51 protein-coding genes and 2 pseudogenes (2 of these 53 cut by a window edge) are annotated in these 57,671 nt (G+C 65.1%); 17 read left to right on the plus strand and 36 right to left on the minus strand.

Annotated elements, in window-relative coordinates; genetic code table 11:
* The 4 genes from FJ986_RS11325 to FJ986_RS11350 form a co-directional block, all read left to right on the plus strand.
* On the plus strand, positions 1-904 hold the 3' portion of the coding sequence (locus FJ986_RS11325) for an ABC transporter substrate-binding protein (protein WP_140674297.1). 146 nt of this gene lie to the left of the window's left edge; the window shows 904 of its 1,050 coding nt (coding positions 147-1,050); its start codon lies beyond the left edge, outside the window; its stop codon occupies positions 902-904.
* Between the two features lie 278 nt (positions 905-1,182).
* Positions 1,183-2,733: a sugar ABC transporter ATP-binding protein gene (locus FJ986_RS11335; RefSeq protein ID WP_140674299.1), complete on the plus strand. Its 1,551-nt coding sequence runs from the start codon at positions 1,183-1,185 to the stop codon at positions 2,731-2,733.
* Positions 2,730-3,701: an ABC transporter permease gene (locus FJ986_RS11340; protein WP_140561105.1), complete on the plus strand. Its 972-nt coding sequence runs from the start codon at positions 2,730-2,732 to the stop codon at positions 3,699-3,701. Before FJ986_RS11335 ends, FJ986_RS11340 begins: the two co-directional genes overlap by 4 nt.
* 229 nt (positions 3,702-3,930) lie before the next feature.
* Entirely contained in the window at positions 3,931-4,917 is a 987-nt protein-coding gene (locus tag FJ986_RS11350; protein ID WP_140516049.1) for an ABC transporter permease, read from the plus strand.
* Between the two features lie 48 nt (positions 4,918-4,965).
* Here the strand turns inward: FJ986_RS11350 and FJ986_RS11355 are convergent, their stop codons facing one another.
* A complete protein-coding gene (locus FJ986_RS11355; protein WP_140500175.1) occupies positions 4,966-5,406 on the minus strand; it encodes a hypothetical protein in 441 nt (146 codons plus the stop codon).
* 296 nt (positions 5,407-5,702) lie between these two features.
* Between FJ986_RS11355 and FJ986_RS11360 the strand changes: the two genes are divergently transcribed.
* Entirely contained in the window at positions 5,703-7,688 is a 1,986-nt protein-coding gene (locus tag FJ986_RS11360; RefSeq protein WP_140630638.1) for an ABC transporter ATP-binding protein/permease, read from the plus strand.
* A gap of 18 nt (positions 7,689-7,706) precedes the next feature.
* Here the strand turns inward: FJ986_RS11360 and FJ986_RS11365 are convergent, their stop codons facing one another.
* The 12 genes from FJ986_RS11365 to FJ986_RS11420 all read right to left on the minus strand — a co-directional run bounded on the left by FJ986_RS11365 (position 7,707) and on the right by FJ986_RS11420 (position 22,615).
* On the minus strand, positions 7,707-8,213 hold the full coding sequence (locus FJ986_RS11365) for an invasion associated locus B family protein (protein ID WP_246681799.1): 507 nt from the start codon (positions 8,211-8,213) through the stop codon (positions 7,707-7,709).
* A gap of 175 nt (positions 8,214-8,388) precedes the next feature.
* On the minus strand, positions 8,389-8,856 hold the full coding sequence (locus FJ986_RS11370; protein ID WP_140674301.1) for a DUF4189 domain-containing protein: 468 nt from the start codon (positions 8,854-8,856) through the stop codon (positions 8,389-8,391).
* A gap of 50 nt (positions 8,857-8,906) precedes the next feature.
* On the minus strand, positions 8,907-9,593 hold the full coding sequence (locus tag FJ986_RS11375) for a hypothetical protein (protein WP_181181869.1): 687 nt from the start codon (positions 9,591-9,593) through the stop codon (positions 8,907-8,909).
* Positions 9,594-9,606: 13 nt separating this feature from the next.
* Positions 9,607-10,194: an invasion associated locus B family protein gene (locus tag FJ986_RS11380; protein WP_140674303.1), complete on the minus strand. Its 588-nt coding sequence runs from the start codon at positions 10,192-10,194 to the stop codon at positions 9,607-9,609.
* Between the two features lie 7 nt (positions 10,195-10,201).
* Entirely contained in the window at positions 10,202-14,605 is a 4,404-nt protein-coding gene (locus FJ986_RS11385) for a YadA-like family protein (protein ID WP_140671004.1), read from the minus strand.
* A 196-nt stretch (positions 14,606-14,801) separates the two neighbouring features.
* Positions 14,802-15,320: an AraC family transcriptional regulator gene (locus FJ986_RS11390; RefSeq protein ID WP_140663686.1), complete on the minus strand. Its 519-nt coding sequence runs from the start codon at positions 15,318-15,320 to the stop codon at positions 14,802-14,804.
* 174 nt (positions 15,321-15,494) lie between these two features.
* Positions 15,495-16,685, minus strand: a complete 1,191-nt coding sequence (locus tag FJ986_RS11395) for an AraC family transcriptional regulator (protein ID WP_246681793.1) — start codon at positions 16,683-16,685, stop codon at positions 15,495-15,497.
* Between the two features lie 107 nt (positions 16,686-16,792).
* Complete coding sequence (locus tag FJ986_RS11400) at positions 16,793-16,993, minus strand: hypothetical protein (protein WP_140500096.1); 201 nt, start codon at positions 16,991-16,993, stop codon at positions 16,793-16,795.
* A gap of 187 nt (positions 16,994-17,180) precedes the next feature.
* Complete coding sequence (locus tag FJ986_RS11405; protein WP_140500097.1) at positions 17,181-18,272, minus strand: BsuBI/PstI family type II restriction endonuclease; 1,092 nt, start codon at positions 18,270-18,272, stop codon at positions 17,181-17,183.
* Complete coding sequence (locus tag FJ986_RS11410; protein WP_246675676.1) at positions 18,269-20,041, minus strand: N-6 DNA methylase; 1,773 nt, start codon at positions 20,039-20,041, stop codon at positions 18,269-18,271. The genes FJ986_RS11405 and FJ986_RS11410 overlap by 4 nt, the downstream gene beginning before the upstream one ends.
* Before the next feature lie 131 nt (positions 20,042-20,172).
* Positions 20,173-21,717, minus strand: coding sequence for an ATP-binding protein (locus FJ986_RS11415; protein WP_140500100.1), 1,545 nt, complete (start codon positions 21,715-21,717; stop codon positions 20,173-20,175).
* Between the two features lie 205 nt (positions 21,718-21,922).
* Positions 21,923-22,615, minus strand: a complete 693-nt coding sequence (locus FJ986_RS11420; protein WP_140558904.1) for a glutathione S-transferase family protein — start codon at positions 22,613-22,615, stop codon at positions 21,923-21,925.
* Between the two features lie 221 nt (positions 22,616-22,836).
* Between FJ986_RS11420 and FJ986_RS11425 the strand changes: the two genes are divergently transcribed.
* Complete coding sequence (locus FJ986_RS11425; RefSeq protein ID WP_140500102.1) at positions 22,837-23,142, plus strand: hypothetical protein; 306 nt, start codon at positions 22,837-22,839, stop codon at positions 23,140-23,142.
* 249 nt (positions 23,143-23,391) lie between these two features.
* Positions 23,392-23,763, plus strand: a complete 372-nt coding sequence (locus FJ986_RS11430; RefSeq protein ID WP_140521473.1) for an endonuclease domain-containing protein — start codon at positions 23,392-23,394, stop codon at positions 23,761-23,763.
* A gap of 200 nt (positions 23,764-23,963) precedes the next feature.
* Here FJ986_RS11430 and FJ986_RS11435 read toward each other — a convergent pair whose 3' ends face one another.
* The 3 genes from FJ986_RS11435 to FJ986_RS11445 form a co-directional block, all read right to left on the minus strand.
* The gene (locus FJ986_RS11435) at positions 23,964-24,794 is read right to left on the minus strand and encodes an aldo/keto reductase (protein ID WP_140671006.1); all 831 of its coding nucleotides are present in this window, start codon (positions 24,792-24,794) and stop codon (positions 23,964-23,966) included.
* 152 nt (positions 24,795-24,946) lie between these two features.
* Positions 24,947-25,579, minus strand: a complete 633-nt coding sequence (locus tag FJ986_RS11440) for a PQQ-binding-like beta-propeller repeat protein (protein ID WP_140671007.1) — start codon at positions 25,577-25,579, stop codon at positions 24,947-24,949.
* Positions 25,580-25,615: 36 nt separating this feature from the next.
* On the minus strand, positions 25,616-26,836 hold the full coding sequence (locus FJ986_RS11445) for a helix-turn-helix domain-containing protein (RefSeq protein ID WP_140671009.1): 1,221 nt from the start codon (positions 26,834-26,836) through the stop codon (positions 25,616-25,618).
* A gap of 107 nt (positions 26,837-26,943) precedes the next feature.
* On the opposite strand from FJ986_RS11445, the gene FJ986_RS11450 reads away from it, so the two are divergent.
* Both FJ986_RS11450 and FJ986_RS11455 read left to right on the plus strand, forming a co-directional pair.
* A complete protein-coding gene (locus FJ986_RS11450) occupies positions 26,944-27,696 on the plus strand; it encodes a DUF899 domain-containing protein (protein ID WP_140671010.1) in 753 nt (250 codons plus the stop codon).
* A 120-nt stretch (positions 27,697-27,816) separates the two neighbouring features.
* A pseudogene (locus tag FJ986_RS11455) lies at positions 27,817-28,071 on the plus strand (hypothetical protein); the annotation flags it as partial.
* 312 nt (positions 28,072-28,383) lie between these two features.
* On the opposite strand, the gene FJ986_RS11460 reads toward FJ986_RS11455, so the two are convergent.
* Together FJ986_RS11460 and FJ986_RS11465 are read right to left on the minus strand one after the other, a co-directional pair.
* Positions 28,384-29,382, minus strand: coding sequence for a bestrophin family ion channel (locus FJ986_RS11460; RefSeq protein ID WP_140674305.1), 999 nt, complete (start codon positions 29,380-29,382; stop codon positions 28,384-28,386).
* Between the two features lie 57 nt (positions 29,383-29,439).
* Positions 29,440-30,054: a TetR/AcrR family transcriptional regulator gene (locus tag FJ986_RS11465; RefSeq protein WP_140500115.1), complete on the minus strand. Its 615-nt coding sequence runs from the start codon at positions 30,052-30,054 to the stop codon at positions 29,440-29,442.
* A gap of 311 nt (positions 30,055-30,365) precedes the next feature.
* Between FJ986_RS11465 and FJ986_RS11470 the strand changes: the two genes are divergently transcribed.
* From FJ986_RS11470 to FJ986_RS11480, 3 genes are read left to right on the plus strand one after another with little or no spacing between them, the layout of a single operon-like run.
* The gene (locus tag FJ986_RS11470) at positions 30,366-30,845 is read left to right on the plus strand and encodes a (2Fe-2S)-binding protein (protein WP_140552266.1); all 480 of its coding nucleotides are present in this window, start codon (positions 30,366-30,368) and stop codon (positions 30,843-30,845) included.
* The gene (locus FJ986_RS11475) at positions 30,842-31,825 is read left to right on the plus strand and encodes a xanthine dehydrogenase family protein subunit M (protein WP_140674307.1); all 984 of its coding nucleotides are present in this window, start codon (positions 30,842-30,844) and stop codon (positions 31,823-31,825) included. The genes FJ986_RS11470 and FJ986_RS11475 overlap by 4 nt, the downstream gene beginning before the upstream one ends.
* Positions 31,822-34,119 carry a xanthine dehydrogenase family protein molybdopterin-binding subunit gene (locus FJ986_RS11480; protein WP_140674309.1) on the plus strand — a complete coding sequence of 766 codons (2,298 nt, stop codon included), beginning with the start codon at positions 31,822-31,824 and terminating at the stop codon, positions 34,117-34,119. The genes FJ986_RS11475 and FJ986_RS11480 overlap by 4 nt, the downstream gene beginning before the upstream one ends.
* 147 nt (positions 34,120-34,266) lie before the next feature.
* On the opposite strand, the gene FJ986_RS11485 is transcribed toward FJ986_RS11480, so the two are convergent.
* Positions 34,267-35,409, minus strand: a complete 1,143-nt coding sequence (locus tag FJ986_RS11485; RefSeq protein WP_140630616.1) for a helix-turn-helix transcriptional regulator — start codon at positions 35,407-35,409, stop codon at positions 34,267-34,269.
* Between the two features lie 199 nt (positions 35,410-35,608).
* Between FJ986_RS11485 and FJ986_RS11490 the strand changes: the two genes are divergently transcribed.
* The gene (locus FJ986_RS11490; protein ID WP_140630613.1) at positions 35,609-36,568 is read left to right on the plus strand and encodes an AraC family transcriptional regulator; all 960 of its coding nucleotides are present in this window, start codon (positions 35,609-35,611) and stop codon (positions 36,566-36,568) included.
* 225 nt (positions 36,569-36,793) lie between these two features.
* The gene (locus tag FJ986_RS11495; protein WP_281406978.1) at positions 36,794-40,882 is read left to right on the plus strand and encodes an autotransporter domain-containing protein; all 4,089 of its coding nucleotides are present in this window, start codon (positions 36,794-36,796) and stop codon (positions 40,880-40,882) included.
* Between the two features lie 50 nt (positions 40,883-40,932).
* Here FJ986_RS11495 and FJ986_RS11500 read toward each other — a convergent pair whose 3' ends face one another.
* The 4 genes from FJ986_RS11500 to FJ986_RS11515 form a co-directional block, all read right to left on the minus strand.
* Complete coding sequence (locus FJ986_RS11500; protein ID WP_140657648.1) at positions 40,933-41,814, minus strand: DMT family transporter; 882 nt, start codon at positions 41,812-41,814, stop codon at positions 40,933-40,935.
* A 129-nt stretch (positions 41,815-41,943) separates the two neighbouring features.
* Positions 41,944-43,182 (minus strand): arsenite efflux MFS transporter ArsK, encoded by a 1,239-nt coding sequence (gene arsK / locus FJ986_RS11505; RefSeq protein ID WP_140674313.1) that lies wholly within the window; start codon positions 43,180-43,182, stop codon positions 41,944-41,946.
* Entirely contained in the window at positions 43,163-43,576 is a 414-nt protein-coding gene (gene arsC / locus FJ986_RS11510) for an arsenate reductase (glutaredoxin) (RefSeq protein ID WP_140663670.1), read from the minus strand. The genes arsK and arsC overlap by 20 nt, the downstream gene beginning before the upstream one ends.
* Before the next feature lie 85 nt (positions 43,577-43,661).
* Positions 43,662-44,015, minus strand: a complete 354-nt coding sequence (locus FJ986_RS11515; protein ID WP_140663668.1) for a metalloregulator ArsR/SmtB family transcription factor — start codon at positions 44,013-44,015, stop codon at positions 43,662-43,664.
* A gap of 42 nt (positions 44,016-44,057) precedes the next feature.
* On the opposite strand from FJ986_RS11515, the gene FJ986_RS11520 reads away from it, so the two are divergent.
* A complete protein-coding gene (locus FJ986_RS11520; RefSeq protein WP_140674476.1) occupies positions 44,058-44,594 on the plus strand; it encodes a DUF6428 family protein in 537 nt (178 codons plus the stop codon).
* A gap of 167 nt (positions 44,595-44,761) precedes the next feature.
* Here FJ986_RS11520 and FJ986_RS11525 read toward each other — a convergent pair whose 3' ends face one another.
* From FJ986_RS11525 to minC, 4 genes are all read right to left on the minus strand, one after another.
* The gene (locus FJ986_RS11525) at positions 44,762-46,228 is read right to left on the minus strand and encodes a hypothetical protein (RefSeq protein ID WP_140674314.1); all 1,467 of its coding nucleotides are present in this window, start codon (positions 46,226-46,228) and stop codon (positions 44,762-44,764) included.
* A 339-nt stretch (positions 46,229-46,567) separates the two neighbouring features.
* Positions 46,568-46,840, minus strand: a complete 273-nt coding sequence (gene minE / locus FJ986_RS11530) for a cell division topological specificity factor MinE (protein WP_140500137.1) — start codon at positions 46,838-46,840, stop codon at positions 46,568-46,570.
* On the minus strand, positions 46,837-47,652 hold the full coding sequence (gene minD / locus FJ986_RS11535; protein ID WP_140500139.1) for a septum site-determining protein MinD: 816 nt from the start codon (positions 47,650-47,652) through the stop codon (positions 46,837-46,839). Before minD ends, minE begins: the two co-directional genes overlap by 4 nt.
* A gap of 173 nt (positions 47,653-47,825) precedes the next feature.
* A complete protein-coding gene (gene minC, locus FJ986_RS11540) occupies positions 47,826-48,659 on the minus strand; it encodes a septum site-determining protein MinC (RefSeq protein WP_140657640.1) in 834 nt (277 codons plus the stop codon).
* Positions 48,660-48,996: 337 nt separating this feature from the next.
* Here minC and FJ986_RS11545 point away from each other — a divergent pair, with 337 nt between their 5' ends.
* Positions 48,997-49,986 (plus strand): TAXI family TRAP transporter solute-binding subunit, encoded by a 990-nt coding sequence (locus FJ986_RS11545; protein WP_140500143.1) that lies wholly within the window; start codon positions 48,997-48,999, stop codon positions 49,984-49,986.
* An 85-nt stretch (positions 49,987-50,071) separates the two neighbouring features.
* Positions 50,072-52,129 (plus strand): TRAP transporter permease, encoded by a 2,058-nt coding sequence (locus FJ986_RS11550; protein WP_140674316.1) that lies wholly within the window; start codon positions 50,072-50,074, stop codon positions 52,127-52,129.
* A gap of 189 nt (positions 52,130-52,318) precedes the next feature.
* Here FJ986_RS11550 and FJ986_RS11555 read toward each other — a convergent pair whose 3' ends face one another.
* From FJ986_RS11555 to FJ986_RS11595, 9 genes and pseudogenes are all read right to left on the minus strand, one after another.
* Positions 52,319-52,666, minus strand: coding sequence for a hypothetical protein (locus FJ986_RS11555; RefSeq protein ID WP_140500147.1), 348 nt, complete (start codon positions 52,664-52,666; stop codon positions 52,319-52,321).
* Positions 52,667-52,821: 155 nt separating this feature from the next.
* A pseudogene (locus FJ986_RS30760) lies at positions 52,822-52,928 on the minus strand (PRC-barrel domain containing protein); the annotation flags it as partial.
* A gap of 165 nt (positions 52,929-53,093) precedes the next feature.
* A complete protein-coding gene (locus FJ986_RS11565; RefSeq protein WP_140674317.1) occupies positions 53,094-54,251 on the minus strand; it encodes a sulfite oxidase in 1,158 nt (385 codons plus the stop codon).
* A 367-nt stretch (positions 54,252-54,618) separates the two neighbouring features.
* Entirely contained in the window at positions 54,619-54,768 is a 150-nt protein-coding gene (locus tag FJ986_RS11570; protein ID WP_127204769.1) for a hypothetical protein, read from the minus strand.
* On the minus strand, positions 54,765-55,097 hold the full coding sequence (locus tag FJ986_RS11575) for a DUF2934 domain-containing protein (RefSeq protein ID WP_140674319.1): 333 nt from the start codon (positions 55,095-55,097) through the stop codon (positions 54,765-54,767). Before FJ986_RS11575 ends, FJ986_RS11570 begins: the two co-directional genes overlap by 4 nt.
* Before the next feature lie 199 nt (positions 55,098-55,296).
* Entirely contained in the window at positions 55,297-55,548 is a 252-nt protein-coding gene (locus FJ986_RS11580; protein WP_140499001.1) for a hypothetical protein, read from the minus strand.
* Positions 55,549-55,825: 277 nt separating this feature from the next.
* Positions 55,826-56,422 (minus strand): BA14K family protein, encoded by a 597-nt coding sequence (locus FJ986_RS11585; RefSeq protein WP_140582474.1) that lies wholly within the window; start codon positions 56,420-56,422, stop codon positions 55,826-55,828.
* 112 nt (positions 56,423-56,534) lie between these two features.
* Positions 56,535-57,056: a DoxX family protein gene (locus FJ986_RS11590; protein WP_140582477.1), complete on the minus strand. Its 522-nt coding sequence runs from the start codon at positions 57,054-57,056 to the stop codon at positions 56,535-56,537.
* A 198-nt stretch (positions 57,057-57,254) separates the two neighbouring features.
* Positions 57,255-57,671: the 3' portion of a tetratricopeptide repeat protein gene (locus tag FJ986_RS11595; protein WP_140674321.1), read on the minus strand. It continues 81 nt past the right edge of the window; 417 of the gene's 498 nt are visible here — the last part of the coding sequence; the start codon falls outside the window, past its right edge; its stop codon occupies positions 57,255-57,257.

The following is a 57,671-nucleotide window of genomic DNA, read 5'->3' on the forward strand; positions in this document are numbered from 1 at the left end:
GGAGATGGTCTGCGCCATGAAGGCGCAGGCGCTGGCCTCGGGCGAAGTGAGCAAGCTCAACATCGCCCACCGCAACACTGACGCCGCCGGGCAGCTCGAGGACATCCGCAACCTTATCAGCGCCAAGGTCGACGCCATCGTCGTCAATCCGGCTGATCCCGCCGGCATCAAGGCGGGGCTGGAGGAAGCCACCAAGGCCGGCATCGTCGTCGTCGCCGTCGACCAGGCGGTCACCGAACCCTCGGCCTACATCATCTCCAACAACCAGGAACAATATGCCTATCTCGGCGCCAAATGGCTATTCCAGCAGATGGGCGGCAAGGGTGAGGTGTTTTACATGCGCGGCGCCGCCGGCGCCTCGGCCGACTCGGATCGGGACAAGGGCTTCAAGAAGGCGCTGGCCGAATTCCCCGACGTGAAGGTCGCACAGGAAGTGTTCACCGGCTGGCAGCAGGACCAGGCAAAGCAGCAGATGCTGTCCTTCCTCGCCACCGGCACGCCGTTCAACGGCGTATGGACCTCGGGCATCGACAACGTCATCGTCGACGCGCTGGTGGAATCGCAGGCGCCGATGGTGCCCGTGGTCGGCGCCGACAATGCCGGTTTCGTCGGCCAGCTGAATTCGGTCAAGGACCTCGTCGGGGCGGCCGTGACCAATCCCGGCTCGATCGGCGGCGCCGGCGTGACGCTCGCGCTCCAGATCCTCGACGGCAAGAAGCCGGCGCAGCAGACCGTTCTGGTCGAGCCGCAGCTCTGGGAAAACGCCACCGAGGAAGGCAAGGCCAAGCTGAAGGCCGCCGCCGATCCGTCGCTCAGCCCCGAATGGCCGGTCTCGATCTCGATCCCCGACTGGACGACCTACACCAAGGACCAGATCGTGGCGTGCAAGGGGCCGGGGGAGTAAGGGCTATTTTGATTGGCTAGCGAGAATGGCGTTTGCCGTCCTCGCCAACCAAAGGTTTGATAGGTTAGCGCTCTACGGCGCCCCCCTCTGTCCTGCCGGACATCTCCCCCACTTGGGGGGAGATTGGCAGTTTCGGCGCCGGCTCTCGTCTTGCCACGTTGAAAATTGGCGAAAGCCGAAGTTACGGCCGATCTCCCCCCCTTGTGGGGAGATGTCCGGCAGGACAGAGGGGGGCGCCGTAGAGCGCCAGCAATTGAGTTTCTGATAGGGACAGCAATTTGACCACCAGTCCCCTCCTCGACGCCTCCGGCGTCGCCAAGAATTACGGTGCGGTTGCCGCGCTGCGCGACGCGTCGCTGTCCGTCCTGCCGGGTGAGGTGCATGCCCTGATGGGCGCCAATGGCGCCGGCAAGTCGACGCTGGTGAAGATCCTGACCGGCGCGGTTCCTGCCTCCGCCGGGCGCGTGCTGATCCGCGGCGAGGCGCGCGACATACGCTCGCCCGCCGCCGCGCGCCGCGCTGGCCTTTTGCCGGTCTACCAAGAACCGTCCTTGATCCCCGATCTCGACATACTGTCCAATCTGCGGCTCACCGGCACGCCCGTCGAGCCGTTCCGTGCCTGGGTGCGCGAACTTGGTATTCCCGACCTCGACCTGCGCGACACCGCGCGCGACATTCCGCTGGCGGTGCTGCGCGTGCTCGATCTGGCGCGGGCGCTCGCCGTCGAGCCCGACGTGCTGCTGCTCGACGAGATGACCGCGGCGCTCCCCGCCAACCTCGCTGAAAAGGTGCTGGAAGTCGTGCGTCGCCAAGGCGACAGCGGCCGCGCCGTGATCTTCATCTCGCACCGCTTCGTCGAGATTTCGGCGCTCTGCGACCGCGCCACCGTGCTGCGCGACGGCGCGACCGTCGGCGTTCTCGACATCGAGCCCGGCGTGGAGGAAAAGATCGTCGAGCTGATGCTCGGCGCCCGCATCGAGAAGACCAAGATGGCAGCCCGCGCCGCCGGCCAGGCCGCCACGTCGGCCCCTGTCCGCCCGCGTCTCGCCGTGCGCAATCTGCGTGTCGGCACCAAGCTCAACGACGTCTCCTTCGATCTCGCCGACGGCGAGGTCGCCGGCGTCGTCGCGCTCGAAGGCCAGGGCCAGGATGAATTGTTCGCCGCCCTTGCCGGCTCGATCAAACCGTCCGGCGGCACGATCGAGGTCGACGCCCAGCCGGCGAAATTCACCCATCCGATCGACGCCATCCGCGCCGGCATCGCCTATGTGCCGGGCGACCGCTCCGAGGCCCTCGCCATGCAGCGCTCGGTGCGCGAGAACATCGCGCTGCCCTTCAGCGCCGCCTTGCGCAACTGGGGGCCGATCGCCATGCGCAAGGAGCGCGCCACGGTGGCGAGCGCCATCGCGCGCCTCCAGATCGACACCCGCGCGCAAGGCGAGGTGCAGCGCCTGTCCGGCGGCAACCAGCAGAAGGTGACCATCGCCCGCTGGATAGCGGCGGATGCCCGCACCATCCTGTGCTTCGACCCGACGCGCGGCATCGATGTCGGCACCAAGCAGGAGATCTATAAATTGCTGCGCGAGCTCGCCGGCCACGGCAAGTCGGTGCTGTTCTACACCTCGGAACTCGAAGAGGTGCAGCGCGTCTGCGATCGCGTCATCGTCATCTTCGGCGGCCGCGTCGTCGATATCTTCCCGGTCGAGGAGGCGGACGAGCCGGCACTGATGCGCGCCGCCTACGGCCTGCCGCGCGGCGCCAAGGCCGATGTCGGCATTTTGGCGGACCCCACAGCAAATACCCCGGATGCACCGGAGGCGACGCCATGAGCCATCTCCTGCGCCGCCAGGGCTGGGTCGCCGGCCTGTTCGCCCTCCTCGTCGTGCTGTTCGTCGTCACCAAGCTGATCCAGCCCGGCTATGGCAGCGGCGATTTCGGCTCGCTCGCGCGGGCCGTCTTGCCCTACGCCTTTGCCGTGGCCGCGCAGACCGTCGTCGTCATCGCCGGCGGCATCGACCTGTCGGTCGCCGCCATGATGGCGCTGACCAGCGTCACCGCCGCCTCGATGATGGCCGGCGCCTCGGAAGAATACGCGCTGTTCGTGGTGCCTTTCGTACTGGCCATGGGTTTTGTGCTCGGCGCGCTCAACGGCCTGCTCATTGTCGCCACCCGTGTCCCCGACATCGTGGTGACGCTCGCCATGCTGTTCGTGCTGCAAGGGGCGGCTCTTCTGGTGCTCGGCGCGCCGGGCGGCGCCGCCGCCGAATGGCTGAAGGCGATGATTTCAGGCACGGTCCCGATACCCGGCCTGCCGCAGAACATCGACGCCTGGCTGCCGAAGGCTCTGCTGGTGCTGATCATCTGCCTCTGCATCGTCTGGATACCGCTGAGGCGCTCGCGCCTCGGCCTGTCCATCTACGCCATCGGCTCGAGCGAGCTGGCGGCGTTCCGCAGCGGCGTGCCGGTCAAGCGCACCCGCATCATCGCCTATGCGTTGTCGGGCCTGTTCGCGGCCATGGGCGGCCTGGCGCTGACCATGAGCACCGGCATCGGCGCTCCTATTCCCGGCCCCTATCTGCTCGCCAGCGTCGCGGCCGTGGTGCTGGGCGGCGTGGCGCTGGGCGGCGGCAAGGGCGGCCTGCTCGGCCCCATCGTCGCCGTCTTCGTGCTGCGCCTGGTGCGCACCGACCTCACCCTGCTTGCCATCGACCCCAACGTCACCGCCATCATCGAGGGCCTGATCATGGTCGCCGTGGTGATGTTCGGGGCTTTCATTACGATGCGGGGTCGGCAATGATGAGGGAGAATGAATTGGCGCATAGCGCTCTACGGCGCCCCCCTCTGTCCTGCCGGACATCTCCCCCTCAAGGGGGGAGATTGGCAGCTTCGGCGTCTCGCTCATTCTTGCAACGCCGACAATTTGCGAAAGCCGTCACCCCGTCCGATCTCCCCCCTAGAGGGGGAGATGTCCGGCAGGACAGAGGGGGCCGCCGTAGGGCGCTACATTTGCAGACAAGAGCCACCCCATGAGCACGTCAGCAATCACGCCCCAACCCGTCCCCTTCGGCCGCCGTGTCAAACGCTTCATGGCCGACCGGCCGCTGATTCCGCTGGTCATCCTGCTGGTCATCCTGGTTGTGATTTTGCAGATCCTGCGCCCCGGCATCGTCAACGAGCGCTGGATCGCCAACACCATCAAATTCGCCATTCCCTTGGCGATCCTTGCCGGCTGCCAGACCATGACCATGCTGACCGGCGGCATCGATCTCTCTGTCGGCACGGTGGCGACGATGAGCGCCTTCATCATGGCTACGCAAGCCGTCAACCAGGACCCAGCCGTGGCCTTCCTCCTGGCGATGATGCCGGCGGTGCTGATCGGCCTCGTCAACGGCATCGGCGTCGGCGTCTTCCGCGTCCATCCGCTGATCATGACGCTGGGCACCAGCCTGATCGGCACCGGCTTCCTGCAGGTCTATCAACGCACGGTGATCGCCTCGGGCGCCAAGATCCCCGATTTCCTCGCCTGGCTCGGCACCGGCGTGACCGCAGGGTTTCCCAACGCGCTGCTTCTGTTCGTCCCCGTCGCGGTGCTGATCGTCTTCGGCCTCAACCGCACCGGTTTCGGCCGCCTGCTCTACGCCGTCGGCGACAATGAGCGCGCGACCCGCCTTTCCGGCGTGCGCTACTGGCAGGTTATCACCGCGCTCTACGTCCTCTCCAGCCTGCTCGCCGGCATCACCGGCTTGCTCTATATCGGCTTGATCAAGGCCCCTTCCCTGTCCCTCGCCGAACCGCTGGTGCTGCCCTCCGTGGCCGCCGCCGTCATCGGCGGCACCTCCATCTTCGGCGGCCGCGGCGGCTATACCGGCACCATCATCGGTGCCTTGATCCTGACCGTGCTGACGACGCTGCTGACGATTTTGCAGATGCCGGAGGGGGCAAGAAGGATCCTGTTCGGCCTGATAGTGCTGTTCGTGACGGCGGCCTATCTGCGGATCGTGGAGGAGCGGTAGGGAGGGGCCGCCGGCTCATCCCTCGAAACACCGACGCAGTGACCGCCCTCACTTCACCGTGATGCTCATGCCGCTGAGATCGGCGTTGACTTGCAGCCCTACCTGCCTGCCCGTGAGCTCGAGCTGGGCGCCCTTGTCGTTGGTCATGACGATCACCTGGGCGCCCTTGCCGAGCGCGCCGCCGCCGCCCGCCGCGCCGTACACACCCGTCACGTCCCGGGCGCGCTTGATATGGCGCACGGTGCCCCGGAAATAGGTCTTGGAGGCACCGAAGGCGAGGCCGCCCGAAATGCCGCCGACCGAGATCGGATACCGGCGGCCATGGAAGGTCAGCGTGCCCTCGCCTCCGGCGCCGCCGATGAAGAAGGCCGCCTTGTAGATGGAGAAGCGGATCGTTCCGGTGTCGGCGTGCGCGACACTGGCAAAGCCAACGCCCGCGGCAGTGATCACGGCGATGGCGACTGAACGAAATCTGGACGAAATCTTCATGACAAGGGGCTCCTCAAGGTCGCTGCTCACCCGACCGGGCCGGGACGTCGGCGTCGCATCGAAGTTCATGGCTAAACAGTCTCGCCCATCATTGGTTCCAAGCACACGGTCTCGTTCCGGCTGCGAGGAGACCGTCGCTAAACGGGCCCGCCGGCTGGCGAATTGTCCAGCGGCGGCTGGCGGCATCGCGGGTCGAGCAGGGGAGCACGGGGAGACCCATGGCGCCGTCTGGAGCGGGCCTGGTGAAACTTTTTGATTTTTAGGCCGTTGTCGCCGTTACATCCGAGGCTGAACTCATGCCGAAAACGGTCGACGGCGCCAGGCGGCGCAAGGCAGAGAAGTCGCACCAGGAGAAGGCCTCGACAGTCGAAGTTGCGTCCGAGGTCGTGGGCGAGGCTGCGCCACCGCCCGGGGCCATCGAACCCGGTCCGGAGCTGACGCCGCAGGAGGCCGAGCAGGCGCGCAAGCGATACCTGCTGAGGCGCTTCTGGATCAGCGCGCGCGGCTACTGGAGCACGCGCGGCGACAAGCTGGCCTGGCCGTTCACGCTCGGGCTGTTGATGCTGATATGCATCAATGTCGGCTTCCAGTATGGGATCAACATCTGGAACCGCTCGATCTTCGACGCCATCGAGCAGCGCAACGCCCACACCGTCTATGTGCTCAGCGCCGTGTTCCCGCCGCTGGTGGTTGGAAGCGCAAGCCTTGTCGTCGCGCAAGTCTACCTTCGCATGACGATCCAGCGCCGCTGGCGTTCCTGGTCGACCACCGCCATCATCGCGCGCTGGCTCGCAAGCGGCCGCTACTATCAGCTGAACCTCGTGGGCGGCGACCACACGAACCCCGAGGCACGCATCGCGGAGGATTTGCGGATCGCCACGGAATCGCCCGTCGATTTCATCTCCGGCGTGATCAACGCGTTTTTGTCGGCCTCCACTTTCATCGTGGTGCTGTGGACGATCGGCGGGGCGCTGACTTTGCCGATCGGAAGCTGGAGCGTCACCATTCCCGGCTTCCTGGTCGTGACCGCGGTGATCTACGCCGCCATCACCTCCACTTCGATGGTGGTCATCGGCCGCCATTTCGTGCGGCTCTCCGAGCAGAAGAACCAGGCGGAAGCCGATTTCCGCTACACGCTGACGCGCGTGCGCGAAAACGGCGAGAGCATCGCCTTGCTCGGCGGCGAGGAGGAGGAGCGCAGCGGCATCGACAAGACGTTCGGCACGGTGCTCCGGCAATGGGCGCTGCTGACAGGCCAGCACATGCGCACGGCGCTGGTGTCGCAGGGGTCGAGCCTGTTTGCACCGGTCGTGCCGATCTTGCTTTGCGCGCCAAAATTTCTCGAAGGCAGCATGACACTTGGACAGATCATGCAGGCTGCCTCAGCCTTCGCCATCGTGCAGGCCGCGTTCGGATGGCTGGTCGACAACTATCCCCGCCTCGCCGACTGGAACGCCTCGGCACGGCGTATTGCCTCGCTGATGATGTCGCTTGACGGGCTGGAGCGCGCCGAACGCAGCGACGCGCTGGGCCGCATCAGGCACGGCGAAACCGAAGACGGTGCGATGCTCAGCCTGGACAATCTCTCGGTATCGCTCGACGACGGCACCGGCGTGGTCAAGGAAACCGAGGTCGAGATCGAGCCTGGCGAGCGGGTGCTGGTGGCCGGCGAATCCGGTTCGGGCAAGAGCACGCTGGTGCGGGCCGTCGCGGGCCTTTGGCCGTGGGGTGGCGGCAGCGTCGACTTCCACCCCGGCAGGCGGCTGTTCATGCTGCCGCAACGTCCCTACATCCCCTCCGGGACGCTGCGCCGCGCGGTCGCCTATCCGGCCGCCGCCGACAACTGGACGCTGGAGAAGATCAACGCCGCCCTCGACAAGGTGGGGCTCGATTATCTCAAGGACCGGATCGAGGAAGACGCGCCCTGGGACCAGACCCTGTCGGGTGGCGAAAAGCAGCGGCTCGCCTTCGCGCGCCTCCTGCTGCACCATCCCGATATCGTCGTTCTGGACGAAGCGACCTCGGCGCTCGATGAGAAGAGCCAGGACAAGATGATGGAGACGGTCATCCATGAATTACCGAAGGTGACCATCATAAGCGTCGCGCATCGCGCCGAGCTGGAAGCCTTCCACAGCCGCAAGATCACATTGGAGCGGCGCGAGGGCGGCGCAAAGCTTGTCAGCGATATCAATCTTGTCCCGCGCAAGGGCGGACGGAACCTGCTCAGGCGCGCCTTGTGGGGCTCCGGCGCAGCGGCCCAAAGGCCGCGCGAGCTGGACTAAAGCCGACTTCGCCCCTCCTCAGCGCCCGCTCAGCGCCGCGACGCGGTCGAGGGCGGCGCCGAGGCCTTTCAGGGAGACGGGGAAGTTGAGCTTGGTCTCGGCGTCGGTGATGACGTTGAGCGTCAATACGCCGCCCGCCTTCAGCTTCTGCGCAAGCGCCCGGTCGATCGGAAACTGCGCCACGCATCCGTTCGGCAGGCAGGTGCGGAACCGCAACTGTCCGAGGGGCGGCTGGTCGTCGATCTGGATCGTCACGCCTGGATCGAACAGGATGCCGAACGGCAGAAGCAGGGTTCCGGTCAATCCACCCTTCGGCCCCGCCCGCAACTCCACCGCCAGCAGCCTCTGGCCGTTCTTCTGCGTCTGGTCCTGCGAAACCGAGCAGGCGCGTGCATTGTCCTGGATGGTGCAGGCCAGGCTCCAGTCCTGATAGGTCTCCTGGAGCGACGACGCGCCGTTTGGAAGCGTGGCCGCGTGCTGTTGTTGCGCACAGGCACTCGATGCGGCCAGGGCCGCCGCGCAGATTGCGGCCGCCTTCAGAAGAACAAATCTGTCAAACAACGATGGCGACTTTCTCTTTCGGGGTTCACGCGCATGGCCCCGAAAACCGGATGGGATTTTCGGGGCCGTGGGCATGGTCATCTGCCTCACGCAGGGTGCAAAAGCAATTCCAAAGCGCGTCGCGTGAGCGCGGTGCGCTTCAGGTACAGACCCACTCGCGGATCTTGCATTCGGTTCCCGCCGCCTCGCAGGCTTGCAGAGCGAGGTCTTCCGCGTCCTTGCGGGTCTCGGCGGAGTTCGCGCCCCACGGCGTCAGCCGGTCGCTCTGCTTCTCCTTAGCCACGGCCAGGGCGCCGCAGTGCTTGTAGGGAAAGCCCGTCTCGTCGTCGTCTGTCCAATGGCGATGATTGCGGAACACCGTGACAACAGTGCAGCCCTTGCCGCCGGCGTTCTCGCAATATTTCATCGCGGCGTCCTTCGCCTCCTGGCGCTTGTCGGCGCCCCAGAAGAAGCCGTGCTTGGTATCGATGCTGGAATAGGCGATCGCCCCCCAGATGCCTTTTTCCTCCTTCGGCTCCGGCTCCGGCGGCGCCACAAGGTCGGCCGAGACAACCTGCCCGCTCCACAGCAGGGCCATGCACAAAGCTGCCAGACGTCGCGATTTCATGGTCTGCAATCCTTTCCAGGAGCCCTCGCCCATTCGCCTATCCCGTTGTCTCACTTCGACGCCGACGCGATGGAAATCACCACGCAGCTATTGCCGGTCGGCAGCAGAAGCGCTTCGCCCGAATTGCCGCCCAGCTCGTACACTTCGACCTGGCCGAGATGGTCGGTGATCTTGCTGCCTTGCGGAAGAACGGACGGGATCTCCGAACACGGGCTGGCGAACGGCGCCACCCGCACCATCGCGCCTTCGCAGCCGGAAGCGGTGGGCGATGCGAAAACCACGCCGGCGGCCGGTCCGCTGTATTTTTCCGTCGCATAATCCATGCCGACGAGGGCCTGCACGGCGTGCTTGTCGGCGGCCTGGTCGTTCCACAAGGATTTGACGCTGTATTTAGAACCCGTCGTCAGCACCTGTCCGAGCACAGGAAAGATCGTCGAGCAGGCCTGCACCCCGGCCTGTTTGACATGTTCGAGGAAGGGCGAGTCCGGCAATGCGGGCGGCGCGATCCCGGCCTGTGCGGCCGTCGGGGTGCCGACGAGACCGGCGATCGCGGCATAGTTGGCGGCAGCGAAGCCGATGCCGATCATGGCCAGCCCCAGCAGCGAGAAGCCCAGGACGCGCGGCCACCGCCGCTGCGGCTCGGCGCCCCTCTTGCGATCGGGCTCGACGATCCTCTTGCGGTCCGGCTCCACGCTCAGGCCGCGCGCTGGGGAGATGGACGGGTCTTGCTGGCTCACGGTGCTGCCTCGGTTATTTGATTGGCGCAAGGGCCTCGGACAGCCCCTTGAGCGTTGCGGTCACGGTAATCGTCTGGCCGTCGACGGTCGGGTAGGAGATGGCCGGCGTCGCTTTCTGCACTATCTGCTGGCGCATGACGGGCCCCACCGGCAGCATGCCGACGCAGACCACTTCGTTGCAGCCGTTCAAGTGGACGTCGATCGGGTCGCGCCCGTCGAACTTCAGCGACACCAGGCCGTCGCTTTTGGCGTTCGGCGCGGTGCGCAGGATCATGTAGGGCTTGCCGTCCTGCGTGGCCGCGAGCGACCAGCTGAAGGCCATCCTGCCGGCCCCGTCCTCGATCACCTGCGAGACATTGCAGACGTTCTTGCGCGCCTTGAGGTTCTCGTCGCAGATCAGCGTCCAGTTCTCGAAGGGCCGGATGGTGCGCTGGTATTGGCCCAGCTTCACATCCGGCGGCACCGCCACGTCGGACGGCTTGATCCTGTAGGGCGCGGTCGCTTGCGCGGCGGCTGGCCCGGCGGCCAAGGACAGGCCGCCGGCAAGCGCCAGGCAGGTCAGGAGGAAAAGCCGGGCATGACGGCTGGTTGCCCCGTTCATTCCCGCCTCAGTTCAACGTGAAGCTCAGGCCGGCGCCGACACCGACATTTCCGCCCGCCGCCGTGCCCGAGACATTGCCGCGGATGCGGCCGTCCTCGCTGGTGTAGCCCGCGCCGAAGGCAAAGGCGCTGGCATCCCGCCAGAAGCCGCCGCCCGCCGCGACGCTCAGCTTTCCGGGACGGTCGTCGTAGCGCAGCGAGGCGGCGGCGAGGCCGATTGCCGCCGCTTGCCGGGCTTCGTCGCGGATGCCGCTGATGTCCGAATTCAGCTGGCCGAGTTTCTGGTCGGTATAGTCGTTGGCCTGTTGCAGGGTCGTGGCCGCCACCTTGTCGGTATAGCTGTTGGATGTGCTGATGGCGGTGTCCAGGCCCTTGGTCAGCTGGTTGACATTGACCGCGTCGGTGCCGGCGACGCCGGGTCCGACATTGGAGATGACGACCGGCGCGTTGACGTCGCCGCCTTGCAGCGTGATGGTGTTCGTCTTGGCGCCGCCCTGCGTGTCATAGGTCACCGCATTCTGGTTGAGATTTCCGACGCCCGTTTGCAGGGCCTCGATCGCCTGGTTGGAGGCGAAGAGCTGCGAACCGTTGATCGCGTCGGTGCTGTCGGCGGCGATCCGTCCGGCAGCGACATTGGTGATCGTCCTCTCCGCGCCGGCATCGCCGACGCTGACTGTTCCGGTCGGCGTCGTGCCGGCAAAGGCATAGGTCTTGCCGTTGATGACGGTGCTGGAGGTGCCGACGGCGCTCTGCGTCACCGAGCCGGAGCCGAGCGCCACATCGTTGGCGTTGTTGGCCTGCGCGCCCTGGCCGAGCGCGACGGCGCCCGTCCCGGTAGCGGTAGAGCCATGGCCGGCGGCCAGGCTGTCGTTGCCGCTCGCCACGCTTTCGGGTCCGATCGCCACGGCGTCGGTGCCGCCGGCGATACTGTCGGCCAGCGACGAATTGGCGTGGAAGTACTTGATGCCGCCGCCATTGCTGATGGTGGTCAAGGCATTGTCGACCGCCGTGAGCCCGTCATAGACGGTCGTGTAGGTGTTGCCCTGGACGGTGTAGGTCGGCCCGGTGATCGAGCCGTCGGGGTTGAGCGTGGTGGTGCCGCCGAACAGGTTGGTCACGTTTTGCGACACGCCGCGCAGCTGCGAGACGTTGACGCCGTCGGTGTCGGCCGAGCCCGCCGCGACATTGGTGAGCTTGCGTTCAGCTCCGGCGTCGCCGATCGACACCTCGCCCACCGAGGTCTGCGGGGCGGTCAGGGCAAAGGCCGCGTAGCCGGCCTGCGCGCCGACCGAGGTGATGGACTGCGCGCCCAGCGCCACGCTGTTGATGAAGGTGCTTTGCGCGCCGGCGCCGAGCGCCACCGACTGGATGCCGGAGGCGAGCGAATTGGTGCCGAAGGCCAGGCCGTCCGCCAGCATCACATGGGCGTTCTGGCCGATGGCGGTTCCGCCGGGCGCCGTCTGGTCGACGATGGCGCCGTTACCGATGCCGATGCCGTTATCGCCGTTGACGACCGTGGTCGGACCGACCGCGACCGATTCCGCGCCGACCGCCAGCGAGTCGGCCGCCACCGAATTGGCATGGAAATACTTGGTCGAGGTGGCCGACACGGCGGCGATGGCGCCCGCGAGCTGGCGCACCGTCACCGCGTCCTGGTCCTGCGTGCCGTCGGCGACATTGGTGATCTGCCGGTAGGAGGTGGCGTTGCCGACCGAAACGGCGCCGAGCAGCGCCTTGTCGGTGGTGTTGTACTGGATGAAGTTGGATGGGCCGGCGGGCAGTTGCCCGGTAGCCGGAGCGATCGGACGATCGGAGAGCGAACCCGAGCCGAGCGCCACGCCGCCGTCGATGCTGGCATTGCTGTCGCGGCCGAGCGCCAGCGCGCTGACGCCGGTCGCGGTCGCATTGTAGCCGACCGCCGTGGAACCGACGCCTTGGGCGAAGGAATCGGTCTGCGCCAGCCCGAACTCGTTGGTGCGGGCATAGCGGATGCCTTCGCCATTGGCGTCGGTGAAGACGGTCGACGTGTCGCCGGTGATGTTGTTGATCGTGTTGCCGAGATTGGTCACGCCAGCGCCGATATTGGCAATGTCGGTCGTGTTCTGGGTCACCTGCTGGTTGGTGGCGAAGAGCTGCGAGCCGTTGACGGCATCGGTCGAACCGCCGTTCAACTGTCCGGCCGCGACGTTCTGGATCTGGCGCTCGGCGCCGGCCGAGCCGACCGAGAAGGCGCCCGCCGGCGTGCCGCCGGCGAAGGTATAGTTGACGCCGCCGATCGTCGTGCCGCCGACATTGGTCGTGGCGCCCGACGTCGAATTCAGGCCGATCGCGACATCGCCGGCATTGTTGGCGACCGCATTCGGGCCGACAGCGACGGAATCGGCTCCCAGCGCCTGCGAATCCGCCAGCGTCGAGTTGGCATGGAAATACTTGATGCCGCCGCCGACATTGATGTTGTTGACGACGGCGCCGATGGCATCGACCGCCTGGTTGGTGGCGAAGAGCTGCGAGCCGTTGATGGCGTCGGTCGAGAGCGCGCTGATCCGCCCAGCCGCCAGGTTGGTGATGGTGCGTTCCGCGCCGGCCGCGCCGATGCTGACCGTCGAGGTCGGGTTGGTGCCCTGGAAGGCGTAGGTGGTGCCGTTGACCACCCCGCTGGCCGTGCCGACCGCCGTGGTGGTCACCGAGCCCGAACCGAGCGCCACGTCGCCGGAGCTTGCCGCCGCCGTCGCGCCATCGCCAATCGCGACATTGCCCGCAAGACCGGCGGCGCCCGCCGTCGAGCCGTTGCCCAGCGCCACGGAACCTTGCCCGATCGCCTTGTTGCTGTTGCCGATCGCGACGGCGCCGTTGGCCATGTTGGCCGCGGTGGCGGTCGCCGTGCCGTCGCTGTTGGCGATGTTGTTGGCGCCGCCGGTGAAGGCGCCGGTGCCGCTGGCATAGCTCGGGTCGCCGATCGAGACCGCGCCGTCGCCAAAGGCGGTGTTGCCGGAGCCGATGGAGACGGCCTTGCCGCCGGTCGCTACCGCATTGGTGCCCATGGCGACCGCTTCGGCGGAATCCGCCTTGGCGCTGGCGCCCAAGGCGATGGTGTTAGCCGCCGTCGCGTTGGTCGAGGGGCCGATGGCGATGGAATTGGCTCCGCTCGCGGTACTGGTGGCGCCTACCACAATGGAGTAGGCGCCGGACGCAGTGGAGCCTGCGCTGCCCACCACGGTGGCGCCGGCGCCAGTGGCGTTGACGGAAACGCCAAGCGCCACGGCCTGCGTGGCTGTCGCGTTGGTAGAGGAGCCCATGGCGATGGCACCGTCCTCCGTGGCATTGGCCAGCGTGCCGAGCGCCATCGCGTTGTTCTTATTCGCAAGCGCGCTGGTGCCGATGGCGATGCTGTTGGGCACGGCCGTGTCGGCCTGCACGCCTGCCTGCGCGCCCACACCGAATGCAATGGACTGGTTGCCCCAGGCGCTGGCGTTCTTACCCATCGCCGTGGCGCCCGTTCCCGTTGCCTTGCTTTGGCGTCCGATTGCGGTGGTGTCGACCTGAGACGCCGTCACGTCCGTACCGATAGCAATGGCGCTCTGGGCCAAGGCTCCCGTCCCGGCAGCGGTGCGCGAGCCGAGATAGACGGCGTTTATCGCGGTTGCGGTCGACTGGAAGCCGACGGCGACGGCATTTTGGCTGTTCGCAACGGTGCTGGTGCCTTGTGCAACAGCATCCAGCCCGGACGCCCCTGCGAACTGCCCAATCGCAGTGCTGCGCAGCCCGCTGGCTACGGATCCGTAGCCAGCGGCGAACGCATAGTTGTTGCTGGCCGTGGCGCTGACACCGACTGCGGTGGAGTTCCCTCCCGAAGCTTGGGCGTTGGTGCCCAGCGCGCTGGCCCCGGCCCCAGTGGCACCCGCGGCGACGCCGATCGCTACCGTGTTGATATTGTTTGAAATCGTACCGGAGCCGATCGCCACTGCGCCGCCGGTGCCCGTGGCCGACGCGGTGCGACCAATGGCGACGCCGTATTGCGCCGTCGATTGGGCCTGGAAGCCGAGCGCTATGGCCCAGTTAAGGCTGGCGTTTGAGCCGTTTCCGACCGCGATGGCCTCGGGAGCGGTCGCCGAACCGCCGCCGGCCTGATATTGCGCCTGAGCCGGCGTCGCGGCCATGCCGATCGCGAAGGCGCCCAGCGTCACGGCTGTCCCGAGCGCCCCGCCGACGCCCAGCGTTCCCAGCCCCAAGCGCTTGCGCCCCATGCCCAGCGCACGATGCGCCATGCGCAGGACCGCCATCAAGCGGCGCCGGGCCGAACGGGACCGAGGATCGCCATTCGCGATCCAGTGACTGGCGAAATGCGCCGCACGGCGCTGAACAAGGAGCGAGCCGCCCGAAATATGGCCGCCCGAAATATGATTGTCGGTCATGGTTCCCTCTCCGCTGGCCGGCACGAAATGTCTGACACTTCCACTCCACAGCAGGAAGACATGATTCCCCTTCGCGGTATTTCACGAAATTGCTGTCTTGTGAGAAAAGATACGAGCATATACGCGGAGGTTAACGGCTCGTTACCTTAGCAACTGCTTTAAAATCAAGTAATCAAATAATGACGAGAGCGCGGCTTCATCTAATCTTTGCGTTAAACTTGCCCGCCCGCGCCTGCATCGGCGTCATCTGCCGGTATTTCTTCATCATGGTGGTGAAGTGGCTCTGGCTCGAAAACCCGCTGAGATGGGCGATGTCGGCGATGGTCATGCGGCTGTCGGCAAGAAGTCTTTCCGCGAAGTCCAGCCTGAGATCGAGAACATATTGATGCGGCGGCATGCCGAACGTCTTGGAGAAGGCGCGCACGAAGTGGTACGATGAAAATCCGCAGACGGCGGCCATTTCGGCAAGCGCCAGCTTGCGCGAGAAGTTCTCGTTCAGGAACTCCTGCACCTTGCGCGCACTGCGGACGGAAAGCCCGCCCTTCACGTTGAGCAGCGGCTGCCGGGCCGAATTGGCTCCGGAAACCGATCCGGGGGGACCATCAGCGCCCGGCATTTTTCGGCCTCCCGATATTTCCAAGATGAACTTCAACCCGAGGCCTCCCTCCCCGTTCCCCCGAAAAACAATTCGTGATTGATCGAAGCGGGCCCGCATCGCCAGCCCCGCTCATGTGATCGATCCGGCCGGATGGCAAGCAATGCGCGAACCGAATGGCATTCCAAATGACTCCAGCAAAGCTTGGGGCACAGGTGGTGACGGACGTATTTTGAAAAACTCCGGAAGCCTTGTAGGAAATTCCGGTCTTGGCTCGCTGGCCGGCAGCTGTTGCTACTTTGCCATGGTCGGGCTTTCAATTCCTGCGGAAAGCGTCACCAGTCTGCCTGGCGTTCTTCCCCTGTATCTCTTCATGGTCGCGGCCAGGTGGCTCTGATCCGAAAATCCGGCAAGGTAGGCGACTTCGGCAATCGGCAACTCTCCGCCGGCCAGCAGCTTTTCCGCGAGGTCGAGACGCAAGTTGATCATATACCGATGCGGCGGCATGCCGAATGTCCCGGCGAACCTTGCGATGAAATGATTTGGTGACACCCCCGCGACCGACGCGAGCTCGGCGACCATGACTTTCCGCACGAAGTTCTGGTCGAGATACTCTCGCACGCGTCGGGCGCCAACGGCGGAGAGCCCGCCTTTGGGCGACGCGGCCTGCCTCTTGCGACCCGTATAACCGCGCAGCAGATGCACCCCGAACACCGTCAGCAGCGAGTCCAGATAGAGCTCGTTCGGCGGCAGCCTGTCGGTCAGTTCGGCAGTGATCATCTGGGCTATGTTGAGCGCCCTCAGGTCAACCGTGCCGAACGCGGGCGGCTCGAGCTTGACGTCCGGGAGATCGAACTCATGGGCCGCCAGCTCGGACAGCGCTTCGGGAGAGATCGAAACGACGGCGTTCTCCCTGGTCTGCGACCAGGCCAGCGTGCTGTCGACGCCCGCCGGGTTGACGACGAGACAGCCGACCGGCGCATCGTACTGCGTGATCCTGTCACTGCCGAGCGAGGCTCTCAGCTTGCGTGCCGGCCTCAGCACAATCCCCGTGGAATGCTCCCTGGCCAGGAATTTCTGCGATCCCGGACTGCGGACGGAATAGATGACGCTTCCGCGGGCGGTGGCTCTTCTGGGACCAGCACTTTCCGGAATGATATCCAGGACGTATCGAGCTGTCCGCTCTTGATCGACGCCCTGGGAATCGCCGCTTTCCCGAGCCCCGCCCGCATGTTTCATAGTTGTTGCCTCAGCCGGCTTACCGCCGCTTGGTATCCCCTTCCCCTGACCCGGAATCAACGTAACGCACACGCCTCGAATTGAAAAGAACTTCCACGCGCAAAGAAAATTCTTTATTCGAGATAAGAAAGAAGAACTGACCGTCGAAGGAAGTTCAGCAGCATTTCTGTCAATAGCGAAGAGCCTTGACGGATCTTCGCTTCCGGATTCGTCGGCCCGGGCGTAAGCCGGCAACGCATCGGTCACGAAGGAGGAGTTCACATGCGAGGCTGTGTCGGCCCCATGGTTCGACAGCGTTGTTCGGCATCAGTGGCACGCAACGGCGCGGCGCGGAGCCAGCCGTTCACGGCCGTCTATTGCGGGTCCCCGCGACCTTTTTCGTAAAGATCCCACGCGAGTTCCACAAAAGCCAGAAGCACATCATCCTTGTCCCAGCCGGCCGCGACAGCCGCCTCGACGATTTCGCCCACGAGAGGCAACAATTGGCGCTGGCAGGCGAGCGGGATGTCAGCCTCGGATTCATCCACTGGAGGTCCATCGAAGTTGAACTTCATCGTTTGGCGCTCCCCTCGCCATCAAACGAAATGCTACTCGTTCCCAACAAACGAAGTGCTATTCGCCAGACCTTATTCCTATACAATAACTCCAACATTAAACATAGCAGGCTAGGCCGCCAACGGAGCGCAACACCGGATAATCCGTGTATCGACCGGCTGTCCTAGTGACGCTGGGGAAGCGTTATTACATCACTGTCCAAGGCAAGCTGCCGAATGGACGCCCGTCGGCCGCGCCGTCATGAAGCACGAGGAGTTGGCCGGGTTCGGAGACGAACCAGGCGAACGAGCCCCAGGCAAGCTGCGCGACGGTCTTCTTGAAGCCGGCGGACTGGCGATCCTGATAGGCGGTCAGGAACGCGATCTGTTTTCGGTCGAAACCGGCCGCGTCCGTGACAGCATGGAGGGCATCGCGCCGGCGATCCGTGATCGCGCCATCGGTCGCCACCACTTCCACGAACAGGATCAACGGCTCCTTGCGGCCGAGATCGGCGAGGATGATGTCGGGCAAGTTCCTGTCGGCCTCGATCTTGAGGCCGATCGCACTGGCGATGGCGTCGTCGCGCAGGACCACCTTGTTGCCGCTCTCGCTCAGCCACAACATGGCAGGGGCGGCGAGAAACCGTTTGGCGAACACCTCGATGACGGCTTGCGCGATGACCGAACTCGGTCCCGGCGCCAAAAGCCTGGTGTCGCCGTTCGGAAACGTGACGCGGATGCCGGCGGTGTTGGCGACGGCGCCGGCGCGCATGATGGTCACGCGGGCCAGCGCGCCCTTGCTGAGATGCGTTTCCTGGAAGTCCGCGATGGCGGTTTCCAGCGCCTCGCCTTCCAGCGCCGGGTCGAACAGGGCTGCAAATGCCGCCCTCAGCGCGTAGCGGGGCTGGCCTGAAGTCGTCGGCAGATCCTCGCGACGCAGCACCGCGCCGATCGCCACCAGCCCGTCCCGCAGCGTCTCGTCGCGGATGGGCTCGCGCGTATTGTCCGCGTACCAGCGTGATCCCGCGACGGCGCCGTTCTTGCGCAGGACAGTTGCGGCGTAGGCATCCCGATCTGCATCGTCCGCCAGCGCCGCCTGCTCGCGGGTCATGCGATAAACATGGACAGGGCCCAGGAATCGCCCCGAACCCTCGACGGCGCCGATGTAGAGAGCGGCGAACACGGTGCTGGCGGCAAGTTCGCGGATGCAATAGATGCGGTTCGGCGTGCCCTCCGGAAAGATCAGCGGCAGGCGCCCGGCGACAAGATCGCGCGTCGCATAGGGCGGCCGTGCCGTCATGCAGGCTCACCGTAGAGGCGGCTGCATTCCGCCTCGATCCTGTCGCGCGGTGCACCGGCCATGACCAGCCTTTCCAATGCCTGGATGCTCCTGGGCGACGGCAGTGGCAGCGCTTCGAGCTCGAAGGCGGAAACGGCGACGCTGCCGCTGATGCAGCGGAAAAGATCGTCGACGACACGGCTGTTCAAAAGCGCCGCCACGACCGCCGCCGGCACCTTCGTGCTGCCGGTCGCGCGGACCATGTTGAGATGGTTTTCGACGACGACGCCGCCATGCGCATCGATGAATTCCTGGCGAAGTTCGGCGGCAATCAGGCGCCGGGCCTGTTCCTTGGCGGTGGTGCGCTGGACGAGGATGCAGGGCGCCTCGACAAGCAGCCAGCCGTCGCCGGCCTCCAGCTTGAAGTAGGGAGCGTGGTTCTTCTTGCGCGCGCGATAGGCGAACTGGCCGTCGGCGGTCACGGCTTCGGCCCAGATCAACGGATGCACCCCCTTGCCGCCGGCGCGATCGCGCAATTGACCCTTGAAGCGGTTCCAGACCAGCGGGCCGGTCGAGACCCCATAGCCCCAGTCGGCAAGGCGATGCGTCATCGTCTCGGCCTGGGCGATGAGCCGGCTGTGCTCCGGCGTGCGCGGCGCAAGCCAGGGCATGGCGCGGTCGGATGGCAAGCCAATCGTGCCGTTGCGGGCAATCCCGGCCTCGGTCTCGGAGGCGACGGTCAGGTAGTGGATCTGCGCGCGCCGCGGCTCGGCGCCGTTGACGTAGACGGCAAGCAGCGTCTCTTGCAACACATCCTCGAAAACGCCGCGGCGCGCATGCACGAAGTCGATCGCGACGGGCGGCGCCTCCTTGGCCAGAAGGCTGCGCAGCGCCGAGTAGTATTGGCCGCCGAGAAAGCTTGTCGGCGTCAGGAAGGCGATAAGGCCGCCAGGCTTGGTCCAGCGCAACGCGGCATCGGTGAAAACGCCGTAGAGATTGGCGTGCCCGTAGAGGCCGCGCGCATAGCGCTCGCGCAATTGCGACGGCAGCGAGACCCGCCCATAGGGCGGATTGCCGACGACGAGATCGAAGACGGGTTCCGGATCGGCTTCAAGCGTGTCGCAGGCCGTCACCATGGCCGGGGCGGCGCGCCCGGCCCTGGTCGCAATATCGGCGAGCGCGATCTCCAGGGCGCCTTGCGCCAGCCGCGCCGCGAGAGGATCGAGCTCGAAACCGGCAAGCCTGGTGCCGACATGGCTGAGCGCGAAGGCGGGCTCGCAATCGCCGAGCGCGGCGATCATGCGGTGCGCGGCATGAAACAGAAACGTCCCACCGCCGGCGGCGGGATCGAGAACCCGCGCGCTGCGCCAGTCCAGGCCCTCTTCCTCGGCCTGGTCGAGCAGGCGGTTGACCAGCGCCGGCGGCGTGTAGAAGGCACCGCGCTCACCGCGCTCCCTGGTCGGCAGCAGGACCGGATAGAGGCTGGTGACGAGATGCAGCGCTTCGAGGATCGGCAGCCGCGCGGCGGTCTCTCCGATGCTGTGCGCAAGCGCGGAGGCCGGCTCGTCCAGCGCTTCCGTTTCGAAGGCGAGCGAGGGGCAGATCGCCGGAGAAATGCCGAGGGCCGCCGACAAGGCCTCCAGCGCGCGCCGGGTCAGCGAAACCGCATAAGTTTCGCGGTCGCATTCGTCGATCGTCTCGCACCATGCGCGTGCCAGAAGGCGAGCCTTCGACAGCTCCGCGCGCGCCGCTCGCAATGCATCAGCCGCCGAGCGCAAGACGGCAGGCAATTTCGACCCACGAATCTGTGAAATTTTTCCCATCGCCCTCGACCGTACCGCGCAAGACTCACCGATGCGATAGAGTATCACATGTTCTCGTTATGTTCCAGTGGACAACCGCAACCGTCCCGCCCACGCCATCACAGCGCCAGGCTGCCCTGCTCCGCCTCCTCGGCATTGGGATCGCCCGGCGCCGCGTTGCGGTCGCCCGGCGCCGCATTGGGGTCGCCCGGCGCCGTCGCCCAGGCGAGTTCCACCAGCGTCACGGTGCGCCGGCCGGTGCCGTCGAGCTGGCACACGATCAGGCCCTGCTCCTCGATGTAGGTGAGCAGGCGCCGGGCGCGGCGCATGGAGTGCGAGCCATAGGCGCGGGCGATCGCGGCGTCGCTCGGGCAGGGCCAGCCTTCCTTTGCCGCGCGGGCGATCATCATGAACACGCCCTGCATGTCCTCGGGCAGCAGCGAGGCGCGCACGGAGACGTCGCGCCACGCATCGTCCTCGGCCATATCGGAACCCACGCCGGCGCGGGCGCGCGTCAGCATGCGGCGGAACTCCTGCAGATCGGGCACGACCGACGCCAGCCCCTCGATGCGGCAGCGCACCACGAACTCCTGGTAGAGCACGCCGATGACGCGGAAGCCCGCGTCGGGCTCCGCCAATATGGCGCGCAGGATGCGGTCCATACGCTCGCGCCGCTCCGCCAGGTCCTCGGCGCTGGGCGCCGGCTCGGCCGGTTCGGGGCGGATCTCCAGCGCCGCGGACTTCGCCGCCATCAGCTGGTCGAGCAGGTCCGGCGATGTCACCCGCCGCTGCGGCCGCACGGCCTCCGGCGGCGGTGCCGCCAGGATGATCGCGCGGGCGTCCTCCAATGCCGCTTCCGGCAACGGCATCAGGCGCGGCGTGCCGTTGCGCGGGCTGGTATCCGTCGGGCCGATGCGCAGGCCGAGCGGACGGCGCGACAATGCCGGGCCCAGCGCCATGAAATGCCCGCGCTCCAGGTCGCGAAAGGCCTCCGCCTGTCGCCGCTCCATGCCAAGCAGGTCTGCCGCGCGCGCCATGTCGATGTCGAGAAAGGTGCGGCCCATGAGGAAATTGGAAGCCTCCGCCGCGACATTCTTGGCAAGCTTGGCAAGGCGCTGCGTGGCGATGATGCCGGCAAGCCCGCGCTTGCGGCCGCGGCACATCAGATTGGTCATGGCGCCGAGCGAAAGCTTTCTCGCTTCGTCGGAAACCTCGCCGGCCACCGCCGGCGCGAAAAGCTGCGCCTCATCCACCACCACCAGCATGGGGTACCAATGGTCGCGCGCCACCTCGAACAGCCCGCCGAGGAAGGCGGCGGCGCGCCGCATCTGGTTCTCGGCGTCGAGCCCTTCGAGATTGAGCACCGTGGAGACGCGGTGGATGCGCGCCCGCTCGCCGGCGCTCTGCAACCCGCGCTCGGTATGTTCCTCGGCATCGATCACCAGATGGCCGAAGCGTTCGCCCAGCGACACGAAGTCGCCTTCGGGGTCGATGATGGTCTGCTGCACCCAGGGCGCGCTCTGCTCCAGCAGCCGGCGCAACAAATGAGATTTGCCGGAGCCCGAATTGCCCTGCACCAAAAGCCGCGTCGCCAGCAGTTCCTCAAGGTCCAGCGCCGCCGGCGCGCCGGCGGTCGTCTGTCCCATCTCGATCGCAACGGTCATGTCAGACTCAGCCGCTCCTTCGCAGAGGGACTTATCAATCCGATTGCAAAGCGTCGAGCGCCGATGGCCGCCGGTTGGGCGTTGCGCACAGTTGTGCGAATGCTGCCTGCCTGATGCGAACCTCGGACCGGCTGAACGATCGCATGACAAGCGCGCAATCGTTTCGGATGGACGTGAAAACAAGCAGTTGAAGCGGAATCGCGATTCAAGCCCTGAAGCCTGGTCGACCGCTCCCGCGTCGTCTCACGCGGGCATCACCGTCCGGGGGGACCGGTGCCAATGCGGGCGCGTCCAGCCCCTGGAACGGATCGCGCCAGGCCTCGATCTCTTCGAGCCGGCGATACCAGCGCTCGATTTGGGGATAGTCGCCGAGCGGCAAGCGGGCGGCGTCGTTGAAGGGTAGGAACGTCGCCATGCGGAAATCGGCATAGGAGACCGAAGTCCCGGCCAGCCATGGCCGCCGGCCAAGTGCCGCCTCGAGGATCGGCGCCGTCCTGTGGAACTGTTCCAGTCCCTCCGCGACCTTTTCCGCGTCGATCGGCCCGATGCCATAGCGCTGCTTGGTGCCGCGCTCGAAATGCACGATGTCGCAGGCCCTGACGAACTCCTCCTTGCCCCAGCTCAGCCAACGGATCATCTCGGGTTCGTCGTCGCCCGCGCGCCAGAAATCCGAACCCAGGTCGCGCGAAAGCCGGCAGGCTATGGCGTCCGCTTCCCAGAGGCTCCCTCCAGGCCAGGCCAGCAAGGGCAGGGAAAGATTGGGATTGAGCGGACGGAACCGCTCCGCCTGCCCCGGCGCCATGGGCGAAGCGAATTCGAACGCGACTTTCGCCCCGAGGTGACGAGCCACCGCGACTCCCAGGCGCGGATTGGGGTTGCGGCTGAAGAACAGTTTCATCTCCGCGTCCGCCCCGTGCGGTTTCGGCCCGACCTTGTCACTCGCCATCGCCTCGCTCCTTGTTGCGGCATGCACGCCAAGGACGGATAGCGCCGATCGAATCCGACAATGCGGTCGCGACCGCAAGGACCGGTTTTGCGAAAAGTCCGGGTTGACCGCTTCCGGACGCGAGGCGACTATCCCTCTCGAAGCATGGCAATGGATCTCGAGGAGGATGAGCGATGGATGAGCCCGACCGCTGGCGCCACATGTCAAGCGCGCCCAAGGACGGCAGCCGGATCCTCGTCACGGTCCGGCCGTCCGAGCAGGGGCCGGCGGAAGTCGACCTCGCCTATTGGTCGGATGGCGACCAGTTCGGCGAAGAAGGCTGGCGCGCGTCGGACTCCTCGCCCGGCCGCATCGTCGAATATGCCGAGCCGGAGCTGAAATGCTGGATGCCGATGCCCTCGGCCAACCTCGCCCGCGCCTCCATGCCCTCGCCCTGGGAAGGCGACGACGCCCAGCAGCTGGACGGCTCGGGGATTTGAGGCACTGAAGCTGCTGATCTCCTGAGACGCCGGCGGGACAGCCCCCCTCTGCCCTGCCGGGCATCTCCCCCACAAGGGGGGAGATCGGCTGTCGCGAATGCTTTCGCCAATCTTCAACGTTGAAGAATGTAGCGCCGGAGCCAAAGCTGCCAATCTCCCCCCTTGTGGGGGAGATGTCCGGCAGGACAGAGGGGGGCGCCGTAGAGTAAAAACGTTGGTGACCAACTTCAGCATCAAGCCTCTCACACCATGCCACACACACCCTTGCCCCCAAGACACCGCGCTAACGCGAAATCGATGCGCAGGATCATGACCGATGCCGAACTAAAGCTCTGGAACGAGCTGCGTGCGCATAGGCTGATGGGCCTGGGCTTTCGCAGGCAATTCCCCATCGCCGGCTACATCGTAGACTTCGCCTGCCCGGAGAAAAAGCTGATTGCAGAGGTCGACGGTTCACAACATGGCGACCCGGGTCTTGCCAATGCTGACGAGGCCAGAACCAAACGCTTGGAACAGGATGGCTGGATCGTCTTGCGCTTCTGGAATGACGATGTCATCCGCGACATAGACAATGTCTGCCAGCATATCGTTATCGCGGCTGGTTTGGCAGACGCGCCCTGACAGGCTGGCGGGACAGCGCCCCCCTCTGCCCTGCCGGGCATCTCCCCCACAAGGGGGGAGATTGGCAGCTTTGGCGCCAGCGCCACATTTTTCAAAGTTGAAAATTGGCGAAAGCATTCACGACAGCCGATCTCCCCCCTCGTGGGGGAGATGTCCGGCAGGACAGAGGGGGGCGCCGTAGAGTAAAAACGTTGGTGGCCTCAAAACAAGAACGCCGCCGTCGCAGGGTTCGGCCCGACGCGGCCGTCGGTTGAATCCATGCCGCGGATGGCCTTCAGGTCCTGCGCGTCCAGTTCGAAATCGAAGACGTCGAAATTGGCCGATATGCGGTCCTGGTGAACCGATTTCGGGATGACGATCAGCCCTTCCTGGAGGTGCCAGCGGATCATCGTCTGCGCCGCGGACTTGCCGTGCTTTGCGGCGATGCCTGCTATGGTCGCGTCGCTGAGCAGCCTGCCGCTGCCGAGCGGGCTCCAGCTTTCGGTGTGGATGTTGTGCCGGGCATGGAACTCCCTGATCTCGCGCTGCTGGAAACGCGGATGCAGCTCGATCTGGTTGACGGCTGGCGTGACGCCGGTTTCGCCGATGATGCGCTCCAGGTGATCCCGGTTGAAATTCGACACGCCGACCGATTTGATCCGGCCGGCTTTCTGCAGCTCGACCAATGTCTGCCAGGCCTCGACATATTTGTCCTGGCTGGGCACCGGCCAGTGGATGAGGAACAGGTCGATCTGTTCGATACCGAGCTTGTCCATCGTATCCTCGAAGGCGCGCAATGCGGCATCGCGCTGGTGCGCGCCGTTGCGCAGCTTCGAGGTGATGAACAGCTCGCCTCTCGGCACGCCCGCGCTCCGGATCGCCTCCCCGACGCCCTTCTCGTTCTGGTAGCCTTCGGCGGTGTCGATCAGCCTGTAGCCGGCCTTGATCCCCCAACCCACCACCTTGGCGGTGATAGCGGGATCGACTTGCCACACGCCAAGGCCGAGCCGGGGAATGGTCGAGCCGTCGTTCAACGAAATCTGTTCAGGCATGGTCTGGTCCTCTGCGAAGATGGTCCAGCCTATCTAGGCCCGGCATCGGGCAACGGCCAGCCGGCGGCGGACAAATTGCCGAATCTGTGATCGACACAGACGATGCTCTTGTCGCTTTCGTTGGCATTTGAGCTCACCGCGAAGATCAGCCCTCATTTCGGTCGGCGCACGGTCCTCACCACGCCGCCCGGGCCGCCGCCGCAGAAGAAGCGGTCGCCGCCGTCGGATTCGAGCCCCGACACGCCCTTGCCGGGCGGCATGTCGAGCCGTTCCAGCACGTCTCCGGTCACCGGGTCGACGCGCCGCACATCGCTCTGGTCGCCTTCCCAGGTGCCGTGCCACAACTCGCCATCGACCCAGGTCACGCCGGTGACGAAGCGGTTGGATTCGATGACGCGCAGGACCGCCCCGGTCTCGGGATCGATCTGGTGGATCTTGCGCTGGCGGTTCTGCCCCACCCACAACGTGCCCTCGGCCCAGGTGAGGCCGGAATCGCCGCCGCCGCCGGGCGCCGGAATGGTGGACAGCACCGCGCCGGTGCCGGGATCGATCTTCTGGATCCGGTCCTTGGCGAGTTGGTAGAGGTACTGGCCGTCATAGGCCGTCCCGGCATGCGCGGCGACATCGATCGAGCGCACCGCCTGCCCGCTCTCCGGGTCGAAGGCGGTGAGCCCCTTGCCCGAGGCAAACCAGACGTTCTGCCCGTCGAAGCTCACCCCATGCACGCTGTCCACGCCCGCAAAGGGGCCGTATTCACGCAGGATTTCGGCCGCCGCATGTTTCATGTCTTCATCCTCACCTTTTGATCGTGTGATCCATTCCTAGCCGCTCGGCAACGGCGCCGGGAGTAACAAGGTGGTCGTGAAACCCGCCACCGGCGGCGTCATCCAGCGGCGCGCCCGGCCGCGGCCGAACCATTGCACCTTGCCGGTCTCGGCAAGCTGCTCCAGCGCGCGCTGCACGCTGCGCTGGCTGGATGCGAGCGCCAGCGCCAGTGCCGAGCTCGACCAGGCTTCGCCGTCGGCGAGGAAGGCGAGCACTGCCGCATGCCGCTCCTCGAGAGGCCGCGCCAGCACCACCACTTCGCCGCCCCGTTTCGGCGCCAGCGAAAAACCGCGCTTCGTCGCCTGGATGTCGGCCAGCCCGCGCAGCTCGGCGCGCAGCCGGCCGATCTCGACCCGCAGCCGGGCGCGATGCGATTCATCGGCGTGCCTGCCGCCGAAGGCCCTGGCGATGAGCGCCGCACGCGGCATGTCGCCGGGCCAGGCCTCGGCCAACGCGCGCGCCAGCGCAAACAGCACCGGGCGCGTCGCCAGAGAGGCCCGCGCCTCCTGTCTGCGCACGGCATAACGAAGACCGTCGACCACCAGCGCTTCCGATGCCTGCAAGGTCTCGACTTCCTCGAGCAGCAGCGGATGCTCCTGGCCGTTCGCGATCAGCCGCGCCGCCGGCGTTGCCAGCACCCGGAACGCGCTGTCGACCTCGGCCATCAGTCCGGGAATGCCGGCCCGCCATGCGGCGTGGCGGGCCCGCTCGAGTGCCGCGCGCGCGGTCTTCGTCCTGAGGCGCCGCATGGCGATGCCGGCGACGACCAGCTCGTGCGCGGCCCGCGAAGCCGGCGGAAACGGCGTCGCATCGAGCCCGGCCAGCACCTGCTCGGCCTCGTCGAGACGGCCGATCAGCAACAGGAATCGCACTTCCAGGTGCCGCGCATGCGCGGCGTTCAGCCGGTCGCCTTGCTTTTCCAGCGTCGCCCGCGCCGCGTCGAGCGCCTTGGCCGGCCAGCCGAGGTCGCGCGAAACCAGCGCGATCTCGGCTTCGGCGATGACGCATCTGGCGCGCGCCACCGCTTCCCTCGGCCCGAAGGTGCGCCCCGCCCGCCGCAGCAGAGCCCTGGCCCGGTCGAGATCGCCGAGCTGCGCCATGGCGATGCCGCGCAGCGCCAGCGCCGGCGCGTCCTCGCGCAACGCCACGCGGTCGAGCGCGCCGAGCGGATCACCCGCCGCCAGCAACAGCCCCACGGCCGTGATCAGCGAATCCATCAAAATCCCGCCACGGCGAATCCCGCCATACTTGTAACTCTCACCATCCCGCTGTCCGGCGCTATGTCAGTCCCGTCACATCAAACCGGAACAGCGAGGCAAAAGCCATGACCAAGCAAATGCACACACCGCCGATCGTTTCCCAGCAAGCATGGGAGGCGGCGCGCCAGCAGTTGCTCGTAAAGGAGAAGGCGACGCTCCGCGCCAAGGATGCGTTGGCCGCCGAGCGCCGCCGCATGCCGTGGATGGCCGTCGAGAAGGACTACACGTTCGAAGGACCCAACGGAAAAGCGAGCCTGCTCGACCTGTTCGAGGGCCGCCGCCAGCTGATCGTCTACCGCGCCTTCTTCGAGCCGGGTGTGTATGGCTGGCCCGATCACGCCTGCCGCGGCTGCTCGCTGGGTGCCGACCAGGTCTCCAACCTCGCCCATCTCAACGCCCGCGACACCACGCTAGCCTACGCCTCGCGCGCGCCGCAGGCCGACATTGCGCGGTTGAAGAAGCGGATGGGCTGGGCAATGCCCTGGTACACCATCACCGACAGCTTCGACAAAGATTTCGGCGTCGACGAATGGCACGGCCACAACGTCTTCATCCGCGACGGGGACCGCATCTTCCGCACCTATCTGATCAACAACCGCGGCGACGAGGCGATGGGCACCGTCTGGAGCTACCTCGACGCCACGCCGCTCGGCCGCCAGGAGGTCTGGGAGGACTCGCCCGAAGGCTATCCGCAGACCCCGACCTACAAATGGTGGAACTGGAGCGACAATTACGACGCAGACACCGCGCCGGACAGGAAATGGGACGAAGTGTCTGCTGCCGGCGAGGCGGCGTTCCGCAACAAGGACGTCCAGTAGAGCCTGGCTAGAGCGCCGGCTCCACGCAAGCGCGGCCGGACGCTCTTCACAAGGCGGCAGCTTTCCCAGAACTGCTGCTGCTTTCCGGGCTTGCGCCAATGCGCAACCGAGGAGAAAGACATGAGCGACATCCATACAGACGCCCGCCGCTGTCCCGATCAGGACGCGGCCCGCCTCGGCATCGCCGACTGGCTGGGCCTCGCCGCCGCGCCGACCTTCGCCCTGATGGCGCTGCTGGCCGGCATCTTCGGCGGCGATGCGGCGATGCTGTGCATGGGCACCTCTTCGCCGCTCACCGGCATGCCGGCCATGTACCTGCTGATGAGCGCCTTCCATCTGGCGCCTTGGCTGCGCGTGATTTCCAACAGGCAGGCGGGCCGGGAGAAAGCAAAGCGCTTGGAGAAAACTCTGCAAAAACAGAGCATTGCGCAAACCAGTTTGAATCGCCGATGCAACCCATCAAGGAGAAGAACCATGACACGGACGAGTGAGACGTACGGTCCCGACACACGGGAGCCGATCGAGGCGGAGCCGACACGGCGCGGCGACGAGCCGTCGCAACCCGCCAAGGGCTGCCCCTGGTGCACGCCCGAAAAGACCTGACGCTTCGACGGCGGAGCGGCGCGCCGCCCAGGCGCAATGAAGCCGGCCGTTCGCCCTGCTCATCGCCGCCAAGCGCGCTGGCGTTTACGTCGCGATGTCGTTGACAGGCAGCAATGGCGCGGGAAGGTCGACCTCGCCGAGCCCGGTCCGCATCTCGATCTCGATGTCGCGGCAGATCTGCGAAATCGGCACATCGTTGGCGTTGCCCTCGAAAGGGTTGGCGCTGCTCTCGCCGACCTGGTCGAGCGACATGTATGCCCAGCCCAGCAGCGTGCTGAACGGGATCGTCAGCCAGATCGCGATCGAGCCCAGCGCCCCGCCGAATTTGCCCATCTCGGCGAAGACCGGAACGACGCCGAACGGCAACAGCGTGCAGAAGATCATGACGAACATGGAACTGACGATGGCGTATTGGCGGGGATAGGGATTGTTCTTGATGCGGTCGCAGCGCGCCTGCTGGTCGTGGAAGTCGCGGATGAGTTTTGTCAGTTCGCCATAGATCTGCGGAGGAATTTTGGCGACCTTGAACAAGCCGTTGACCTGCACCGATTGCATTTCGAGCAAGGCGATCGCCGGGCGGGGCGATTTCAGGACGCCCCCGGTCTGCTCGCCCAGCAACGGCCGCAATTCGTCGGCGATCGAGCCCGTATCCTCCTGGACATGGTAACGCCGCCGGTATTCGATATTGGCGGCCCGCGCCATGGATTCCCAAGGCATCGGCCGCCGCAGCGCGAAACGCAGCGCCGTCATCCAGGCGATGTGGCGATAGATGAGTTGCTTCGCTGTCGGCGCGTCGGTGAAGTCCCTGCAGAAATTGGACCACAACCGGCTGCTGGCCGTGATTTGCGCAAAGGCCTGCAGCGCTTCACCGCTGCGGGTAAACACCTGCGAATTCTTGAAGCCCGCAACCAGTGACACCGTGGTGCCGAGCACCAGCACGACAGACCACGGCACCGAGAACCCGGCAAGTCCGGGAAAACGGTAGGCGGCCACCGCCAGTCCGCTCACCACCACCATGTAGATGACGCTGCGCCGCGACCAGAGCGCGAAATCCATCACCTTGTAGGAACGGCCCACATACATAAGATGCCCCCAAATCGCGGACGTGCCCGCTAGCCGCAGGCCAGTCTCCAGTCGCCCTCACCTAGCCTTGGCGGCGCCGAACCGCAATCCGTCCATCAGCAGCCGGACCAGCCGGCGCGAGCGATCGCGCCAATCCGGGGTGTCGGGCGCCGAATAGATGCCGCCCAGCGCGTGCAGCACGTCGGACGCGTCGACATCGCCACGGATCGTGCCCTCGGCCACCGCCGCCTCGACCAATTGCCGCAACGCCGCCGAGACCCGACCCGACGTGTCGGAATAGAGATTGGCATTCGCCGTCAACAGGATGCGCAGGCTGGTCGCAAGCCCTCGCTTGGTGGCGATATAGTCGACGAAGCGCCGCATCCATTCTTCCAGTGCCACGTCGGACGGATGCTTTGCCGCCAGTTCGCCGGCGGCCGCGCACAGCCCCTCCACCTCGCGGCGGTAGACCACCTCGACCAGGTGCTCGCGTGTCGGGAAATGCCGGTAGAGCGTGCCGATGCCGACGCCCGCGCGGCGCGCGATCTCCTCCAGCGAGGCATCGATCCCGCGCTCGGCGAAGACCGAGGCCGCCACCTCGACCAGCCGGTCGCGGTTGCGCTGCGCGTCGGCGCGCAGCGGCTTGGCCTCTGCGGTCTTCTGGTCGGGGATGGCGGACGGCTCTGCGGCCAATTTTTTCTCCACTGTCGAAATATGGGGCTTGAACCCCATCGGGTCAGCCCCCACGTAATAAACGGAGGCGCCTCCGCTTTAGTGGAGCACCTTTATCATATAATCAGGGGAACCGGTATGTCACGTGCTGAAAGCTTGCAAGCCAAAGCCGATTTCCGCTGGAGAGTGACCGTGACCGCAAAGCTGCCAATCTCACCTCTTGCGAGGGAGATCGCTGTCTCCGCCGCTCCGCCTCCTCGATTGGCCTTGCCCTTCCCCGCCCCGACACCACTTCATTTCCCTCAGCGTCAAGCAACTGGAGCCAGACGCCCATGACGAACACCACAATCCCCGTCCATCTCGATATCAACGGCCAGCCGCATACGCTGGACCTCGAACCGCGCGTCACGCTGCTCGACGCCTTGCGCGACCGCCTCGGCCTGACAGGCACCAAGAAGGGCTGCGACCACGGCCAGTGCGGCGCCTGCACGGTGCATGTCGACGGCGAGCGCGTGCTGGCTTGCCTGACGCTGGCGGCACAGGCCGAAGGCCGCACCGTCACCACCATAGAGGGGCTTGCACGGGAGGGCGAACTGCATCCCGTGCAGGCTGCCTTCCTCGATCAGGACGCCTTCCAGTGCGGCTATTGCACATCTGGCCAGATCATGTCGGCGGTCGCCTGCATCCGCGAAGGCCATGCCGGCTCCGATGACGAGATCCGCGAATACATGGCCGGCAATCTCTGCCGCTGCGGCGCCTATCCGCACATCGTCGCCGCCGTGCGCCAGGCAGCGCTGGAGGCCGCGTCATGAGGGATTTTTCCTATCTTCGCGCCAACTCCGTCGACGCCGCACGCCAGGCGGCCGCCCTGCCCGGCGCCATGCTGCTGGCCGGCGGCACGACGCTGATCGACCTCGCCAAATGCGACGTCGCCGAGCCCGATAGCCTGGTCGACATCAGCCATCTCAAGGGGCTCGATACCATCGAGATCGACGAGCGCGGCGCCGTCATCGGCGCGCTCGCCAGGATGAGCCATGTCGCCGACCACGCCGGCATCAAGGGCGGCTTTCCCGCTGTCTCGGAGGCGCTGTGGCAGGCGGCTTCGGCGCAGCTCCGCAACATGGCGACCGTCGGCGGCAATCTGATGCAGCGCACACGCTGCCCCTATTTCCGCGATCCCTCGAATTTTGCCGCCTGCAACAAGCGTGAGCCCGGCAGCGGCTGCTCGGCGATCGGCGGCGTCACCAGGGGCCATGCGGTGCTCGGCACCAGCGAGGCCTGCATCGCCATGTATCCCGGCGACCTCGCCACCGCGCTGGTCGCCTTCGACGCGGTGGTCCATCTCGGTGAGCGCCGGGTCTTGGTCGACGACTTTTTCCTGCTGCCCGGCACCACGCCTCAGAAGGAACACGCGATCGAACCGGGCGAGATGATCACCGCCATCGAAATCCCGGGATCCGCCGCCGCCCGCCGCTCGACCTACGTGAAGGTCCGAGACCGGCAGTCTTACGAGTTCGCCGCCGCCAGTGCCGCCGCCGGCCTCGAACTCGAGGCCGACGGGCGCACCGTCCGCGACCTGCGCGTCGCGCTAGGCGGCGTTGCCACCAAGCCCTGGCGGGCGCGCGCCGTGGAAGAGGCGCTGAAAGGCAAGGTGCTGGAGCCTGCGGCTGTCCGCGCGGCCAGCCTGCTCGCCGTCGAGGGCGCCGTCGACCATGGCGCCAACCACTACAAGATCGAGCTCGCGCCGCGCGTCGTCGCGCGCGCCATCCTCAAACTGGGAGAAGCGGCATGACCGTTCACATCGCAAGACATGGCGACGCCTCCGACGGCGTGCTGGCACAAGCCGTCGGAGGCCGGCTGTCGCGCGTCGACGGCCCGGCCAAGATCACCGGTGCGGCCAAATACGCCGTCGAACAGCAGCTCGAAGACCTGGCCTACGCCGTGCTGGTCGACAGCACGATCGCGTCCGGCAAGGTGCGCGCCATCGATACGGCGCAGGCTGAGGCGGCGCCCGGCGTGCTGCAAGTGCTGACGCCGGACACCATCATGGCCCTGAAAACCGCGTCGGACTGGTTCGGCACGCCCCCGCCCGACAAGCCTTATTGCCCGCTGGCGCGCGACATCAGCTTTTCGGGCCAGCATGTCGCCGCCGTGGTCGCGGAAACCTTCGAGCAGGCGGTCGCGGCAGCGGCCCTGGTCAAGGTCGACTATGACGAGACGCCGGCCATCGTCGACCTCAACGATGCCAAAGCCGGCGACGGCATTCCGATCGAGGCCATGACCAAGGAATGGGGCGACGCGCAGGCTGCCTTTGCGTCCGCCCCGGTCCGGATCTGCGCCGCCTACAACACGCCGCGCGAATACCAGGCGCCGATGGAGCCGCACGGCCTGATCGCCCGCTGGGAGGGCGACCGGCTCACCGTGTGGGAGCCGAGCCAATGGCTCGATGGCATGGCGCGCACCTATGCCGAATGGTTCGGTGTGCCGTTCGAGAATGTGCGGCTGGTCTCGCCCTATATTGGCGGCGGGTTCGGCTCCAAGGCGCTGGCGCTCGGCCACGGCGCGGTTGCCGCGAGTGCAGCCAAAATGCTCGGCCGGCCGGTGCGCCTGGTGATGACGCGCCCGCAGACCTTCACCGGCTATGGCGGCCGCGCCGCGACGCGCCAGACGGTGGCGCTCGGCGCGGATGCGGAAGGAAAAATCCAGTCGATCGTGCATCGCGGCGTCAATGAAACGTCGATCGATGGCATGTGGGTGGAGCCGTTGGCCTCGGTTACCTCGATCATGTACGCGACGCCGAACTTTTCGTCCCGGCAGAACGTCGTGCGGGTGAATTCCGTGGTGCCGGGCGCCATGCGCGCGCCGGGCGAGAACCCTTCGGCCTTCGGCATCGAAAGCGCCATCGACGAGCTCGCCTATGAGGTTGGCATCGACCCGCTGGAGATCCGGCTGCGGAACTATGCCGAGCAGGACCCGGAAGTGAAAAAAGCCTGGTCCACCAGGCAGTTGCGCGAGGCTTTTGCCACGGGCGCCGAGCGCTTCGGCTGGGCCAGGCGCTCACCGGAGCCGCGTTCGATGCGCGACGGCAACCAGCTGATCGGCTGGGGCGTAGCCGCCGGTACCTATCCGGTGCGGCGCGCCTATGGCGAGGCGATCGTGCGCATCCAGGCCGACGGCTCGGTGGAGGTCGAAAGCTCCTCGATCGACATGGGCCAGGGCACCTACACCATCCTGGCGCAGACGGCGGCCGAGACGGTGGGCGTGCCGGCCGACGACGTCGTGGTGAAGCTGGGCGATTCCCGCTTTCCCCGCGCCGGCGTCGCAGGCGGCTCGCGCCTGGCCGGCGTCATGACCGGTGCCGTCTACAAGGCCGCGACCTCGGCGCTCGACCAGTTGGTCGGGTTGGCGATCAGCGACCCGCGCTCGCCCTTCCATGCGCTGCAGGCCAACACGCTGGTCGTCGCCAATGGCCGCATCACCGCACCGCGTGGCGACGGCCCCGATGTGTCGATCGCCGAGCTCCTCAAAAGCGTCGGCCGCGACCGCATCGAGGCGACAGGCGATACCATGCCGGCCAATTCGAGTGCCGAGGACCGCTACAGGAACTACACCACCATCGCCATGGCGCTGCCGCACACCGAAGGCGACTATTCCCGCCATTCCTGGTGCGCGCATTTCATCGAGGTCCGGGTCGACGAGGATTTCGGCACGGTGCGCGTCTCGCGCGTCGTGTCGGCGCTGGATTCGGGACGGCTCTACAATCCGAAGCTGGCGGAAAGCCAGTGGAAGGGCGGCATCATCATGGGCATCGGCCAAGCGTTGCTGGAAGAAGGCATCATCGACCGCCGCCACGGCCGCATCGTCAACAACAACCTCGCCGACTATCTGGTGCCGACCAATGCCGACATTCCCGACATCGAGGTGATTTCGGTCGGCATCCCCGACCCGCACTCCTCGGTGCTCGGCGGCAAGGGCGTCGGCGAACTGCCCATCGTCGGCGTGGCGCCGGCGATCGCCAACGCGGTGTTCCACGCGACGGGGAAAAGGGTGCGCGACTTGCCGATCACGCTGGAGAAGCTGATCTGAGCGGTGGAAGCGAGTAATCTCCCCCCTTGAGGGGGAGATGGCCGGCAGGCCAGAGGGGGGCGGCCAGGCGCGATCCCGGCGAGCGAGCGCTTCGCGCCGGAGCCGCTCTGGAGGCGGTGAGCCGATCTCGCGCTGCGGACTACGCCTTCAGCCTGAATGCGCTGCCAGGGGCGTGCCTATGTCCGAGACGAGCTTGACAAGATCGGCTTGGCGTCTCGTCCCGGTTTTGGCGAAGATACGATTGAGGTGTGTCTTCAAGGTGTTTTCGCCGATGCCGAGCGCCAAAGCGCTCTTCGACGCCGACAATCCGCTGCCGATCCGCAGCAGGACCCGCGCCTCCGCGGGCGTAAGGTCGAACAGCGTGGTCAGGACGGCCTCCGGGAGAGGAGAAGCCGACGTCGTGGTCGATATGAAGACAGCCGCGCATGCCGGCCGGAAGGCCGCGCGCGCGGTTCCTTCGGTCAGCGGCAGCACATAGGCGACGGCGGGCGGCTGGCCTGGGGCCGAGACCGGCAGTCCTATGCCCCGGGCGCCAAGCGAAGCATCCGCGTTCGCGGCGCTGGCGATCGCTTCCAGCAGGGCGCGGGCGACCGCCGGATTCTGCGCCTGGAGCAGGCCGTTCCTGGAAAGAATCGGACCTTGCGCCGACAACATCCGTTCGGCAGCGCCATTGGCATGGAGGATGGCCCCGTTGGCGCCGGCAAGCACGACAGGCACTGCGAGATTGTCGAGCGCCTGGCGGTAAAGGCTGGCGGTAACGCGAGCCTGGTCGAGCAGGTCTCCGATCAGGGAAGCACGGCGCAGATGCGGCGAGAGCAACGCCAGGAAATGTTGGTCCTCGGCTGATATGATCCCCCTGTCGGCCCATGTGGTGCAACCCATGAGCCCGATCCGGTCCGATGTGTGGACGAATTTGGTGATGCAGGCTTCGCGCAATCCCTGCGGTTTGGCCCAATTCTGAAAAAATGCCGTCTGCCCGAGTTCGGCTTCGCTCATCAGCGACAGCGTCGCGACGGGCGTGTCGACGTCGCCGATGACCGCCGTCTTCAGACCGGGAATTGCATCAAAGTCATAGTCCTGGAGCACGCGCATTTGCACGGGATCCCAGGGCGATTGAGCGGCGAAGCGGCCATGATTGTCGGCGGTGCTGGCGAGCGCGATGGTTGTATAGGCCGCGTCCATGGCCGTCGTGATCCGGGTCATGACCCCGGCCCAGCCTTCCGGGTTCAAAACGCAATCGTAGATATCGCCGATAATGGAACCAAGGACTTCGCTGCTCAGCCTCTCCACCACGCCTCCAGACACACTGCGATCTCGCCTCGGAGAATTTTGTGGCGTCATACTTTTGGATGACGCCACTCCTGGCTGATCTCGATTAGGATTCAACTCGATTGCTTGACGCCAGCCGCCACTGTTGCCGGTTATTCTGCCGATTGAAAGTATGGCGATCGGTATTTTTTAAGCGCGGATACTTTATCGAGGTTTTCCATTGTCGCGAAAGACGGTGTTTTCATCGGCTCAGTTGCCGCCGCATCTTGGCGAACGCGAGCGATTTTCCCTGTGGCAGGACATCCACGTCGCGGAAATCTGGTCGGTGGAATACGGCATATCGGAAAACCTGCCCTTCGAGGCCTCGATCGAAGCCACGGCTGTCGGTTCACTGGTTCTCGGTCAGATGTCCGGAACGATCAAGCAGGCGACAAGGAAGGCGAGCAACATCGCCGAGGACGACAATGACGGCTATTTGCTGCTGATCAACAAGGCCGACACCCTCTTGTCGGGCGTGCAGGTCGGCCGCGAATATGCCGTCGGTCGGGGAGAAGCCGTCCTCGTCACGGCCTCGGAAGCGCTGAAAATGAGCGGCGCCGACAGCAATATCTGGACCAATGTGGTGGTCCCACGCGCGGTCCTCATGCGCGCCTTCCCGCAGATCGACGACCGGCTAGGGTTGAAGATCGGCGCCGACAACGAAGCCCTCGATCTTCTCAAGCGCTATTGCGAGCTTCTTGAAAGCGGCAGCCCGCTCGCCTCGGCCGATCTCATAACCCATGCGACGGACACGATCGTGGACCTGATCGGCCTGGTGACCGGGGCGAAAGGCCGAGCTGCCGAATTGGTCGGCCTTCGCGGCCTGCGCGCCGCCAGGCTGGAGGCGATCCTGGCAACGATTGCCGAGGATTTCGCCGATCCTGGCATCTCCGCCCAAGGTGTCGCGCAACAGCTCGGCCTGTCGGCGCGCTACGTCCATGATCTCCTTCAGGAAACCGGAGTGAGCTTCTCCGAGCGCGTTCTCGAACTGCGGTTGCAGAGCGCCCATAGGATGCTCTCTCAGAGACACAGCGACATGCGGGTCAGCGATATCGCGATGACGAGCGGGTTCAGCGATGTATCGTATTTCAATCGCTGCTTTCGTCGCCGTTTCGGCTATACGCCGACCAGCGCCAGATAGGGTTGCGGCATTTTCTGTGGCCGGCCCTGGCGCGGCGTCCGATTCTCTCTTTGAGAGGCCGGTGAAGCGGCACCTGCGCGACCGTGGCGCAGAACTGCCACAGTGCGCGCAAAAGGCTCGGCTTTTCGCTCCAGTCCAATTCCAGTGCGGCCCTGCCCAAGACAAGCCCGAGCTCCAATGACATGTCAGCCTCAAGGTGAAATGACTATCATGTCAGGGGTTTGGATGCCGCAGAATGGTTTTGGTGGCCGCAGGGCTAACGCATGGAAATATCTGGCGCTGACGTCGACCGCGCTGGTCGGACTCGGCCAGCCGATCGCCGCGACGGCGGCCGATGCCTGGACCGGCACCACCTCCACGGATTGGTTTACCGCCGGAAACTGGAACGCTGGGTCAGTGCCGACGGCGGCCGATATTGTATATATCAGCAATTCGACACCGAATCCGACTGTTATCAACGCTGGCAACGCTTTTGCCGACGATATTTACCTTGGCTTTGTAGCTTCTTCGGACGGCAGCCTTGTCATTTCGAACGGCACGTTGACGACCGACCGAGCATTCTTATCCTGGGGGGATAACTCCACTTCTGATGTCACCGTAACAGGTGCGGGTTCCTCGTGGACCAGCAGCAGTTTGGTGGTTGGTAGTTTCGGGCTGGCTACGCTCGATATCCTCAATGGCGGTGTCGTGACGGATGCTGTGGGTATTGTTGCGGGCGGCAGCAACGTTCAAGGCGTCGTAAAGATCGATGGCGCCGGCTCAACGTGGCTTAACACTGATAGCCTCACGGTCGGCAGTTCCGGCGTTGGTGCGGTAACGGTTTCCAACGGCGGCAACGTCATCAGCGACAGCGCCTATATTGGCCAATATTCAGATTCGATCGGCTCGGCGACGATCGATGATGCCACCTGGACAAACAATGGAACGCTCTATGTCGGCCATGATGGCGACGGCGCGTTGATAATCACCAACGGCGGTGTGGTTAGCAATGCTGATGCCATGGTGGGCTACAGCACCGATTCAGCCGGTAAGGTGATGGTCGATGGCATCGGCTCAACCTGGCTCAACAGCGGGAACTTGTCCGTCGGCGTCGACGGGACAGGTACGTTGATGGTCTCGAACAGCGGAAAGGTCAGCAATACTTCAGGTTATATTGGCGCCTCCGCGGGTTCGACCGGCAAGGTGTTCGTCGACAACTCGACCTGGACAAACAGCGGATCGCTGAGTGTCGGCGATTTCGGCACCGGCACTCTGGCGATCAGCCATGGCGGCGACGTCAGCTCCAATGGGGGGACTATTGGCGCGAATGCCGGCTCGACCGGCAGCGTGTTCATCGAAAATGCCGGCTCGACCTGGACCAACAGTTCCGACCTGGCTGTCGGCGATTTCGGCACCGGCACGCTAGCGATCAGCAACGGCGGCGCTGTCAGCAATGACAAGGCCTATGTTGGCAAGTCGGCGGGCTCGACCGGCATCGTGATAGTCGTCGACTCAACCTGGACAAACAGCGGGTCGCTGATCGTCGGCGATTTCGGCAAGGGCGCTCTGCAGATCACGCAAGGCGGCGCGGTCAGCAACAGTTGGGCAACTGTTGGCGCGAAGGCGGGCTCGACCGGCATCGTATTCGTCGACGGTGCCGGCTCGACCTGGACAAACAGTTCGGACCTGATCGTTGGCGATCAGGGCACAGGTACGCTGACGGTTTCGAACAAGGGCACGGTCAGCAATCAGAACGGCATTTTGGCAAATGTTGCGGGCTCCACCGGCACGGCGACGGTCGAGGGTGCAGGCTCGACCTGGGCCAGCGTAGCCCTTTTCGTCGGTTTCGCCGGCACGGGCGAACTGAACATCCTCAACGGCGGCGCGGTCAACAGTGGCCTGGGCTTCGTTGGTTTCGGTTCGGGTTCCGCCGGCACAGTGACCGTCGACGGCGGGGGATCGACCTGGACAAACAGTTCCAACCTGTTCGTCGGCGATCAGGGTACCGGCACGCTGAATATCTCGAACGGCGGCAAGGTCAGCGATACCACAGGCTATGTGGGCGCATTCTCTGGCTCGACCGGCACGGTGACGGTCGACGGCGGGGGGTCGGCCTGGAACAACAGCTCGGACCTGTTCGTAGGCGGTTTCAGCACGGGTACTCTGACGATCTCGAACAGCGGCACGGTCAGCAATGGCTGGGGCTATATCGGCTACGTTGCCGGTTCGACCGGCATGGCGGCGGTTGACGGCACGGGATCGAAGTGGACGAACAGCGGGGACCTCTATGTCGGAGGCTTTGGCACGGGCACGGTGACGGTTTCGAAAGGCGGCGTGGTCAGCAATGGCTTGGGCTTGGTTGGCTACGCCGCAGGTTCGGTCGGCACGGTAGCGGTCGACGGCACAGGCTCGACATGGGCCAGCAGCGGAGATCTTGATGTCGGCGTTAGTGGAACAGGCACGCTGACGATTGCCAATGGCGGCGCGGTGTCGAGCGGCGGCGTGGTCAACATCGCCGCCATGGCGGGCTCCGTCGGCACGCTCAACATCGGTGCGGCGAGCGGATCGCCAGCGGCGGCCGCGGGCACGCTCAATGCGGCGAGCGTCCAGTTCGGGCCGGGCGCGGGTGCGATCAACTTCAACCACACCGATACGAACTACGCCTTCGCGTCGGCGATCGGTGGCGCAGGCACGATCAACCAGATCGCCGGCGCGACGAACCTCACCGCCGATTCGAGCGGCTTCACCGGTGCCACCAATGTGGATGGCGGGCGGCTGGCCGTAAATGGTTCGCTGGCCAATTCGCTGGTGACGATCTTCGGTGGCACGCTGGGCGGCAACGGCACGGTGGGCGGTGTCATGGCGCGGTCGGGCGGCATCATCGCACCCGGCAATTCGATCGGTACGCTCCACGTCGCCGGCAATCTCGACCAGGCGGCGGCCTCGATCTACCAGGTCGAGCTGACCTCGACCGGCCAGTCCGATCTCATCCACGCGACGGGCACGGCGACGATCGCCGCCGGTGCGGTCCTCGACGTGATCAAGACCGACGCAGCACCTTACGTGGCGGGCACGCATTACACCGTGCTGCAGGCAGACATGGGCGTCACCGGCACCTACACGCTCAGCGGCCTAGGCCCGTTCACCGGCCTTTTCGCGAGTTACGACCCGACGCATGTCTATCTCGACGCGACGCAGGCAAAATCCTTCGCCGAGGTCGGCCTGACACCCAACCAGATCGCCACCGGCGGTGGTGCCGAAAGTCTTGGCAGCGGTAATCCGCTGTTCGATGCGATATTTGCTTTGCCGAGCGAAGCAGCCGCCCAGGACGCCTTCGACCAGCTTTCCGGGGAAATCCACGCCTCGGCCAAGGGCATGCTGCTTGAAGACAGCCGCTTCGTCCGCGACGCCGCCAGCAATCGCATTGCTGCTGCCTTTGGCGATGGCGGCGCGGCGGCGCTGCCGGTCATGGCCTATGGCGAGGGTGGACCGGAAATGGTGGCGGCCGATACCGACCGCTTCGCCGTCTGGGGCCAGGTGTTCGGTTCGTGGAGCAACACCGACAGCGACGGCAATGCCGCCGCCTTCGACCGCTCGACCGGGGGCCTGCTGGCCGGCGCCGACACTTTGGTCGGCGGCTGGCGTGTCGGCGTGCTCGGCGGCTACGGCCATTCCTCCTTCGATGCCGACGACCGCGATTCGTCAGGCAAGAGCGACAGCTACCATCTCGGTCTCTATGGCGGCACGAACTGGGGCGCCATCGCCTTCCGCAGCGGTGCAGCCTATAGCTGGAGCAGCATCTCGAGCAGGCGCTCGGCTACTTTCAACGGCTTTGCCGATCAACTGTCGGCGGACTACGACGCCGGCACCGCGCAAGTGTTCGGCGAACTCGCTTACAAGGCTGATGCCGGTGGCTTCCATTTCGAACCCTTCGCCAACCTCGCCTATGTCAGCGTGCACACCGACGGCTTCACCGAAACGGGTGGTGCCGCGGCGTTGACCAGCGCCAGCACAAACAACGACGCCACCTTCACCACGCTCGGCCTTCGCGGCGCGACCGACTTCGCGCTTGGCGGCATCGATGCCACCGCTCGCGGCATGCTCGGCTGGCGTCACGCCTTCGGCGATGTCACGCCGACCTCGGTCTTCGCCTTCGCCGGCGGCGATCAATTCACCATCGCCGGCGTGCCGATCGCCAGGGATGCCGCGGTGATCGAGGCCGGCCTCGATCTCAACATGTCGGCCAATGCGACGCTCGGCCTGTCCTATACCGGCCAGTTCGGCAGTGGCACGGTCGACCAGGGCGCGAAGGTCGATCTGGGCGTGAAGTTCTGAACGACGGTGACGAAACGGCTTTGCAGCACGAACCTGCACGCTGATCCGCCCTACTCCGGCGACGGCACCGGCGGCTTCGAGGTCAGTGCGGTGCCGGCGGCCGCGACGATGACGGCGGCGATGCCGGCCAGTTGCGGCGCGGTCAGGCTCTCATGCAGGAACAGGAAGCCGGCCAGCGCGCCGAGCCCTGGCTCCAGGCAGGTCAGCGTGCCGTAGATGCGGGCCGGCATCCGGGTCAGCGCCACCATCTCCAGAAAGAACGGCAGCGCGCTCGAGAACAGGCCGACGAGCAAGGCACTGACCAGGATCGACGGCGCGAGCAGGCCCGCTCCCGCCTGCGCCACGCCGAAAGGCAGCACCAGCACGGCGGCAATCGCCATGCCGTAGGCGGTGGTGCGGGTGCCGAGCTCGGCGCCCGCCTTCTGCGCCAGCACGATGTAGAGCGCCCAGAAACCGCCGGCCGCCAGCGCCAGCATCACCCCAATCGGATCGAGCGGCTGGAGCGAACGGATGAAGGGTGACAACAGCACGATGCCGGCGACCGCCAACGCGATCCAGGCAAAGTCGCCCGCCCGCCGCGAGGTCAGCGTCGCCACCAGCAGCGGTCCTGAAAATTCCAGCGCCACCGCAACGCCGAGCGGAATCGTGGCGAGCGCGGCGTAGAACAGGAGATTGAGCGCGCACAGCGTCACGCCATAGGCGACCAGCCACGGCATGGTGGCGCGCGAAGGCCGCATCTGCCAGGGCCGCAGCACGGCGATCAGCATCAGCGCGCCGACGACCAGCCTCAGCGTCGTCGTGCCCTGCGCGCCGATCACCGGAAACAGGCTCTTGGCGAAAGTAGCGCCGATCTGGATCGACACCATGGCCCCCAACAGCGCCATCACGGGCAAAGGCGCCGCTTCACGACCGACAACCGGCGTCGATGTCACTTGATCCCGTCCTCCGTGCGCCATCAGGCAAACGCTGCGTCATGGGAGATAGGGCGAACCGGCCCGTCCGTCGTGAGGCAGGACCGGCATCTCGATGGGGCAAGAAAGGGCCGGACGAGCCGGCCGCCCTCAGACGCGGCCGTTGCGCGCGTTCGGCAGTCTCATGATCGACGTCAGGACCAGCAGCGCGGCACCGCCCAGAAATGCCATCGCCGCCAGCGACAAGGCAATGCCGACATGGACGATGGCGAAGGCCAGCGCAAAGGGCGCAACGGCGGAAACGAGCAGCCGGGCCGATGTGACGCGCCCCTGCAGCCGGCCATAGTCCACACTGCCGAACAATGTCAGCGGCAGGGCGCCGATGACGATGCTGAAAAGCCCGTTGCCCATGCCGAAGACGACGGCGAAAACCATCGCGCCTGCGACGGAAGGCGCCGTGCAGTTCAGCACGACGACCCCGCTCGTCATCAGGCCGGCCGAGATGATGGCCAGCGTCAATGGCGGCAGGTTGATACCGAAGATCATGTTGATGAAGCGGCTCAACACTTGTGACGGCCCGAACAGCGTTCCGACAATGGCGGCGGTCGCCCCGAGGCCAAGTCCGGAAAGCAGCGGCACCATATGCACCAGGACAGCGGCGCCAAGCAGGTTCTGCAGCGAGAAGGCGATGACCATCAACGCGAAGCCGAGCGGCCGCGCCGAGGCCGGAAGCGATCCCTGGACATGCCGTGGCGGCTCGGTCGCCGAGCGCCTGCTCTTGGCCAGGCCGTGCGAGAGCCAGGCGTGCAGCGGCAGGCAGACGAGCAGGTTCAGCCCCGCGAAGACGAGATAGACGGTTCGCCATGACATCTGCGCGTGCAGGGCCGAGGTGATCGGCCAGAACACGGTCGATGCGAAGCCGGCGATGAGGGTGAGATAGGTGATGCTGCGTTGCGCTGCACGCGGCCTTATCTGCACAAGGAGCGCGAAAGCGGCGCCGTACTGGACCAGGTTCGATGCCACTTCCAGCACGATCAGCGCCGCCACGAAGGCCCCGGCCGCCGGCGCGTAGGCACAGGCGGCGAGCGCAGCCGCGGCAAGGATCGAGCCGACGGTCATGATCTTGCCGGCGCCGAAGCGGTCGATCCAGTTTCCGAGCCAGGGCGCCGTCAGCCCGCCAACCAGCAGAGCCGCCGAGAGCGCGCCGAAAATCCATTCGGTCGGCCAGCCCAGATCCCTGGCCATATCGGCGGCGAGAATGCTGAAACTGTAGTACAGCGTGCCGTAGCCGATGATCTGGGTGACGCCGAGGGCGGCAATGGCGGCCAGCGGCGAGCGCTCCGGGACTTCGAGATCGGAAAGGCTTCGATCACGTGATACCACGGTCATGGTTCACTACCTCGCCATCTTCCTTGGTGAAGCGGACCACCGGATGGTCGAGCAGATCGAGCACGAGCTCGGACGGACGGCACAGCCGCGTCCCCTTGGGCGTCTCGACGATCGGCCGGTTGATCAGGATCGGATGCCTCAGCATGGCGTCGATCAGCTGTTCATCGGTCCATTTGGCGTCACCCAGGCCGAGTTCGGCATAGGGCGTACCCTTTTCGCGCAGCAGGGCGCGCGCCGGAATTCCCATGGCGGCGACAAGCTGGCGCAAGCGGTCCCGGCTGGGCGGATGTTTCAGATACTCGATGATGTCAGGCTTCTCGCCGCTCGCCTGGATCATGGCAAGCGTGTTGCGCGAGGTGCCGCAGTCGGGATTGTGGTAGATCGTAGCGGTCATGGCTTGGCCTCGACGGCAAGAGGTTGGATTTCGGATTGCTGATGCGGCGCGGTCGGGACGATCGCCCGGGCTGTCGGCGCGACGATCACTGAACCGGTCCCTTCACATCGGCGGCGCAGCAGTCTGGAGCCAACGCCGAAGCGCGGATCTCCAGCCGGCCGGAGCAGCAATCCTCCATCAGGAAACGGATGAGGCCGCTCAACGTGTCATATTCGGCGCTGTAGACCATGGAGCGCGAATCGCGCCGCACGCTGATCAGCCCTGCCCGCTCGAGCTCCTTCAGGTGGAAGCTCACATTCGAGGCCGAGACCTCGACTTTTTCGGCGATGGCGCCCGCGGCAATCCCGTCGGGACCGGCGATCACCAGATGCCGCAGGATGCGCAGGCGCGTTTCTTGCGAAAGAGCCGCAAAGGCGGAAAGGGCTTGACGTTCATCCATATTTCAACAATCCTAAAAACGTTGAAACAAGGATTACCGCACATGCTCGTTTCTGACAATCGGGAATTTGAACCCGCTGACGTCGTTGATCCCGACGACATCACCATCGCTGGCCTGCTGGAGTTTCTCGCGGGCTACAAGGACCGGCCGCTGGTGTTCTTGTACGACGGCCGGCCGGTGCGGCCTGGCTACCACGTCACCGAAGTGAAAGCCGGCCAGTTCGCTGCGCTGGACTGCGGTGCAAACCCGGAATCCTGGGCCGAGATCTTCGTGCAGCTCTGGGACGTCGAGGAGGACCGCACGCATATGCCGGCCGGGAAATTCTCGGCGATCATCCGCAAGGTGACAGAGCATGTCGGGCTCGAGCATTCCGCCAAGCTCACTTTCGAAGTCAGCGACGGCGTGCGCCCGATGCAGCTCTACCGCGCCGCGCTCCCCCGGCTCGCGGGTGATGCGGTGCATGTCGAGCTTTCGCCGCGGCCGGCAAGCTGCAAGCCGCGCGACCGCTGGCTGGAGGAGGAGAGGAAAGCCAAGGCCTGCTGCGGACCTTCGGCCGGACCCCAACCTTGCTGCGGCTAACGCGTCGCAGCCGAGCAGATGGGTTGGCGCCGTCTTGACGGCCAAGACAGCCTTCCGCTCGCTCAGTTCAGAGATTTGCGCCGCGGCGGCGGCGTGCGATCGCGTTGAGGCAGCGGGCGCGGAACGCTGCCCCGCAGCGGGACCTGCGGCCATGCCGGCGAAATGAGCTACGGCGTGGCGCGGAGGTTCCTGCGGATGCGCCGCCTGCCCGTTCCACGGGCTTTCTCCGCCACAACGGCGGCGATGTCGACCACGTCGGCCTCGCGCGATCTGCCGTTGGTGGCCTTGTGAAGCCGCTCGTAAGGCAGCAATTCCTTGATCCGCGCATTGAGCGACGCGATTTCAGCTTTGAGGTCCTCGCATTCCTGCCTCTGGACATCCAGCTGTATCTGTTCCGATGCTTGTTGCAGCGCAAGCTGCGAAAGATTGGCGTTCGCTTTCGAAAGGCTCGTCTTGTCGTTTTCGTTCTCGTCGGTGAGCGAGGACAACCTTTGATCGGCGATTTTCTTTTCGGCCAGCGTGTCGTTCAAGTCGGTCTTGAGCCTGGCGATCTCGGCTGTGGCCTCGCTGTTCTCGTGCGAGGCCCGCTCCAGCCGTGATTGCAGGTCCTGGATCTCGGAACGCAATCCGCGCATTTCCGTCTGGCTGCGGGCGAGTTCAGCTTGCCTGTCGCCTTCCATCATGCTGGCCGCTTCGGTCATTTCCGACAGCTTCGCCTGCGCGGTCTCGAGTGACTTCTGGAGCCGCATCTCCTCCTTCTCGCTCTTGCCGAGCGCGGTCAGCAGTTCGGCAAGCCGCGCTGCTTCGCTGGCATGGATCGTCGAGAGCTCGTCGAGCCTGTGCCGCGTCTGGGTTTCCCGCTTCAGCGCCTTGTCGAGCTCGATCGACAGGCTGACATGTTTTTCCCGCAGCATCTTGCTCTCGCGCAGGCGCCTGTTGGCCTCGACCGCCCTGGCCGTCAGCCGCTTGGCGATGTCGCCGAACTCCGCGTCGCGTTTTGCGCTCGCATTGGCCGTCTCGGCAAGTTCCAGCCTGGCCGCTGCGAGCGCTGCGCGAAGCGCCTCCCTGTCCTGGACCAGGCTTGTCTCGCGCTGTTGCAGCAATTCGCAGGCGCTTTCACGCTCGCGCAGCTTTCTTGCCGTGTCGTGCAGCTTTTCCGACAGCGTTCTTTGTTCCGCGACCAGGTCGCCATTTGCGAGCTCCAGCTCGTTGGCGCGAAGAATATCGGTGTGGAGGATGTTGAGGAATTCGCGCGTCAAATGGTGTGAGGTAGCGATCTCCGACAATTTGCCGTTGATCTCGTCCAGATAATCCCTGGCGTCGTGGAACATCCCTTCGAAGGCACTCAGCGCCGCCATCCGGGTCTGGGTATGGGGCGTCAGTCGTGGCGTGGTTTCGGTGGCGTCGGCGTTGCCCGCGCCGTCCGGATTATCCGCGCCATCCGCATCTGCCGCATTGGCCTCAGGTGCCGAGGCCTCGGCTCCTGGCGCGGAATCTGGGATATAGCCGCTGTCCGGCGGCGCGTCGTATTCGGTATCGAGGCTGGCATCCAGAGCGTCCGCCAGATCGGCCTGCAGCTCCTGGAGTGCATCATCTACGTCTTCGGCACGCTTGATCAGACCCTTGAAATTCATAACGAATGCCCTTTACGCATACCCAATTCAGTATTCAATAATTGGCTAATATGTATGCTTACATCCACTGATTGCGCAGGGGAAGCCCCCCATTAGGGGGAGCGTAAAGTTGGACATTTGGGGTTGCAATGCGGCGGGCAACCAATGCCACGGCCGTCTTTTTGCAGAATTGACGCACCCGATTTCTGGGTGGAATCTGAATGCGGGAAATCCTGGCTCCTACTTCCCTCGTGGAAGGTAGGACTGAGGGCGCTGGCGCTGGAGGATGCTCGTCCTGTAGCGCCGCGCCAACTCCGCCCGCTGCTTGCAGCGACCCTCCCCACAAGGGGAGGGTAAAAGTCAGCCCGCCATGGCCAGCGGCACGGCGCTTTTGTTGGGGATCTGGATGTCGATTTCCAGCGTCGACATGGTCTCGCCGCGGTCCATCGAGATTTGCAGATAGTCCTGGTCGATCTGCACGTGCTTGGCGATGACGGCCATGATCTCCTCGCGCAGCACGGAGACGAGATCGGGCTGGCCACGGCTGCGCCGTTCGTAGGCGAGCAGCACCTGCAGCCGCTCACGCGCCACGGGCGCGCTGGAGCGCCGCTTGAAGAGGTCGAGAATGTTCATGCCGCCCTCCTTCCGAGCAGCCTGTCGAGGAAGCCCTTGCGCTCGAAGGGAACCACGACCGGCAGGTCTTCGCCTTCCAGCCGCCGCGCCGCTTCGATATAGGCTTTGGCGGCGGCGTTCAGCGGATCGCTCAGCGTCACCGGCGAACCGAGGTTGGAGGCCCTGAGCACATCCTGGCTCTCCGGTATGATGCCGAGCAGCGGCACCGACAGGATTTCCAGCACGTCGTCGATGGACAGCATCTCCCCGCGAGCCGCGCGGCCGGCATCGTAACGCGTCACCAGCACGTGCTTGGCGATCTGCTCGCCCTGTTCGGCGCGCATGGTGCGGGCGTCGAGCAGGCCGATGATGCGGTCGGAATCGCGCACCGACGACACTTCCGGATTGGTGACGATGACCGCCTCGTCGGCGAAGCGCATGGCGAGCTGCGCGCCGCGTTCGATGCCGGCCGGGCTGTCGCAGAACACATAGTCGAACACCGAGCGCAGCTTCTCGATCACCTCGCCGACGCCTTCTTCGGTCAGCGCGTCCTTGTCGCGCGTCTGCGAGGCCGGCAGCAGGAACAGCGTGTCGACGCGCTTGTCGCGGATCAGCGCCTGCGACAGCTTGGCCGTGCCCTGGATGACATTGACGAGGTCGAACACCACGCGCCGTTCGGCGCCCATGATCAGGTCGAGATTGCGCAGGCCGACGTCGAAATCGACCAGCGCCACTTTCTTGCCGGTCCTGGCGACCGCGGCCCCCAATGCGGCCGTCGAGGTCGTCTTGCCGACACCTCCCTTGCCTGAGGTGACCACCACTACCTTGCCCATGAAAAAAGCCTCCGTCGCCTGATGTTGTCGTTTGTTATCGCTCCGTGCGTCGCACGGCTATTGTTGGAACCTGCCATCATCCCACGCGAAACCGGTCCCAACCTTGCGGACCTGAGCGTCCTGTTCGCGATCGAGCAAGACGAGAACTGGTTCGGCGTTTTCATCCCGGCGCCCTAGTTCAGCGGCACGACGCGCAGCACGCCGTCTTCGAGGAAGGCCTGCACCGGCTTGCCGCGCGAGGCGCCTTCCATGTCCTCCGCCGTGGTGTACCAGCCGTCGATGGCGAGCAGTTCGGCCTCGTTCCTGCGGCAGAAGATGCGCGCCGAAATATTGCCTTCCGAGCCAGCGATGGCGCGGCCGCGCAGCGTGCCGTAGACATGGATCGAGCCCGCCGCGATGATCTCGGAACCGGAAGCGACCGATCCAAGCACGATGACATCCCCATGCGGATGAAAGATCGACTGGCCCGAGCGGAGGGGCGACTTGACCATCAGCGTTCCGGCCGACACCGGCTCCGCCGCGCCGGCTTGCTGTTCTGCCTTGGCCGCCTTGACCTTTCCAGCCTCGGCCTTGCCCTCGTCGGGCTCGCCCGTCTCCTTGCCGCGTTCCGAAGACACCGCTTCCGTTTTGGGGGCCTCCTCCGCCACGCCTGCCTTGCCGCGGCCGGGCTGCGCCAGCAGGCCATCTGAAGTGGCCTCCTTGGCGCCGGCCAGCAGCGGCGGCAGCTCGGGCCCGAGCGAGGCCCCTTCGAGCTCGATGGCATAGACCCGGATGCCACGCGTGCCGAGCGAAGCGACCAGCGCCGCGATCTCGTCGGCCGCAGGCTTCAGCGCATTGAGATCGAGCACCACCGGCCGCCCTGAGAAATAGCCCGGCGAATTGCCGATCCAATGATCCAGCCCCTCCAACCAAGCACCGATCGGCGCCTCCGGCGTCAGCGTGAAAGCGACGAACGAACGGGCGCGAAAGCGAATGGATTTGGTCTCCAGGGGAGCGGCAAAGGTCACGGCTGGCGAATCCTTACTCAATGGTTAAAGGGTGCCGGCCGAATGGTTAACAAACGGTTAATAAAGACGGCTGGCACCTTGGAAGCCGCCAGAAATTGGAGGGTCGGCTAACCGCCAGTTGCGGATGCCGGCTGACAACACGCGGAATGTGTTGATAGCGCCGCGTCAGCAAGCGGATTGCCGCCGTTCAATCGACAAGCTAGATCTCAAAATGCGCCATGACGGCAACAGCGGGGGAGCCACCGCCAGCGACGACCGATCCTCTCCGAAAGGCGCGCGCAGGTTGACAATCCTTGGGTTGATGCAACATCCTGCCGATCTTTGACCGGGAGGTAGTATGACTGTTTCGATCAACCGTCGCGTCTTTTCCGTCGGCGCGGGCACTTTGGCGCTGGCCGCGGCAGGGTTTTCGCCGGCGCGCGCGCAGCAGGCTTTTTTCCGTATCGGCACCGGCGGCACGTCCGGCACCTACTATCCGGTGGGCGGGCTGATCGCCAACGCGATCTCGGCGACGGGGCCGGCCGGCGTCGAGGGCCTGGTTGCCAGCGCCACGTCCTCCAACGGTTCGGTGGCCAACATCAGCGCCATCCAGTCGGGCGCTTCCGAATCGGGCTTCACGCAATCCGATGTCGCCTACTGGGCGCATTCGGGCACCGGCCTCTACGAGGGCAAGCCCAAGGTAGAGGATCTGCGCCTCATTGCGACGCTCTATCCTGAAACCATCCATCTGGTCGCGCGCGCCGACGCCGGCATCAAGACGGTGGCGGATCTGAAGGGCAAGCGCGTCTCCCTCGACGAGCCGGGTTCCGGCACCATCGTTGATGCGCGCCTGGTGCTCGGCGCCTACGGTCTAACGGAGAAGGACGTAAAGCCCGAATATCTCAAGCCCGGCCCGGCCGGCGAGCGCCTGCAAGACGGCGCCATGGACGCCTATTTCTTCGTTGGCGGCTATCCGACCGGTGCCATCGTCGAGCTTGCCAGCACCAACAACATCACGCTGGTGCCGATCACCGGCCCCGAGGCCGACAAGCTCCTGTCCGAACAGAAGTTCTTCTCGACCGACATCGTGCCCGCGGGCACCTACAAGAATGTCGGCGAGACCAAGACCATTTCGGTCGCCGCGCAATGGGTGACCAGCGCCAAGCAGACCGATGACCTCATCTACAAGATCGTCAAGTCGCTCTACAGCGACGAGACCCAGAAGGCGCTGCAGGCTGGTCATGCCAAGGGCAAGCTGATCACGCTCCAGAACGCGGTCACCAGCGCCGGCATTCCGTTCCATCCGGGCGCGGAGAAATTCTACAAGGAAGTCGGCGCCCTGAAATAAGAGGCCATCAACAGACTGGCGACAACGAGGCGGAAGGCGTGCTTTCCGCCTCGTTTGTCTGGGGATTCAGGATACGGAACCGACTATGAGCGACGACGACAAAATCAGGCTTTCCGGCATGGAGTTCGACGAGGAAAAGGCTCGCGAACTGGAGGAGAAATTCGACTCCGAGATCCGGTTCCGGCCGCTGACCCGGGCCGCCGGCTGGCTGGTCGGCTTCCTCCTGGTGGCCTTGTCGCTGTTTCACTATTACACGGCTGGATTCGGCTTGCTGCAGGAGATGCTGCACCGGGGCATCCACCTGTCGATGGTGCTGTCGCTGATCTTCCTCGTCTTCCCTCTGGTGAAGAAGGGCTACGACCAGCCCGCCCAATCCAGCTTTCTGCGGCCGCTCGGCATACCGGTTTTCGACTGGCTGCTGGCGCTTGCCGCGGTGATAGCGGTCCTGCACGTGCCGATGATCCCGCTCGACGATCTTGCCTTCCGCGTCGGCAACCCCACGACGACGGACGTGGTGCTCGGGCTGACCCTCATTCTGCTCCTGCTGGAAGCGACGCGCCGGTCCGTCGGCATCCCGCTGCCCATCATCGCCATCCTCTTCATGGCTTATGCGCTGTTCGGCCCCTATATGCCGAGCATCCTGGTGCATCCCGGCGCGTCCGTCTCCCAGCTCGTCGACCACCTCTACCTGACGACGCAAGGCATCTACGGCATCGCGCTCGGCGTCGTCGCCACCTACGTTTTCCACTTCGTCCTGTTTGGCGTCTTCGCCACCCGCATCGGTCTCGGCCAGCTCTTTCTCGACTGCGCGGCATGGGTCGCCGGCCGCTACGCCGGTGGTCCGGCCAAGGTATCGATCTTCGGCTCGGCCCTGTTTGGCATGATCTCTGGCTCGTCGGTCGCCAACACCGTCACCGTCGGCTCGCTTACCATCCCGGCGATGATCCGGCTCGGCTACAAGAAGCATTTCGCCGCCGCGGTGGAGGCGGCTTCCTCCACCGGCGGGCAGGTGACGCCGCCGATCATGGGAGCCGCCGCCTTCCTGATGATCGAGTTCCTCGAACTGCCCTACACGACCATCATCCTGGCAGCGATAGTGCCGGCCTTCATGCACTTCTTCGGCGTGTTCATGCAGGTGCATTTCGAGGCCAAGCGCACCGGCTTGCGCGGCCTGCGGCCGGACGAGATGCCCGACGTGGTCGAGGCATTGAAACGGGACTGGCCGACCATCATCCCTCTCGTCGTCCTGATCGGCGTGCTTCTTGCGGGTTATACGCCTTACATGGCTGCCTTCTGGGGCATTACCCTGTGCATCCTGGTCGGCCTGTTTAACCCGCGCCGGCGCATGTCTGTCGCCGACATCGTGGTGTGCCTGCGCGACGGCGCCAAGTATGCGCTCGCCGTCGGCGCTGCCGCCGCCACGGTCGGCATCGTCGTCGGCGTCGTCACCCTGACCGGCGTCGGCTTCAAGCTGTCCTACATCGTCACTTCGACGGCAGGCCATCTGTCGCTGCTGTTCGGCACCTTTATCCCCGAGGCGATCTTCTCGATGCACGGGCTGACCCTTTTGTTCACGCTGATCATGACCGGCGTGGTTTGCATCCTGATGGGTTGCGGCATCCCGACGACGGCGAACTACATCATCATGGTGACGATTGCCGCGCCGGCGCTGGTGATGCTCGGCACCGAGCCGATCGTCGCCCACTTCTTCGTCTTCTATTATGGCCTGCTGGCTGACATCACGCCGCCGGTTGCGCTGGCTGCCTACGCTGCCGCCGGCATGGCGGGAGCTGATCCATTCAAGACCGGCAACACTGCCTTTCGGCTCGGGCTCGGCAAGGCGCTGGTGCCCTTTGTCTTTGTCTTCTCGCCGTCGCTTCTGCTGGTGACGAAAGATTTCACCTGGCCGAACTTCTTCCTGGCTTTCTTTGGCTGCGTGCTCGGCATCACCTGCCTGGGGGCCGCCCTCTCGCGCTACCTGCTCGTGCGCACCCGGCCATGGGAAAACGTGTTGCTGGTCTTGGCCGCCCTGCTTCTGGTGGCGCCCGAACTCTATTCGTCCCTACTCGGCCTGGTTCTGACCATTCCCGTCATCTGGCGCCATTGGAGCGCGCGCAACGTCGAAGAGGCGCGACCAGCTTGATCAGCGCCGCCCCAACGATCCCTCCCCGAGAACTCAAAGGGGCCGGAAACGTTTTGGGGACTTCAGGAAGTCAGCGTGCTCTCAACCTGAATCTGACGCGAACCGCCAGGATCGGTTCCGCGGGGGAAAAGTTCCCCGAGAGCTGACAGACAGCCTTCGACATCAGAAAGCGACAGCCGGAGTTTCAAGTCATTGAGGGTCAGTGACGAAAGGCATGATGTCCACGCCGTCTCCCGGGAAAACGGTGAAATGCGGATGGCTTTCGAACAGGCGGGCGGCGGCATCGATTGTATCGGCCTCGACGACAATGTAGCCGCAGAAAGGGTTCACGGCGTCTGCGACCCCATCCTTGGTAACGCGCGTCGTCCTCCCGACCATGCCGCCGCGATCGGGGAAAGATGCGGCATTTCTCTCCTCCCAGTCCGTCCACTGCTGTAGGCCGACGCTATCAATCGCATCTTGCTCGGGCTTGGGCAGGCTGCGAAAGCGGGCAAGGTCTTCAGGCTTCATGGTGTAGACGGCAAGAAAGCGGGGCATGTGACGGTCTTCGCGCTGACAGAACCGATGCCAGCCTAGACTCTCGGTTGGCCGAAGTCACTAAGCACTACCACCCTCAGGCACGGCGAATTGCCCTTGTCCGGCACTTTCGGATCATCTCACTCTCCTTTCGAAAAGGGCCACGGTCGGGCCCTTCAGTCGCGGTGCTCCGGCACTCCTTTCAGCTGGTCCTTAGTCCATTGGGTCACGGCGTGGCGCCGTCCTCGTCGCGCATGAAGTCGAGCTCGGTGACGGCCACCGGGCTCGGCGAAGGGCGAGGAACGCCAGCCGTTCAAGTTTGCGATGGAGTCGTCATCGCATCGTCTCTGGCCAGCTTCAGGCCGGCGCCTGGTCGGATGTGGGTGACCCCATGCCAAAGACATGGGGGCACATCGCTCTCAGACAGTTTGATACGACTGCCCGCCAGTCAGTGAATGTTGATACGTCGCGTCACCTGACCGTTGCTTTCCCAATAGGTATGCTTCTTGGCAATAATGGGATCGTCCATTGCGGGTTGGACCTGCCCTCCGGTATCAACCGCGCGCGAGGTGACGGCGTGCTCTCCGGCGGAAGGCTTGGGCCAGTCGACGGACCATAGTTTCCAGGCAAAGTCCGCCTTGTCGGTTTCGTCGATTGCCGCCGGCATCCATGGCCCGTCATCGATCTTCACCTCGACCCGGTCGACCGGTGCGCCCCAGGCGGCCCCGACGATCCGGTAGTCATCGCCGATATGAGTGACCCGGGCCGGTGCCGATTTCAGCCTCGCCCGCCCGACCGAAGTTTCCACCCATACTGTCTCGCCGTTGTGGTCTTCCTCGCGCAGCGTGACATAATCGCGTCCCATGAACCGGTTCTCGAAGCGCTGATCGTTCACGTCTATGCGCTTGATCCATTTGACGTTCGCGATCCCGTACCATCCCGGCGCAATCAGCCGCAGCGGGAAGCCGTTGTCAGAAGGCAAGGGGGACCCATTCATCTCGTAGCAAAGGATGTTTTTGGGATCCATGGCGTCGGCAAGTGACATGCTGCGCGCAAAATTCTGCGTGAACTTGACGTCGTCGGCCCGCTTGATTTCCCCTTTATCGGTGCCCCAGAAGACGACCTCGATACCAGTGTCGAGGACTCCGGCCTCCTTGAGGATCGGCGCGAGCGGCGTGCCCGCCCAGCGCGCATTGCCAATGCCGCCATTGAAAAACGGCAGACCGGTATTGCCCGAACATTCGACCGTGAAGGTGACTTCCTGGCGCGGTCGAGCCTTGATGTCGGCGAGCGTCAGGGTTGTCGGCTTTTTAACGGAGCCGCCGATTTCGAGTTTCCAGGTGCTTTCGTCGATCACCGGCCGGTCGAAATGCGCGATTGAAAAGAACTTGTCGTTGGGCGTCACCCAGGAATCGAGATCCTCCCACACCAGCTGATTTTTGATGACTTCCGGAACCGGGTTCGGCGGCAGCTGATCCAACCATTTGATGACTTCCTCGCCGGCCCGGCTTGGAAAGGCAGAGGCAATCCGCGATTGAAAGGACGCCAACGCTGCGAGGGCTGCCCCGCCTTGAACGATGAATTCACGTCTGGGAAGGTAATGCATGACGACTTCTCCTCCAGTGAAAAGCTCAGTTCTCCTTCAGTGATAGATGCAATAGCGACCGGGATCGCGCAAAGCAGAGGCCGGCCGCGGCGGGCAATTATGAGAGCGTGTGAAACAACCCGAGTTAGAAGCGCGCCGTAGTTAAAGCGACGTCTCCGCTCTCAACCGCCAGCTTGTCAGGTCCGAGCCGGCGACCTTCAACTATATGCCCTATCTGTCCTCGTGGCGAGGGCAAGGGCCGCATCTTCGCATCACGATTGGCATCTGCCTCGTGTTCCAAAAATCCAATGCAGCCTACAATTGGTGGGTCGGATTTTGTGAGCGGCAGGGACAACGCCGAGAATAAAGGACCAACGAGTCGATTTCCTCAATGGCGCTTGAAATACTGCACCTCGCGCTCATGCTTCTCCGCCGCCTCGCGGCTATCGAAAGTCCCCAGGTTCCGTCGCTTGCCCGTCTTCTCATCCTTCTTGCGCGAATAGAGCCGGTATTTTCCGTCCTTGAGTTTGCGGATCATTTGGCCTCTTCCTGACCGGGATTTCGCCGCCGCTTGCCCTTCAGCCCGAGTGCTGCCTGTTCGATCGCGGCGCGGTCGTTGCCCAGCCTGTCGATCAGGTCCTGTGCCTGCTTGCCTGATATGCCGGTGCGCATGGCCAATTCCTCGACCGTAAGCACGTCGGTGCTGGCGATCTCGCGCGGCGGCGCGTTGCCTGCCGTCATCGACAGCTCCCTGTCGATCTCTGCCTCGGCCCGGTGCCAGTGCTGCTCGGGGTCGCCGCCGCCTTCGCGCTCCCAGATCCGATAGGCGCGCTCCTGGATTTTCCCATGCCGTTGGTCGTCGCCCATTTCTCAAATCCTCCATTGGGTAGCATCTGAACGCCGCCCGCCTCCGAACGATCCAAAGAATTTGCGTGATCGCCGGGCTGGGTCGTTGGAGATTGGGATGGTACGAGGCGCGCCGGGCAGAGCCGGTCATGGCGCGAAATGATCCAGGCGGCGGGTCCGCCCGCCGCCTGGATGCCGGCCATGGCGGCCGGCTTTGTTGTCAGCGTCCCCAGATGCCCTGACCATAGCCCTGTGCAGGCATGTCGGAGTTCGAGTTTGCCCCCATTGCGCTGTCAGCGATGCTGTTTGTGACGCTCGGGACAGCCGTCTTGGCGCCGCCCGACATCATCGCATGTGTGGTTGGATAGCTGCTTGCGGCAGGGATGAAGTCGGAGCCAAAGTGGTCGCTGCCAGCAAAAGCCATGCCGGAGGCGAACAACAACGAGGCAACGGTCAATACGATCTTCTTCATTTCGGTTTCCATCTTTTGAAGTTGACATTTGGCCCCAACGCGCCGCCCGCCCGCGTTCATGGGACCGTGTTTGTTGTTTCAGGCGAAACCGGCCAACCGCGATCCCACTGGATCTTGCAGTGACAGGTCGTTCAGCGCACGACCGTCTCGGTCCGTTGTTGCGCTGTTGGCGGCTTGATAGGGGCGTGGTGTTTGTGCGGGCGTGGTAGGCGGCGTGGTAAAAACCCTTGCCGGAGTGGAATTTTGCGTGGAATGCAGCCGGAAAGCGCAGCGCCCGCTATTGGCATTGCCGCCTCGGCCCGCCGGAATAGGGCTGGTAGCTGTTGTCTTCCGGACGGTAGGAGCGGTAGCGGCTGAAGCAGGAGGCGACATGGTCATCATCGCCAGCGGCGGCATAGGCGCCCGGCCCAGTGCCGTTGTCCTCGACGTAGCTGGCCTCGGCGGCGGGTGGCGCGGCACGGTCGGCGTCGAGATAGGGCGAGATGCAGGGGCGCTGCTGCCCGCTATAGGACATGTAGCTGTTGTCCTGCGGCCGGTAGGAGCGGTAGCGGCTCGCGCACCAGGCGACATGCGGCTGCGGCAGTTCGGCCGTGGCGGGCGCGATGGCGCCGGTGGCGGTGGGGTCGGTATCCCCGGCCTGGCGCTTGGGCTCGATATTGGCGGGCGCGGGCTGCTCGGCCGGCAGGCGATCGAGATTCTGCGCCGTTCTGTCCACCGGCTGCGCCGTTTTGGTCCAAAGCTCCGCCATACTGACGGTGGCCGGTGCCTGGCGCGGTGGGTTCGCGGTGATTAGCCAGACGGCGAAGGCTAGACCGCTACCGAACACCGCAAGGGTCAAAACGAAACCGCAGACCAGTCCCAACAATGCTTTCACGCCGCGCTCCTTGAGCCCCTGCTAAAGCAATGCGGGGGGGTCAAGGCTGGTTCCAGCAAAGCGCGGGAAATAGGCGCGGCGCTCCGCTGGGCGAATGCGAAGGCGGCGCCGTTCAAACCAGCTGCTTCACGTCCACTGGCAATTGGTTCTCCGCTGTGGGTAACGCGGCCGGCATGTCCTCGCCGCGCTGGCGCTGCCGCAGATGGAGCGCCAACAGCCGGTCCAGCGAGACCCTGCCGGCGCCCGCAACGGCCAGCACGAACATGCCGCCCGATATCGCCAGGTCCTTTTCGAAATGCAGCAGTTCGTTCTGGCTGCCGAAATTGGTGTGGAACAGCATGGCCGTTGCCAAACAGAACAGGCCGAGCGCGATGGCGCCAAGCCGCGTCAGCAGGCCTGACGCGAGGGAGAGCCCTGCGCCCAGTTGCAACGCGACGGTGGCGACAAACAGCGGCAGGTTGACACCAAGCGCTGCCATGGCCCTGGCGGCGGCATTGAAATGGGCGGCCAGCGTGGCGCCCTCATGCAAAAAGATGAGAGACAGAAGCAGGCGGCCGGCAAGCAGGCCCACGTCCCCGAGGTGGTATTTAGCGGCAAGACCCTGCAGCTTCGCGGAGCGTTCGGTCAATGTCATGGTCAGCCTCCGATCTTTTTGGCACGGGCAGGCGCCAAGCGCCTGATGTTGAAAAGGCCGGAGCCGGCGCGAGGGAGAGGATGCCGGCTCCGGCAAAGCGCGCCAGCCACGAGCGCCCAGCCGTGGTGGACGAAGGGGCGAGCTCGGGGCCAACGCCCCCTTCCGTCTCGGCTTCGCCGTGGAGGGGGAGGAAAGGTCTTACTTCGTCACCCTGGTGTCGATGGCCTGCCGCAGGTCGGAAAGCTCGTCGCACCCGGCCGGGCACAGCTTCTCCAGGGAGGCCAGCTGCTCCTTGGCCTTGTCCATATCGCCGGTCTCGACATAGAGCTCGCCCAGATATTCGCGGGCGGCCTTGTGGTCGGGCTTCAGCTCCAGCGCCTTGGTGTAGTAGGTGAGCGCGGTCTTGAAGTCGCCGGTCTTGCGCAGCGTGAAGCCGAGCAGGTTGTAGACGTCCGCCTGCTGCGTGTCCTGCGCCAGATCGCGCAGCTCAGCCAATGCGCCGGAATAGTCCTTGGCATCGATCTTGGCCTTGATGCCGGTGAGATCCGGCGCGTCGGCGCCTTCTATGTCGTCGACCGCATAGGCCGGCATGATTGTCGCGACCGGAAGCACCGT

Origin of the sequence: Mesorhizobium sp. B1-1-1 (genome assembly GCF_006442955.1) — a bacterium.
GTDB lineage: Bacteria > Pseudomonadota > Alphaproteobacteria > Rhizobiales > Rhizobiaceae > Mesorhizobium.

Bases quoted from the DNA above. Each gene is read 5' to 3' on its own strand.
- FJ986_RS11340 (WP_140561105.1), top strand. From the start codon at position 2,730: ATGAGCCATCTCCTGCGCCGCCAGGGCTGGGTCGCCGGCCTGTTCGCC.
- FJ986_RS11350 (WP_140516049.1), top strand. From the start codon at position 3,931: ATGAGCACGTCAGCAATCACGCCCCAACCCGTCCCCTTCGGCCGCCGT.
- FJ986_RS11355 (WP_140500175.1), bottom strand. From the start codon at position 5,406: ATGAAGATTTCGTCCAGATTTCGTTCAGTCGCCATCGCCGTGATCACT.
- FJ986_RS11360 (WP_140630638.1), top strand. From the start codon at position 5,703: ATGCCGAAAACGGTCGACGGCGCCAGGCGGCGCAAGGCAGAGAAGTCG.
- FJ986_RS11370 (WP_140674301.1), bottom strand. From the start codon at position 8,856: ATGAAATCGCGACGTCTGGCAGCTTTGTGCATGGCCCTGCTGTGGAGC.
- FJ986_RS11380 (WP_140674303.1), bottom strand. From the start codon at position 10,194: ATGAACGGGGCAACCAGCCGTCATGCCCGGCTTTTCCTCCTGACCTGC.
- FJ986_RS11385 (WP_140671004.1), bottom strand. From the start codon at position 14,605: ATGACCGACAATCATATTTCGGGCGGCCATATTTCGGGCGGCTCGCTC.
- FJ986_RS11390 (WP_140663686.1), bottom strand. From the start codon at position 15,320: ATGCGGGCCCGCTTCGATCAATCACGAATTGTTTTTCGGGGGAACGGG.
- FJ986_RS11400 (WP_140500096.1), bottom strand. From the start codon at position 16,993: ATGAAGTTCAACTTCGATGGACCTCCAGTGGATGAATCCGAGGCTGAC.
- FJ986_RS11405 (WP_140500097.1), bottom strand. From the start codon at position 18,272: ATGACGGCACGGCCGCCCTATGCGACGCGCGATCTTGTCGCCGGGCGC.
- FJ986_RS11415 (WP_140500100.1), bottom strand. From the start codon at position 21,717: ATGACCGTTGCGATCGAGATGGGACAGACGACCGCCGGCGCGCCGGCG.
- FJ986_RS11420 (WP_140558904.1), bottom strand. From the start codon at position 22,615: ATGAAACTGTTCTTCAGCCGCAACCCCAATCCGCGCCTGGGAGTCGCG.
- FJ986_RS11425 (WP_140500102.1), top strand. From the start codon at position 22,837: ATGGATGAGCCCGACCGCTGGCGCCACATGTCAAGCGCGCCCAAGGAC.
- FJ986_RS11430 (WP_140521473.1), top strand. From the start codon at position 23,392: ATGCCACACACACCCTTGCCCCCAAGACACCGCGCTAACGCGAAATCG.
- FJ986_RS11435 (WP_140671006.1), bottom strand. From the start codon at position 24,794: ATGCCTGAACAGATTTCGTTGAACGACGGCTCGACCATTCCCCGGCTC.
- FJ986_RS11440 (WP_140671007.1), bottom strand. From the start codon at position 25,579: ATGAAACATGCGGCGGCCGAAATCCTGCGTGAATACGGCCCCTTTGCG.
- FJ986_RS11445 (WP_140671009.1), bottom strand. From the start codon at position 26,836: ATGGATTCGCTGATCACGGCCGTGGGGCTGTTGCTGGCGGCGGGTGAT.
- FJ986_RS11450 (WP_140671010.1), top strand. From the start codon at position 26,944: ATGACCAAGCAAATGCACACACCGCCGATCGTTTCCCAGCAAGCATGG.
- FJ986_RS11460 (WP_140674305.1), bottom strand. From the start codon at position 29,382: ATGTATGTGGGCCGTTCCTACAAGGTGATGGATTTCGCGCTCTGGTCG.
- FJ986_RS11470 (WP_140552266.1), top strand. From the start codon at position 30,366: ATGACGAACACCACAATCCCCGTCCATCTCGATATCAACGGCCAGCCG.
- FJ986_RS11475 (WP_140674307.1), top strand. From the start codon at position 30,842: ATGAGGGATTTTTCCTATCTTCGCGCCAACTCCGTCGACGCCGCACGC.
- FJ986_RS11480 (WP_140674309.1), top strand. From the start codon at position 31,822: ATGACCGTTCACATCGCAAGACATGGCGACGCCTCCGACGGCGTGCTG.
- FJ986_RS11495 (WP_281406978.1), top strand. From the start codon at position 36,794: ATGCCGCAGAATGGTTTTGGTGGCCGCAGGGCTAACGCATGGAAATAT.
- arsK (WP_140674313.1), bottom strand. From the start codon at position 43,182: ATGACCGTGGTATCACGTGATCGAAGCCTTTCCGATCTCGAAGTCCCG.
- arsC (WP_140663670.1), bottom strand. From the start codon at position 43,576: ATGACCGCTACGATCTACCACAATCCCGACTGCGGCACCTCGCGCAAC.
- FJ986_RS11515 (WP_140663668.1), bottom strand. From the start codon at position 44,015: ATGGATGAACGTCAAGCCCTTTCCGCCTTTGCGGCTCTTTCGCAAGAA.
- FJ986_RS11520 (WP_140674476.1), top strand. From the start codon at position 44,058: ATGCTCGTTTCTGACAATCGGGAATTTGAACCCGCTGACGTCGTTGAT.
- FJ986_RS11525 (WP_140674314.1), bottom strand. From the start codon at position 46,228: ATGAATTTCAAGGGTCTGATCAAGCGTGCCGAAGACGTAGATGATGCA.
- minE (WP_140500137.1), bottom strand. From the start codon at position 46,840: ATGAACATTCTCGACCTCTTCAAGCGGCGCTCCAGCGCGCCCGTGGCG.
- minD (WP_140500139.1), bottom strand. From the start codon at position 47,652: ATGGGCAAGGTAGTGGTGGTCACCTCAGGCAAGGGAGGTGTCGGCAAG.
- FJ986_RS11545 (WP_140500143.1), top strand. From the start codon at position 48,997: ATGACTGTTTCGATCAACCGTCGCGTCTTTTCCGTCGGCGCGGGCACT.
- FJ986_RS11550 (WP_140674316.1), top strand. From the start codon at position 50,072: ATGAGCGACGACGACAAAATCAGGCTTTCCGGCATGGAGTTCGACGAG.
- FJ986_RS11555 (WP_140500147.1), bottom strand. From the start codon at position 52,666: ATGCCCCGCTTTCTTGCCGTCTACACCATGAAGCCTGAAGACCTTGCC.
- FJ986_RS11565 (WP_140674317.1), bottom strand. From the start codon at position 54,251: ATGCATTACCTTCCCAGACGTGAATTCATCGTTCAAGGCGGGGCAGCC.
- FJ986_RS11570 (WP_127204769.1), bottom strand. From the start codon at position 54,768: ATGATCCGCAAACTCAAGGACGGAAAATACCGGCTCTATTCGCGCAAG.
- FJ986_RS11575 (WP_140674319.1), bottom strand. From the start codon at position 55,097: ATGGGCGACGACCAACGGCATGGGAAAATCCAGGAGCGCGCCTATCGG.
- FJ986_RS11580 (WP_140499001.1), bottom strand. From the start codon at position 55,548: ATGAAGAAGATCGTATTGACCGTTGCCTCGTTGTTGTTCGCCTCCGGC.
- FJ986_RS11590 (WP_140582477.1), bottom strand. From the start codon at position 57,056: ATGACATTGACCGAACGCTCCGCGAAGCTGCAGGGTCTTGCCGCTAAA.